Source organism: Streptomyces gilvus (assembly GCF_022513565.1).
Classification (GTDB): Bacteria; Actinomycetota; Actinomycetes; order Streptomycetales; family Streptomycetaceae; genus Streptomyces; species Streptomyces gilvus.
In genome coordinates this window covers 1-57,671 of record NZ_JAKWBE010000019.1, presented here as the reverse complement: position 1 = coordinate 57,671, position 57,671 = coordinate 1, and the positions used below count along the sequence as shown (strand labels likewise).

The 57,671-nt window shown below is 70.9% G+C and carries 45 protein-coding genes and 1 tRNA gene (1 of these 46 running past the window's edge); 16 read left to right on the top strand and 30 right to left on the bottom strand.

Translation table 11 applies throughout. The features are described from left to right. Positions 1 to 320: the start of a diaminobutyrate--2-oxoglutarate transaminase family protein gene (locus MKW14_RS26535; RefSeq protein WP_240866302.1), read on the bottom strand. It extends 1,228 nt beyond the left edge of the window; the window shows 320 of its 1,548 coding nt (coding positions 1-320); it begins with the start codon at positions 318 to 320; its stop codon lies off the left edge, out of view. Between the two features lie 299 nt (positions 321 to 619). Here MKW14_RS26535 and MKW14_RS26530 point away from each other — a divergent pair, with 299 nt between their 5' ends. Next, positions 620 to 1,852: a trypsin-like serine peptidase gene (locus MKW14_RS26530; RefSeq protein ID WP_240866150.1), complete on the top strand. Its 1,233-nt coding sequence runs from the start codon at positions 620 to 622 to the stop codon at positions 1,850 to 1,852. A gap of 290 nt (positions 1,853 to 2,142) precedes the next feature. Here MKW14_RS26530 and hflX read toward each other — a convergent pair whose 3' ends face one another. The 6 genes from hflX to miaA form a co-directional block, all read right to left on the bottom strand. Next, complete coding sequence (gene hflX / locus MKW14_RS26525) at positions 2,143 to 3,636, bottom strand: GTPase HflX (RefSeq protein ID WP_240866148.1); 1,494 nt, start codon at positions 3,634 to 3,636, stop codon at positions 2,143 to 2,145. Positions 3,637 to 3,770: 134 nt separating this feature from the next. Then, positions 3,771 to 5,297, bottom strand: coding sequence for a M1 family metallopeptidase (locus MKW14_RS26520; RefSeq protein WP_240866146.1), 1,527 nt, complete (start codon positions 5,295 to 5,297; stop codon positions 3,771 to 3,773). 887 nt (positions 5,298 to 6,184) lie between these two features. Next, positions 6,185 to 8,284, bottom strand: a complete 2,100-nt coding sequence (locus MKW14_RS26510) for a RelA/SpoT family protein (RefSeq protein WP_240866144.1) — start codon at positions 8,282 to 8,284, stop codon at positions 6,185 to 6,187. A gap of 298 nt (positions 8,285 to 8,582) precedes the next feature. Continuing rightward, positions 8,583 to 9,479, bottom strand: coding sequence for a diaminopimelate epimerase (gene dapF, locus MKW14_RS26505; RefSeq protein WP_240866142.1), 897 nt, complete (start codon positions 9,477 to 9,479; stop codon positions 8,583 to 8,585). A gap of 45 nt (positions 9,480 to 9,524) precedes the next feature. Beyond that, on the bottom strand, positions 9,525 to 10,028 hold the full coding sequence (locus MKW14_RS26500; protein ID WP_240866300.1) for a hypothetical protein: 504 nt from the start codon (positions 10,026 to 10,028) through the stop codon (positions 9,525 to 9,527). A 107-nt stretch (positions 10,029 to 10,135) separates the two neighbouring features. Next, entirely contained in the window at positions 10,136 to 11,074 is a 939-nt protein-coding gene (gene miaA / locus MKW14_RS26495; protein WP_240866140.1) for a tRNA (adenosine(37)-N6)-dimethylallyltransferase MiaA, read from the bottom strand. A gap of 182 nt (positions 11,075 to 11,256) precedes the next feature. Here miaA and MKW14_RS26490 point away from each other — a divergent pair, with 182 nt between their 5' ends. Together MKW14_RS26490 and MKW14_RS26485 are read left to right on the top strand one after the other, a co-directional pair. Next, entirely contained in the window at positions 11,257 to 11,532 is a 276-nt protein-coding gene (locus MKW14_RS26490; RefSeq protein ID WP_240866139.1) for a hypothetical protein, read from the top strand. A 61-nt stretch (positions 11,533 to 11,593) separates the two neighbouring features. Beyond that, on the top strand, positions 11,594 to 11,863 hold the full coding sequence (locus MKW14_RS26485; protein ID WP_240866137.1) for an antitoxin: 270 nt from the start codon (positions 11,594 to 11,596) through the stop codon (positions 11,861 to 11,863). A gap of 101 nt (positions 11,864 to 11,964) precedes the next feature. Here MKW14_RS26485 and MKW14_RS26480 read toward each other — a convergent pair whose 3' ends face one another. The 3 genes from MKW14_RS26480 to MKW14_RS26470 all read right to left on the bottom strand — a co-directional run bounded on the left by MKW14_RS26480 (position 11,965) and on the right by MKW14_RS26470 (position 14,869). Then, entirely contained in the window at positions 11,965 to 12,678 is a 714-nt protein-coding gene (locus tag MKW14_RS26480) for a class III extradiol dioxygenase subunit B-like domain-containing protein (protein ID WP_240866134.1), read from the bottom strand. Positions 12,679 to 12,887: 209 nt separating this feature from the next. After that, entirely contained in the window at positions 12,888 to 14,417 is a 1,530-nt protein-coding gene (gene miaB, locus MKW14_RS26475) for a tRNA (N6-isopentenyl adenosine(37)-C2)-methylthiotransferase MiaB (RefSeq protein WP_240866131.1), read from the bottom strand. Further along, positions 14,414 to 14,869: a pyrophosphohydrolase domain-containing protein gene (locus tag MKW14_RS26470; RefSeq protein WP_240866129.1), complete on the bottom strand. Its 456-nt coding sequence runs from the start codon at positions 14,867 to 14,869 to the stop codon at positions 14,414 to 14,416. Before MKW14_RS26470 ends, miaB begins: the two co-directional genes overlap by 4 nt. Positions 14,870 to 14,958: 89 nt before the next feature. Here MKW14_RS26470 and MKW14_RS26465 point away from each other — a divergent pair, with 89 nt between their 5' ends. After that, complete coding sequence (locus MKW14_RS26465; RefSeq protein ID WP_240866126.1) at positions 14,959 to 15,957, top strand: TAXI family TRAP transporter solute-binding subunit; 999 nt, start codon at positions 14,959 to 14,961, stop codon at positions 15,955 to 15,957. On the opposite strand, the gene MKW14_RS26460 is transcribed toward MKW14_RS26465, so the two are convergent. Further along, complete coding sequence (locus MKW14_RS26460; RefSeq protein ID WP_240866123.1) at positions 15,947 to 17,350, bottom strand: sensor histidine kinase; 1,404 nt, start codon at positions 17,348 to 17,350, stop codon at positions 15,947 to 15,949. The two genes, MKW14_RS26465 and MKW14_RS26460, sit on opposite strands and share 11 nt — an antisense overlap. 9 nt (positions 17,351 to 17,359) lie before the next feature. Beyond that, positions 17,360 to 18,046 (bottom strand): response regulator transcription factor, encoded by a 687-nt coding sequence (locus MKW14_RS26455; protein WP_240866120.1) that lies wholly within the window; start codon positions 18,044 to 18,046, stop codon positions 17,360 to 17,362. Positions 18,047 to 18,331: 285 nt separating this feature from the next. Between MKW14_RS26455 and MKW14_RS26450 the strand changes: the two genes are divergently transcribed. The 6 genes from MKW14_RS26450 to MKW14_RS26425 all read left to right on the top strand — a co-directional run bounded on the left by MKW14_RS26450 (position 18,332) and on the right by MKW14_RS26425 (position 24,364). Further along, a complete protein-coding gene (locus MKW14_RS26450) occupies positions 18,332 to 19,111 on the top strand; it encodes an amino acid ABC transporter ATP-binding protein (RefSeq protein ID WP_240866118.1) in 780 nt (259 codons plus the stop codon). Positions 19,112 to 19,170: 59 nt separating this feature from the next. Continuing rightward, a complete protein-coding gene (locus MKW14_RS26445; RefSeq protein ID WP_240866114.1) occupies positions 19,171 to 20,010 on the top strand; it encodes a glutamate ABC transporter substrate-binding protein in 840 nt (279 codons plus the stop codon). A 127-nt stretch (positions 20,011 to 20,137) separates the two neighbouring features. Continuing rightward, positions 20,138 to 20,803, top strand: coding sequence for an amino acid ABC transporter permease (locus MKW14_RS26440; RefSeq protein WP_308314635.1), 666 nt, complete (start codon positions 20,138 to 20,140; stop codon positions 20,801 to 20,803). Beyond that, positions 20,800 to 21,708 (top strand): amino acid ABC transporter permease, encoded by a 909-nt coding sequence (locus MKW14_RS26435; protein ID WP_240866111.1) that lies wholly within the window; start codon positions 20,800 to 20,802, stop codon positions 21,706 to 21,708. The genes MKW14_RS26440 and MKW14_RS26435 overlap by 4 nt, the downstream gene beginning before the upstream one ends. Before the next feature lie 175 nt (positions 21,709 to 21,883). After that, positions 21,884 to 23,485, top strand: a complete 1,602-nt coding sequence (locus MKW14_RS26430; RefSeq protein WP_240866109.1) for an FAD-dependent monooxygenase — start codon at positions 21,884 to 21,886, stop codon at positions 23,483 to 23,485. 333 nt (positions 23,486 to 23,818) lie between these two features. Further along, positions 23,819 to 24,364 carry a cupin domain-containing protein gene (locus tag MKW14_RS26425; RefSeq protein WP_240866107.1) on the top strand — a complete coding sequence of 182 codons (546 nt, stop codon included), beginning with the start codon at positions 23,819 to 23,821 and terminating at the stop codon, positions 24,362 to 24,364. Between the two features lie 154 nt (positions 24,365 to 24,518). Here MKW14_RS26425 and recX read toward each other — a convergent pair whose 3' ends face one another. Together recX and recA are read right to left on the bottom strand one after the other, a co-directional pair. Then, the gene (gene recX, locus MKW14_RS26420) at positions 24,519 to 25,415 is read right to left on the bottom strand and encodes a recombination regulator RecX (RefSeq protein WP_240866104.1); all 897 of its coding nucleotides are present in this window, start codon (positions 25,413 to 25,415) and stop codon (positions 24,519 to 24,521) included. Between the two features lie 3 nt (positions 25,416 to 25,418). Next, positions 25,419 to 26,552 (bottom strand): recombinase RecA, encoded by a 1,134-nt coding sequence (gene recA, locus MKW14_RS26415; RefSeq protein ID WP_240866101.1) that lies wholly within the window; start codon positions 26,550 to 26,552, stop codon positions 25,419 to 25,421. 411 nt (positions 26,553 to 26,963) lie between these two features. On the opposite strand from recA, the gene MKW14_RS26410 reads away from it, so the two are divergent. Continuing rightward, positions 26,964 to 27,698, top strand: a complete 735-nt coding sequence (locus tag MKW14_RS26410) for a hypothetical protein (protein WP_240866099.1) — start codon at positions 26,964 to 26,966, stop codon at positions 27,696 to 27,698. Here the strand turns inward: MKW14_RS26410 and MKW14_RS26405 are convergent. Both MKW14_RS26405 and MKW14_RS26400 read right to left on the bottom strand, forming a co-directional pair. Beyond that, positions 27,692 to 28,999, bottom strand: a complete 1,308-nt coding sequence (locus tag MKW14_RS26405; protein WP_240866096.1) for an AI-2E family transporter — start codon at positions 28,997 to 28,999, stop codon at positions 27,692 to 27,694. The genes MKW14_RS26410 and MKW14_RS26405 overlap by 7 nt on opposite strands. Before the next feature lie 60 nt (positions 29,000 to 29,059). Next, the gene (locus MKW14_RS26400) at positions 29,060 to 29,254 is read right to left on the bottom strand and encodes a DUF3046 domain-containing protein (protein WP_240866094.1); all 195 of its coding nucleotides are present in this window, start codon (positions 29,252 to 29,254) and stop codon (positions 29,060 to 29,062) included. A gap of 80 nt (positions 29,255 to 29,334) precedes the next feature. On the opposite strand from MKW14_RS26400, the gene MKW14_RS26395 reads away from it, so the two are divergent. Further along, positions 29,335 to 30,279: a prenyltransferase/squalene oxidase repeat-containing protein gene (locus MKW14_RS26395; protein WP_240866090.1), complete on the top strand. Its 945-nt coding sequence runs from the start codon at positions 29,335 to 29,337 to the stop codon at positions 30,277 to 30,279. Between the two features lie 11 nt (positions 30,280 to 30,290). Here the strand turns inward: MKW14_RS26395 and MKW14_RS26390 are convergent, their stop codons facing one another. Genes MKW14_RS26390 through MKW14_RS26380 form a run of 3 tightly spaced genes read right to left on the bottom strand, consistent with a single transcriptional unit; the run spans position 30,291 to position 32,235 of the window. Next, positions 30,291 to 30,599: an AzlD domain-containing protein gene (locus MKW14_RS26390; protein ID WP_133046197.1), complete on the bottom strand. Its 309-nt coding sequence runs from the start codon at positions 30,597 to 30,599 to the stop codon at positions 30,291 to 30,293. Continuing rightward, positions 30,596 to 31,369: an AzlC family ABC transporter permease gene (locus MKW14_RS26385; protein ID WP_240866086.1), complete on the bottom strand. Its 774-nt coding sequence runs from the start codon at positions 31,367 to 31,369 to the stop codon at positions 30,596 to 30,598. Before MKW14_RS26385 ends, MKW14_RS26390 begins: the two co-directional genes overlap by 4 nt. Then, positions 31,276 to 32,235, bottom strand: coding sequence for an AraC family transcriptional regulator (locus MKW14_RS26380; protein WP_240866075.1), 960 nt, complete (start codon positions 32,233 to 32,235; stop codon positions 31,276 to 31,278). The genes MKW14_RS26385 and MKW14_RS26380 overlap by 94 nt, the downstream gene beginning before the upstream one ends. A gap of 396 nt (positions 32,236 to 32,631) precedes the next feature. Here MKW14_RS26380 and MKW14_RS26375 point away from each other — a divergent pair, with 396 nt between their 5' ends. Genes MKW14_RS26375 through MKW14_RS26365 form a run of 3 tightly spaced genes read left to right on the top strand, consistent with a single transcriptional unit; the run spans position 32,632 to position 39,352 of the window. After that, positions 32,632 to 37,674, top strand: a complete 5,043-nt coding sequence (locus MKW14_RS26375; protein ID WP_240866073.1) for an ATP-dependent helicase — start codon at positions 32,632 to 32,634, stop codon at positions 37,672 to 37,674. 44 nt (positions 37,675 to 37,718) lie between these two features. Next, positions 37,719 to 38,555, top strand: a complete 837-nt coding sequence (locus MKW14_RS26370; RefSeq protein WP_240866070.1) for an Fpg/Nei family DNA glycosylase — start codon at positions 37,719 to 37,721, stop codon at positions 38,553 to 38,555. A gap of 32 nt (positions 38,556 to 38,587) precedes the next feature. After that, on the top strand, positions 38,588 to 39,352 hold the full coding sequence (locus tag MKW14_RS26365) for an SDR family NAD(P)-dependent oxidoreductase (protein WP_240866068.1): 765 nt from the start codon (positions 38,588 to 38,590) through the stop codon (positions 39,350 to 39,352). Here MKW14_RS26365 and MKW14_RS26360 read toward each other — a convergent pair. The 9 genes from MKW14_RS26360 to MKW14_RS26320 all read right to left on the bottom strand — a co-directional run bounded on the left by MKW14_RS26360 (position 39,303) and on the right by MKW14_RS26320 (position 53,547). Beyond that, positions 39,303 to 39,581, bottom strand: a complete 279-nt coding sequence (locus tag MKW14_RS26360; protein WP_240866065.1) for a hypothetical protein — start codon at positions 39,579 to 39,581, stop codon at positions 39,303 to 39,305. The genes MKW14_RS26365 and MKW14_RS26360 overlap by 50 nt on opposite strands. Before the next feature lie 347 nt (positions 39,582 to 39,928). After that, positions 39,929 to 40,303: a helix-turn-helix domain-containing protein gene (locus MKW14_RS26355; protein ID WP_127177649.1), complete on the bottom strand. Its 375-nt coding sequence runs from the start codon at positions 40,301 to 40,303 to the stop codon at positions 39,929 to 39,931. A gap of 109 nt (positions 40,304 to 40,412) precedes the next feature. Continuing rightward, on the bottom strand, positions 40,413 to 40,958 hold the full coding sequence (locus MKW14_RS26350) for a CinA family protein (RefSeq protein ID WP_240866063.1): 546 nt from the start codon (positions 40,956 to 40,958) through the stop codon (positions 40,413 to 40,415). After that, on the bottom strand, positions 40,955 to 41,677 hold the full coding sequence (pgsA, locus tag MKW14_RS26345; RefSeq protein ID WP_240866060.1) for a CDP-diacylglycerol--glycerol-3-phosphate 3-phosphatidyltransferase: 723 nt from the start codon (positions 41,675 to 41,677) through the stop codon (positions 40,955 to 40,957). The genes MKW14_RS26350 and pgsA overlap by 4 nt, the downstream gene beginning before the upstream one ends. Beyond that, complete coding sequence (gene rimO, locus MKW14_RS26340) at positions 41,674 to 43,143, bottom strand: 30S ribosomal protein S12 methylthiotransferase RimO (RefSeq protein ID WP_240866058.1); 1,470 nt, start codon at positions 43,141 to 43,143, stop codon at positions 41,674 to 41,676. Before rimO ends, pgsA begins: the two co-directional genes overlap by 4 nt. Before the next feature lie 84 nt (positions 43,144 to 43,227). Continuing rightward, positions 43,228 to 44,070 carry a helix-turn-helix domain-containing protein gene (locus MKW14_RS26335; protein WP_240866056.1) on the bottom strand — a complete coding sequence of 281 codons (843 nt, stop codon included), beginning with the start codon at positions 44,068 to 44,070 and terminating at the stop codon, positions 43,228 to 43,230. Between the two features lie 245 nt (positions 44,071 to 44,315). Beyond that, complete coding sequence (locus MKW14_RS26330; protein WP_240866054.1) at positions 44,316 to 47,015, bottom strand: DNA translocase FtsK; 2,700 nt, start codon at positions 47,013 to 47,015, stop codon at positions 44,316 to 44,318. 135 nt (positions 47,016 to 47,150) lie between these two features. Then, positions 47,151 to 47,831 carry a response regulator gene (locus MKW14_RS26325; RefSeq protein ID WP_208782618.1) on the bottom strand — a complete coding sequence of 227 codons (681 nt, stop codon included), beginning with the start codon at positions 47,829 to 47,831 and terminating at the stop codon, positions 47,151 to 47,153. A 244-nt stretch (positions 47,832 to 48,075) separates the two neighbouring features. Beyond that, positions 48,076 to 53,547: a HAMP domain-containing protein gene (locus MKW14_RS26320; RefSeq protein ID WP_240866051.1), complete on the bottom strand. Its 5,472-nt coding sequence runs from the start codon at positions 53,545 to 53,547 to the stop codon at positions 48,076 to 48,078. A 374-nt stretch (positions 53,548 to 53,921) separates the two neighbouring features. Between MKW14_RS26320 and MKW14_RS26315 the strand changes: the two genes are divergently transcribed. Next, complete coding sequence (locus tag MKW14_RS26315) at positions 53,922 to 56,675, top strand: SpoIIE family protein phosphatase (protein WP_240866049.1); 2,754 nt, start codon at positions 53,922 to 53,924, stop codon at positions 56,673 to 56,675. A 67-nt stretch (positions 56,676 to 56,742) separates the two neighbouring features. On the opposite strand, the gene MKW14_RS26310 is transcribed toward MKW14_RS26315, so the two are convergent. Further along, a tRNA-Thr gene (locus MKW14_RS26310) sits at positions 56,743 to 56,818 on the bottom strand. Positions 56,819 to 56,894: 76 nt separating this feature from the next. Further along, positions 56,895 to 57,557: a DegT/DnrJ/EryC1/StrS family aminotransferase gene (locus MKW14_RS26305; RefSeq protein WP_240866296.1), complete on the bottom strand. Its 663-nt coding sequence runs from the start codon at positions 57,555 to 57,557 to the stop codon at positions 56,895 to 56,897. Positions 57,558 to 57,671 lie beyond the last annotated feature (114 nt).

The following is a 57,671-nucleotide window of genomic DNA, read 5'->3' as shown; positions in this document are numbered from 1 at the left end:
CCGTGGGGCAGGGTGCGGAACAACTCGGTGACGAAGGCGTCCTTGACGGGTGTCGCCAGGTCGAGGACGTGCAGGGGTGCGCCCGAGTCCAGAACCTTGCGGATCGCTTCGAGGACGACGGGATGGTTGTGTCCCAGGGCGAGCGTCCCCGCGCCGGAGAGACAGTCCAGGTAACGGCGCCCGTCGGCGCCCTCGATGGTGAGTCCCCGGGCCCGTACGGGAACGATCGGCAGGGCACGCGCATAGGTGCGCGCCGCCGACTCCCGCGCCGACTGACGGCGAAGGATGGCTTCATACGCGCCCCGCGCCGACGCGGAGATCCCGCCGGTCGCGCCGACGCCCTCGGACGCGCTCCCCTCACACGCAGACTCGGCCACGACCTCATGTCCTCCCGCCGGGGACCGCCCACGGACAGCAGAACCCCCACCGCTACAACCCCCTTCGCCGCACCGGGTTACGGGACGCTTCAAGATCCTTTCCGTGACGGAACCGTTGCCGTTCCGTCGGGAGTCCCCCACAGCGAGCGCATAGTGTGTGATGCCGTTCCACACGGCCCGGTACGGCAGCCGGGCCGGTTCGCCAGAAGCCCGGCGCGTTCATCTCAGGGGGAGTTCAGACCATGCGATCCACACGGCCGTCGTTCCACGTCCGGCGAGGCAGGGGTGCGGGTCGCAGAACCACCCCCGTGTTCGCCGCCATAGCGCTCTCCTCCGTGCTGGCGCTCACCGCCACCGCGTGCAACGGTGACGACACCAACGCGGGCGGTCAGTCCTCCGCGTCCGCGTCCGACACCGCGAGCAGCGGAGACGGCAAGATCAAGATCCCGGACGACATCAGGAAGAAGCTCAAAGAGCACGGGATCGACATCGACAAGTGGAAGAACGGCGCGTGGAAGAACTGGAACAAGGACGACTGGCTGCGCGAGGCCGACGATTTCATCAACCCGATCATCAAAGGGCTGTGGAACACGGACCGGATGCGGCGGGCGAACGACCCGGACAAGAGTGTCGACAGCAACGACCTCTCCGGTGACCAGGGCGTGACCGACCCGACGCCCGCGCCGGTGGACGCGAAGGCCGTCGCGCCTACGTACCACGCCAACGCGGCGACCTCCGGCAAGGTGTTCTTCGACTCCCCCCAGGGCACGATGGTCTGTTCGGCGACGGTCGTGGAGGACCCGGCCCACCCCGGCAAGTCCAACCTCATCTGGACGGCGGGGCACTGCGTGCACGCCGGCAAGAAGGGCGGCTGGTACCGAAACATCGCCTTCGTGCCGTCGTACAACGACTCGGGCAGGACGGCGGCCGAGCTGCAGAACGCCACCCGGGAGCAGGTGGCACCGTACGGCGTCTGGTGGGCCGACTGGGCGCAGACCTCGCAGCAGTGGATCGAGCAGGGCGGTGAGACGGGCGGCGACGGGGCACCGTACGACTACGCCGTCATCCATGTGACGCCGGAGAAGGGCGGCAACGGCAAGTCACTTCAGGAGACGGTCGGTTCGGCGCTTCCTGTGAACTTCAACGCCCCGGCGGTGCCGAAGGTTCCCAGCATCACCGCGACCGGTTACCCGGCTGCGGCGCCGTTCGACGGACAGAAGATGTACCGGTGCACGGACAAGCCGGGTCGGCTGTCGCTCAACGCCTCGGTTCCGACGATGTACCGCATCGGCTGCACCATGACCGGCGGTTCCTCCGGCGGCGGCTGGGTCGAGACCGGCTCGGACGGCAAGCCCGCGCTGGTGTCGAACACCTCGATCGGACCGGTCAGTTCGGGCTGGCTGGCGGGACCGAGGCTGGGCGACGTGGCCAAGGGCGTCTACGCATCCGTGAGCAAGAAGTTCGCCGGTCAGTGACCGGCCGGTAGGCACAGGCGGGGACGGGGCGCCTCACAGAAACCTTCACCGTCCCGTCCCCGTTCGCCCTCAACCGCGCGGGCATAGTGGTGTCGCTCCGGGGCGGGCGCAACTGGTGTCGAACACCTCGATCGGCCCGACCACCAACACCTGGCTCGCGGGTCCGCAGCTCGGTAAGGGTGCCGAGACGCTCTACCAGAACATGAGCAGGGCGTACGTCGGTCGGTGATCCCGGGACATGCCGAAGGCCCGCCCTCCGACCATTCGGGGGCGGGCCTTCGCGCTGTCGGTCAGACCGCGGGGACGGGCACGTACGGGGCGAGGTCCGCCGCCAGCTCCTCGTGCACCCGCGCCTTGAGCAGGGTGCCCTCCGGGGTGTGCTCCTCGGAGATCACCTCGCCCTCGTCGTGCGCGCGTGCCACCAGCTTGCCGTGGGTGTACGGCACCAGTGCCTCGATCTCGACGGACGGGCGGGGCAGCTCGTTGTCGATGAGGGCGAGCAGTTCCGCGATGCCCTGGCCGGTACGCGCCGAGACGGCGATCGAACGCTTCTCGACCCGCAGCAGCCGCTGCAGGGTCAGGGGGTCGGCCGCGTCCGCCTTGTTGATCACGACGATCTCCGGCAGGTCGACGGCGCCGACGTCCCTGATCACCTCGCGCACGGCGGCCAGCTGCTCCTCCGGGTTCGGGTGCGAGCCGTCCACCACGTGCAGGATCAGGTCGGACTCGCCGACCTCCTCCATGGTGGAGCGGAACGCCTCGACCAGGTGGTGTGGCAGATGCCGTACGAAGCCGACGGTGTCCGCCAGCGTGTACAGCCGGCCGCTCGGAGTCTCGGCCCGGCGCACGGTCGGGTCCAGCGTCGCGAACAGGGCGTTCTCGACCAGCACGCCCGCGCCCGTGAGGCGGTTGAGCAGGGAGGACTTGCCGGCGTTGGTGTAACCGGCGATGGCGACCGACGGCACCTTGTTGCGCTTGCGCTCCTGGCGCTTGATCTCGCGGCCGGTCTTCATCTCCGCGATCTCCCGGCGCATCTTCGCCATCTTCTCGCGGATCCGCCGCCGGTCCGTCTCGATCTTGGTCTCACCGGGACCACGGGTGGCGAGGCCGCCGCCCTTGCCGCCGCCCATCTGCCGCGACAGCGACTGACCCCAGCCTCGCAGCCTTGGCAGCATGTACTGCATCTGCGCGAGCGCGACCTGCGCCTTGCCCTCCCGGGACTTGGCGTGCTGGGCGAAGATGTCCAGGATCAGGGCCGTACGGTCGATGACCTTGACCTTGACGACGTCCTCGAGGTGGATGAGCTGGCCGGGGCTCAGCTCACCGTCGCAGATCACGGTGTCGGCGCCGGTCTCGACGACGATGTCCCGCAGCTCGACCGCCTTGCCGGAGCCGATGTACGTCGCCGCGTCGGGCTCGCTGCGGCGCTGGATCACGCCGTCGAGCACGAGCGCGCCGGCGGTCTCGGCGAGGGCGGCGAGCTCCGCGAGGGAGTTGTCCGCGTCCTGGGCGGTCCCGGAGGTCCAGACGCCGACGAGGACGACCCGCTCCAGCCGGAGCTGTCGGTACTCGACCTCGGTGACGTCCTGGAGCTCGGTGGAGAGCCCGGCGACACGGCGCAGGGCCGCGCGCTCCGAGCGGTCGAACTGGTCGCCGTCCCGCTCTCCGTCGATCTCGTGGCTCCAGGCGACGTCCTCTTCCATCAGGGCATCGGCCCGAAGACCTTCGGGATGGGTGTGCGCGAAGCGCTGCGTGTCCTGGGAAAAGGATGAAGAGGAGGTCATTGGATCCTTACGTCGATGGGCACGGAGTCTGCGGCGTCGTACTGCACAACGCACGAGTACCCCGGGAGATTCCCGTGTCCCGTGCCGCGCCGGCCAGAAGATGGTCGCACGGTACGGGACGTCTCGTCATCGCCTTATTTCCGCGCCCCCGCCTTGGCAGGCGGAACGGACGTCCAGTCCGGGTGGCCGGGCATGGGCGGGGTCTTCTCGCCGTACAGCCAGGCCTTGAAGAAGCCGCCGAGGTCACGTCCGGAGATGTCGGAGGCGAGCCGTTCGAAGTCGGCGGTGGTGGCGGTGCCGTCGCGGTGCAGGGCCACCCAGGCGCGTTCGAGGCGTTCGAAACGCTCGCGGCCGATCTCCTGGCGCAGGGCGTAGAGGGCGAGGGCGGCGCCGTCGTAGACGTTCGGCCGGAAGAGGCTGATCTTCTGGCCGGGGGCGGGTGCCTTGGGGGCGGCCGGGGGGCCACCGGCCGCGCGCCAGCGGTCGGAGGCGGCGTACGCGGCCTTCATGCGCGCCTCCATGGGCTTGCCGGCCTTCTCCTCCGCGTACAGGGCCTCGTACCACGTGGCGTGGCCCTCGTTGAGCCACACGTCGGACCAGGTGCGGGGGCTGACGCTGTCGCCGAACCACTGGTGGGACAGCTCGTGCACCATGATCGACTCGACGTACCACTTGGGGTAGGCGGGCTCGGTGAAGAGCTCTCTCTCGAAGAGAGAGAGTGTCTGCGTCTCGAGTTCGAAGCCGGTGGTGGCCTGGGCCATGAGAACGCCGTACGTCTCGAAGGGGTACGGGCCGACCTTGCTCTCCATCCAGGCGATCTGGTCGGGCGTTCTGGCGAGCCAGGGTTCGAGCACCTTGACGTCCTCGGTGGGGACGACGTCGCGTACGGGCAGGCCGTGGGGCCCCTCGCGGTGCAGCACGGTGGAGCGGCCGATCGACACCTGGGCGAGCTCGGTGGCCATCGGGTGCTGGGTGCGGTAGGTCCATGTGGTGGAGCTGCCGATGCGGTCGACGCCGGCGGGCAGGCCGTTGGCGACGGCCGTGTAGCCGTTCGGGGCGGTGATCCGGATGGTGAACATCGCCTTGTCGGAGGGGTGGTCGTTGCACGGGAACACCAGGTGCGCGGCGTCGGCCTGATTGGCCATGGCGAGGCCGTCAGAGGTGCGCACCCAACCGCCGTCCTCGCCCCCGGACCCTGTGGGGTCGCTGGTGTGCCGCACGGTGATCCGCGTCCAGCTGCCCTCCCGCAGCGGTTCCTCGGGCGTGACGACGAGGTCCTCGCCGGCGCCGGCGAACGAGGCGGGCTCGCCGTCGACCTCGACGGACTCGACCTTGCCGTGCGCGAAGTCGAGGTTCAGGCGGTCCAGGTCCCGGGTGGTCCAGGCGTCGATCGTGGTGACCGCCTGCAGGGGCTTGCTGTTGGAGCCGGAATACGTGAAGGAGAGGTCGTACGACGCCACGTCGTACTCCGGGTTGCCGAGGTACGGGAAGAGGCGGTCACCGAGGCCCAGGGGGGCCGGCGGGGCGCTCGCGGCGAGAAGGCAGACGGAGACGGCGGAGGCGAGCAGCGCGGCCGCCTTGAGCCGGCGGGGCTTTCCGGTGCGGGGGGCGACGGCACGCGTGCGCGTGGGGACCGCCAGAGCGCGGGGGGTGAGCAGCATGAACCACGGCTACCAGCGCGCAAGCGCCCCACAGAGCCGACGCGCGTCCACACCACCCGAACGGGTCGAGAGCGCGCACGCAAGCGCCACACGCCGCGGCCTTCCCCGCACACCGCTAGCAGCACGCCGCCCCGCCCGCGAGCGGATGGCCAGGCCACCGAGCCAGGCGCCGACGGCGTTGCCGATGTTGGAGGGCTGAGACGTTGGCGTTGGCGGCCAGGGGGACGCCGTGGGCCTGGTCGGTGACGCGGGTGACCATGCTCGGGGCGGCCCTGAAGCCGAAGACGCCGAGGAGGGAGACCCGCCTGGGCTACGCACGCCGTCCCGCCCTGCACGCCCCGCGTGCCCAGCAGTCCTCCCGTCCGCCGTGCCCGCCGCACGTCGTCCGACAGCCGCCCCTTCCGCACGCCCACGCCTGTGCGCCCGCCGCACGCCGACCCGCAGCCTCCGCGCCCGTCCTGCACGCCATACGGCTGCCCTGCACCCACCACGCCGAGCGCGCACCCACGCTGGTCGCTTCCGCCGCACGCCGGGCTCGCACGTCGCAATCCCCTTTACTTCACCGCACGCCCTCCGGCATCCACAGCACGCACGCGTGCCTGCATACCCACGTTGCCCCGCACACCTCACGCCGAGCGTGCATGCCGGATGCCGCTCACGGCCACCACAAGCCAGCCACCTCCGCCGCACGACGGGTTCGCACCTCGCGCTCGGCCGTACTTCACCGCGCGCCAACCCACAAACCCCTCCACTTCAGCGCGTGCCAGGCATGTGCGCCGTACGAGCCCATGCCCAAGGGCCATACACGACGTCGGGCCAAAAGCGCGTAGCCGCGCGCAGCGCAATGGCCACGCGCGCGTGGCGGGCGTCAGGCGGGCGGCCGTGGATCACGCAGGGTGCGGCTGGGTTCGGTTCACGTCGTAGACGCCGGGCACGTTGCGCATGGCGCGCATGAGGGCCGGCAGGAGGGCCGCGTCGGGGAGTTGGACGGTGTAGGTGTGCCGGACGCGTTGCTGGGTCGGGGGCTCGATGGTCGCGGAGACGATCTCGGCGCCCTCGAGCGCCATCGCCTCCGTGAGGTCCGCCAGGAGGTGCGGGCGGACGAACGATTCGGCGAGCAGGGTGACCCGGCACTCCGTGGTGTCGCCCCAGCGCACCCCGACCTCCGCGCGCCCCCCGCTCTTCATCCGCGCCACGGCGGCGCATTCGACCCGGTGAACGGTCACCACTCCACCGCGCACGGCGAACCCGGTGACCTCGTCGGGCGGCACGGGCGTGCAGCAGCCGGCCAGCCGTACGGTCGCGTCGGGCTGATCGACGATGACGTCCACGAGGGGCCGGGCGACCGCCCCCTCGGGCGTGGGCCGGGGAGCGGAGGAGGGCTCGGCGTCCTCCTCGGTGTCCGTGTGCGCCGGATGCGCCGCCAGCCAGCGCTGGATGGCGATGCGCGCGGCCGGCGTGTGGGCGTGCTCCAGCCACTCCCTGGAGGGCTCGGAGGCAGGGTCCTGCCCCATGAGCAGCTGGACGGTGTCGCCGTCCTGCAGCACCGTGCTCAGCGTCGCCAGGCGGCCGTTCACGCGGGCGCCGATGCACGCGTGCGCGTCCTCGCCGTACTGCGCGTACGCGGCGTCGACGCAGGTGGCGCCCTCGGGCAGGCCCAGCGTGCCGCCGTCGGGGCGGAAGACGGTGATCTCGCGGTCCTGGGCGAGGTCCTCCCGCAGGGTGGACCAGAACGTGTCGGTGTCGGGAGCAGCCTCCTGCCAGTCGAGGAGGCGGGAGAGCCAGCCGGGCCGGGTGGGGTCGGCGCGTTCGCCGTCGGCCGGGTCGTCGGGGGCAGGCGCGTACGGGTTGCCGAGCGCGATGACGCCCGCCTCGGCGACCTTGTGCATCTGGTGGGTACGGATGAGGACTTCGGCGACCTGCCCGTCCTGGCGGGCGACCGCGGTGTGCAGCGACTGGTACAGGTTGAACTTCGGTACCGCGATGAAGTCCTTGAACTCGGAGACGACGGGCGTCATACAGGTGTGCAGTTCGCCGAGGACGCCGTAACAGTCCGCGTCCTCGTTGACGAGGACGAGCAGTCGGCCGAAGTCCGCGCCGCGCAGCTCTCCGCGCTTGCGGGCGACCCGGTGCACGGAGACGAAGTGCCGTGGCCGGATCACGACTTCGGCCGGGATGTCGGCGTCGCGCAGCACGCCGCGCACCTCGTCGGCGATGTCGGCGAGCGGGTCGTCCGCGCGGGAGGCGTTGTCGACGATCAACTCCCGCGTGCGCTCGTACTCCTCGGGGTGCAGGATCGCGAAGACCAGGTCCTCCAGCTCGGTCTTGAGCGCCTGGACGCCGAGCCGTTCGGCGAGCGGGATGAGGACGTCCCGGGTGACCTTGGCGATGCGGGCCTGTTTCTCGGGACGCATGACACCGAGGGTCCGCATGTTGTGCAGTCGGTCCGCGAGTTTGATCGACATCACTCGGACGTCGCTGCCGGCGGCGACCAGCATCTTGCGGAAGGTCTCGGGCTCGGCGGCGGCGCCGTAGTCGACCTTCTCCAACTTGGTGACGCCGTCGACGAGATAGCGGACCTCAGCGCCGAACTGCTCTCCCACCTGATCCAGCGTCACGTCGGTGTCCTCGACGGTGTCGTGGAGCAGAGAGGCCGTCAGGGTCGTCGTCTCGGCGCCGAGTTCGGCGAGGATCAGGGTGACGGCGAGAGGGTGCGTGATGTACGGCTCGCCGCTCTTGCGCATCTGGCCGCGGTGCGAGGACTCGGCCAGCACATAGGCGCGGCGCAGGGGGTCGAGATCGGCGCTCGGGTGGTGCGCGCGGTGCGCGTCGACGACATGGCTGATGGCGTCGGGCAACCGGTCACGGCCGGCGGGGCCGAGCAGGGCGGCGCGTCCCAGGCGGCGCAGGTCGATCCGCGCCCGCCAGCGCGCCGCCGGGCTCGATACCGGACCTGGGGTCGCGGGATTCGTGGCCTCCGCACTCATGGGCACCTCCGGCTGCGTGGACCGGCGGACGGGGTGCCCCAGGGCGGACACGGCTCAGGGGATGGCAACGGTCCCCCGTCCGGGCCGGTGCTTGATGCTACCGAGCCCATCACGCGCGTCCGACCGCCTGCCGTCGAGCGTGAAACGGATCACCCATTCGAGCGAAGGCCCACAGGTTTACGGTTTCGAGCCACGCGAATGGCAGACGACCGTGATTTCGAACTTCCGCACGAAACCTCAGCAGTTGACTGCTGCACCACTGGACACGCAGGCCTACGATCCGAAGCCCGCACAGGGTTCAGCGGACGAATGATTCCAGCCACTCGGCGTCGATCTCGCCCTCGGCGACGATCACCGCGGGACCGGTCATCTCGATCTCACCGTCGGGGCGCTCGGTGATCACGAGCGTTCCGCCGGGCACGTCGACGGTGTACGTCACCGGTGTCCCGGTGACCGCCGGGTCGGCGCCGTCGCGCCGGGCGGTGGCCACGGCGACCGCGCACGCGCCCGTGCCGCACGACCGGGTCTCGCCGGAGCCGCGCTCATGCACGCGCAGGGCCACATGGCGCGGGCCGCGGTCGACCACGAACTCCACGTTCACCCCGTCCGGGTAGGCGGAGGCCGGGCTGAACGGGGGCGGCGCGTACAGGTCCCCGGCGTGTGCGAGGTCGTCCACGAAGGCCACGGCGTGCGGGTTGCCCATGTTCACGTTCCGCGCGGGCCAGCTGCGCTCGCCGACACTCACCGTGACGTCCCCCTCGGGCAGCAGCGCCTTGCCCATGCCGACGGTGACGTCACCCGCGGAGCCGCTGCCGGACGCGGTCTTGGCGATGTGCACGGTCTTCACTCCCCCGCGCGTGGCCACCGCGAGATCGCCCTCGGTGACATGACCGGCGCGCTGGAGGTAGCGCGCGAAGACGCGCACGCCGTTGCCGCACATCTCCGCGACCGAGCCGTCGCCGTTGCGGTAGTCCATGAACCACTCGGCCTCGGCCGCCATGTGCCGTGCCTCGGGGTGGGTGGCGGATCGCACGACGTGCAGCAGACCGTCACCGCCGATGCCCGCCCGGCGGTCGCACAGGGCGGCGACGGCGGCCGGGGACAGCTCGATGGCGTTCTCCGGGTCCGGAACGATCACGAAGTCGTTCTCGGTGCCGTGGCCCTTGAGGAAGGCGATCCGCGCGCGCGTGCTCATGCCTCGATCGTACGGTGCCCCTCGGACAGCGCCGAAAGGCACCGTCTACCGCAGGCGGGCGACTCTCCACACGGCGAGCACGACGACCGCGGCGACCACGACGACGTACGCCAGGATCACCCGCCAGTCCGGTCTGCGGCCGGAGCCACGCTGCGGCAGCCCGGGCCAGGTGTAGCCCACCCGGCGGGCCGCCATCATGCCCCAGCCCGCCGCGCAGGAGCAGATCAGCAGCCCCAGCATGGCGATCACCGCGCCGCTGTCGCCGAAGTCGAAGGCGAGCGGGAAGGCGAACATCAGGGAGCCGACCGCGGCCAGGGCGACGATGGGGGCGAGCTGCCAGATGCGCAGCCTGCGCTGCGGGCGCAGCTCGACCTCCACCTCGGGCCCGCCCGCGAACATCTCCTCGGGCTCGGGACCGTCGGCGGTCACTCCGCCCTGCATCTCGTCGGGCCCGTCGGGGCTCAGACGATCCTCGTCCTGCTCCGGCTCACCGCTGTCGACGGTGAGGGGCTCGGTGCCTTGTGCAGTGTCGCGAGGGCCGGCCTCCATCGCCACGCGCCCTCCCAACTCGGACTCCACTTGGTCGATCGAGCTCGATGATGGCACGGCGCCGGAGGCCCGGATGGCGGCCTGAGCGTCCCGATGCCATGACGTGATCAGGCTGTAACCGGTCGTTCGACCAACGCCAGGGCAAGCCGCGGAAGTTCTGTGACGTCCGCCGCAGCCCCACTGAGCCAGTTCACCCGCGGGTCGCGCCTGAACCATGAATCCTGGCGGCGCGCGAAACGCTTGGTGGCGCGTACGGTCTCGGCCCGCGCCTCTTCCAGCGTGCACTCTCCCGAGAGCGCCGCGAGCACCTGCTGGTACCCCAGCGCGCGCGAGGCCGTACGCCCCTCGCGCAGGCCGCGCGCCTCCAGCGCGCGCACCTCGTCCACGAGCCCCGCGTCCCACATGCGGTCCACCCGGCGGGTGATGCGGTCGTCGAGTTCGGGGCGGGCCACGTCGACACCGATCTGCACGGTGTCGTAGACCGAGTCATGGCCGGGCAGGTTGGCGGTGAAGGGGCGGCCGGTGATCTCGATCACTTCGAGGGCCCGGACGATACGGCGGCCGTTGCTGGGCAGGATCGCCTGCGCCGCCCCGGGGTCGGCCGCGGCCAGACGCGCGTGCAGCGCGCCGGAACCACGCAATGTCAGTTCGTCTTCGAGCCGGGCCCTGACCTCGGGGTCGGTGCCGGGGAACTCAAGGTTGTCGACGGCCCCGCGGACGTACAGGCCGGAACCGCCGACCAGGACGGGCCAGCGACCCTCGGCGAGCAGGGCGTCGATCCGCGCGCGGGCGAGCTTCTGGTACTCGGCGACGGACGCCGTGACCGTCACGTCCCAGATGTCCAGGAGGTGGTGCGGGACGCCGCCGCGCTCCTCGGGCGTCAGCTTGGCGGTGCCGATGTCCATCCCCCGGTAGAGCTGCATGGAGTCGGCGTTGACGACCTCCCCGCCCAGGCGCTGGGCGAGGAAGACGCCCAGATCGGACTTTCCGGCCGCGGTGGGACCGACGACGGCGATGACTCGGGGGGCGGGGGGTGCGCTGCTCACCGGACCAGTCTCCCAAACGCGCAGAGCACTCCTCGAACGAGTTACGTGACGGGGCGTGGCCGAGGTCGTTGCCCGTTGCGAGGTTATCGCCGCCGCTTTCCACGGGCGGCGAGCCGGGCGACGCAAACGGGCGCACCGGACGACGCGGGATTTCCCCCGCACGAGTAGCGTATGGAGTGGATATGGGCGTTTTCGCGCGACTTCTCAGGAGGTCGAAGGCCACGGAGGGGGCGTCAACCGCGGCGGCTCAGGACGGCACACCGACGGCGCAGTCCGAGGCGGTGACGGAAGAGCCGTCGGCGGCCAAGGAGTCCGCCGAGGCCAACGGGCCGGCTGAGGGCGAGCGGACGACGAAGGAGACGGACGGGGACACCTCCGGCGAGGGCGTCGAGATCCCCCAGCAGCAGTCCGCCGAGGACGCTGCCGACAGCGAGGCCGGCGAGAGCGCCCGCACGTAACAGCGCCGCGCGCGAGCGCCCCGGGAACGGACGACGGCCCGGGCTACAGGGAAGGTGGACCATGGGTCTCCTGCACCATTTGAAGGCCAGGCTCTCCCCGGCGAAGGACAAGGTCTCGGGACTCGCGCAGCAGCACGGGGACAAGATCTCGCACGGTCTCGACAAGGCCGCGAAGGTGGTCGACGAGAAGACCAAGGGCAAGTACAGCGATCGGATCCAGACGGGGGCGGGCAAGGCCAAGGGCGCCATGGACCGGCTCGCGCACAAGGGCGACACGGGGACGGGCACCGGAACGGTGCCGCCGGACACCCCGCCACCGCCGGCTTCCTGACCTTCCCGGCGCATCGACGGACGGCCGCGGGGCCCGAGGGCTCCCGGCCGTCCGCCGTTCCCGCGCCGCCACTGCGCGCCGCCCTCCCCACGGCCAGATCCCTACGACCAGGTGGCGACCACGTACCCGACCCCGTACGGCGCGTCCTCGTACAGCAGCGCACCCGTGAGGTCCGCGCTCTCGGCGGCGCCCGCGAGGACCTGCCAGGGGGCCCGGCCCGCCGCCTTCAGCTCGTACGCCAGCTCGGCGTCCAGCGCCTTGAGGGCCGCCACATCGGCCGCGCCCAGGGCACGCGCGACCTCCGCGTCGAAGGGGGCCGCCCGCTCGTCGAGGTAGCCGGGCGCCTTGAGCGTGCGGCAGGCGCTGGCGTCGCCCATCACCAGCAGCGCCACCCGCTCGGCCCGGGCGGCGATGTCCCTTCCGACTTGAATACACCGCTCGGCCTCGAGAGGTTCCCCAACGCCGAGTCCCTCGATAGGGGCGTCGGCCCATCCGATCCGTTGCAGCAGCCAGGCGGCGACGGCGAGAGAGGGCGGAAGGTCACGCTCGGCGGCGATTCCCTTGTCCGTGCCCAGCCGGACGCCGAGGTCCACGCCGAAGCCGCGGAAGGAGCCCGGCGTGCCCTCCGGGTGCGTGCCGCGCCCGCTCGGCTCAGCGGGGCCGACCACCACCAGCAGGTCGGGCCGGGACGCGGCGAGCACCCCGAGCGCGTCCGCGCACGTGGTCCGCGCACCGTCCAGCTCCGGCGCGGCACCCGCGGCGACCTCGGGCACGAGAAGCGGCGGACAGGGACAGACTGCGGCGGCGACAAGCATGATCGGCAGGGTAACCCCGTACGACGGCGACGGGCACCCGCGCGTGCACGGCGTCACAACAGCGTGCAGGCCGCGCCAAGCACAGCTGCGGCCAATGACCACAACCGCCGTCAGTCGAGCGCGCAACAGGTGCCTACGGCGGACCTCAGTTCCGCGTGCTGCAGGTGCCCACGGCCGCCGTCAGCCGCACCCCGATTCCCGGACCGCCGTCAGTCACAGCCGCAGCCGCTCGCCGTGACCACCGGCAGCGGATCCGGGGCGCCGATCCTCGGCAGGCCCAGCATCACGCCCGTCGGCTTCGCGGCCTGCGCCGTGTTGCGCTTCTCCCACGCGTCCCCCGCGCGCGTGCGGCGCACGTCGAGGACGGCGCCCTCGGCGAGGAGGTGGTGCGGGGCGGCGTACGTGATCTCGACGGTGACGACGTCGCCGGGGCGGACCTCCTGGTCGGGCTTGGTGAAGTGGACCAGGCGGTTGTCGGGGGCGCGGCCGGAGAGGCGGTGGGTGGCGCCGTCCTTGCGGCCCTCGCCCTCGGCGACCATCAGCTCCAGGGTGCGGCCCACCTGCTTCTTGTTCTCCTCCCAGGAGATCTCCTCCTGGAGGGCGACGAGCCGCTCGTAACGCGCCTGGACGACCTCCTTGGGGATCTGGCCGTCCATGGTCGCGGCCGGGGTGCCGGGACGCTTGGAGTACTGGAAGGTGAAGGCCTGCGCGAAGCGCGCCTCGCGGACCACGTGCAGGGTCTGCTCGAAGTCCTCCTCGGTCTCGCCGGGGAAGCCCACGATGATGTCGGTGGTGATCGCCGCGTGCGGAATTGCGGCCCGCACCTTCTCGATGATCCCGAGGTAGCGCTCCTGCCGGTAGGAGCGGCGCATCGCCTTCAGGACCGTGTCCGAGCCGGACTGCAGAGGCATGTGCAGCTGCGGCATCACGTTCGGCGTCTCGGCCATCGCCGCGATCACGTCGTCGGTGAAGTCGCGGGGGTGCGGCGAGGTGAAGCGGACGCGCTCCAGACCGTCGATCGTGCCGCAGGCCCGCAGCAGCTTGCTGAACGCCTCACGGTCGCCGATGTCGGAGCCGTACGCGTTGACGTTCTGTCCGAGGAGGGTGATCTCGGAGACGCCCTCGGCGACCAGCGCCTCGATCTCGGCGAGGATGTCCCCGGTGCGGCGGTCCTTCTCCTTGCCGCGCAGGGCCGGGACGATGCAGAAGGTGCAGGTGTTGTTGCAGCCGACGGAGACCGAGACCCAGGCCGCGTAGGCGCTCTCGCGCCGGGTCGGCAGCGTGGACGGGAACGCCTCCAGGGACTCGGCGATCTCGACCTGCGCCTCCTCCTGCACGCGCGCGCGTTCCAGCAGCACCGGCAGTTTGCCGATGTTGTGCGTACCGAAGACGACGTCCACCCAGGGCGCCTTCTTCACGATGGTGTCCTGGTCCTTCTGCGCCAGGCAGCCGCCGACCGCGATCTGCATGCCGGGCCGCGAGGCCTTCTTCGGGGCGAGCCGGCCGAGGTTGCCGTACAGCCGGTTGTCGGCGTTCTCCCGCACCGCGCAGGTGTTGAAGACGACGACGTCGGCGTCACCGTCGGAGCCCTCGGGGGCGCGCACATAGCCCGCCTCCTCCAGCAGCCCGGACAATCGCTCGGAGTCGTGGACGTTCATCTGGCACCCGTAGGTACGCACTTCGTAGGTCTTGGGTCCCTGGACGTCCACTGCGAGGCTCCGGTCGCTGCTGCTGGTCATGCGTCAAGGGTAGGCGCTCCCGCGGACCCCCCGTCCCTGGATTCTCCCGGCGCCCCGCCCGGCACCCAGCCCTGCCGCCGCAGCACCCCCGACACGTCCGGTGCCTCGTAGTGCTCACCCTTGAGGACCTTGCCGTCGGCGCGGCGGGCGACGCGGCCGTCGGGGGCCAGCTTGGTCATGTTGGAGCGGTGGATCTCGGCGATGACGGCGTCGAGGTCGATGCCGTGGACGAGGGCGGTGCCGTACGCCACGTACACGACGTCGGCCAGTTCGTGCGCGAGGCGGTCGAGGGGACCGGTCACCGAGACCTCGGCGACCTCCGCGGTCTCCTCGGCGAGCAGTTCCCGGCGGTGGGCGGCGAGCCGGGGCGGCACCTCGGTGGGCGTGGTGCGGGCGTCGAGCCCGACGGCGAGGTGGAACGCACGGACCAGGTCGGCGGGCGATGAGCTCATACGGCGACTGTATCGGCGGCCACTGACATCAGTGCTTCCGTGCGTTCCGCCCTGGTCAGCACCGCGCGCGGGCTGGCAGGATCGCCCGCATGTCCAATGTGCTCGCCCGGATCGGCAGGCGTCGGGCCCTGCAGGGCGCGGCCTCCGGCTTCGTCGTGTTCGGGCTCCTGCTGTGGTGGCTGCTGCCGCTGGGCGAGAACCCGCCGAGCGGCACGATCAGCTTCAGCACCGGGACGCCGGCCGGGGTGTACCAGCAGTACGGCGTGCTCCTGCGGAAGGCCTTCCACAAGGACATGCCGGACCTGAAGGTGGACCTGCGGACCAGCGACGGCTCGCAGGAGAACGTCCGTCTGGTGGCGACCGGCGGCGCCGACTTCACCATCGCGGCGGCCGACGCCGTGGACACGTACGAACTCGGCCATCGGACCGGCTTCGACCGGCTGCGCGGGGTCGCCCGCCTCTACGACGACTATGTGCAGCTGGTCGTCCCGCGCGACTCCACCGTGCGGTCCGTCGCCGACCTTCGGGGCAAGCGGGTGGCCATAGGGCCGGCCCGTTCCGGTGTACGGCTGATCGCGGACCGGGTGCTGAAGGCGGCCGGCCTCGACCCGCAGAAGGACGTCAAGCCGTCCGCCGACGGCATCGATACCGGCCCGGAGCAGCTGAAACGGAACGAGATAGACGCCTTCTTCTGGTCGGGCGGACTGCCCACGCAGGGGCTGGAGAAGCTGGCGGGGCACTTCACCTTCCGGTTCGTTCCGATCACCGCCGATCTCGTCGCCAAACTGCACAAACAGGGCGGCGCCACCCGCTACTACCGCGCCACCAACATGCCGGAGTCGGCCTACCCGAGCATCCAGAACGGTGTCGCCGTACCGACGATCGCGGTGTCCAACATCCTGATCACCCGGGCGGACGTCAGCCCCCGGCTCACCGAGTGGGTGACCCGTACGGTGATCAAGAGCCGCGACGACATCGGCTGGCATGTGCACTCAGCGCAGCTCGTGGACCTGCGCACCGCGATCTACACCGATCCGCTGGCCCTGCACGAGGGCGCCAAGCGCTACTACCGCTCGGTCAAGCCGTAGGGCGGGTGCGCGGCACCGAGACCGTCACCGTCAGCCCGTGCGGCTCGTGACGGGCGTACGAGATGGTGCCGCCCCCCGCCGCGAGCAGGGTCCGGGAGATGGACAGGCCGAGTCCGGAGCCCTTGACGTTCTGGTGGCGGCCGCTGCGCCAGAAGCGGTCGCCGACGCGCGCGAGCTCCTCGTCGGTCAGTCCCGGGCCGTGGTCGCTGACGAAGACAGTGGACCGGTCGCCGTCGGCCGCGACCCGGACCTCGACGCACTGGTCCTCCGGCGTGAACTTCACCGCGTTGTCGATCACCGCGTCCAGCGCACTGGAGAGGGTGACCGGGTCGGCCCAGGCGGTGGTCGGCGGACAGTCGCCCACCAGCCGTACGCCCTTGGCCTCGGCGGTCGGGGTCCACGCGGCGACGCGCTCGGCGGTCAGCGCGCCGATGTCGGTGGTCCTGAGGTCGGCCTCGGTGTGCTCGGCCAGGGCGAGGTCGAGGAGGTCGTCGAGCACCTCGGCCAGGCGCTTGCCCTCGGTGCGGACCGATGCGATCTCCTCGTTGTCCTCCGGTAGTTCGAGAGCGAGCAGTTCGATCCGCAGCAGCAGCGCCGAGAGCGGGTTGCGCAGCTGGTGCGAGGCGTCGGCGACGAAGGCCCGCTGCTGCTCCAGCACGTCCTCGACGTTGTCCGCCATCTCGTTGAACGCCCGGGCCAGGCGCCGAAGTTCCGGCGGACCGCCGGCGGCCGCGACCCGGGACTTGAGCCGGCCGCTGGCGATGGCGTGGGTGGTGGCGTCGAGGACCCGTACGGGCCTGAGCACCCAGCCGGTCAGCCGGAGCGCGGCACCGACGGCGAGCAGCATCGCGGCGATCTCGCCGAGGCCGATGACCAGCCAGCCGTGCAGGATGCGTGAACGCATCTGCCCCGTGGGCGAGTCGGTGACGACGACCGCGACGACGTCACCGTCCCGGATGACCGGCGACGCGACGACGAGACGGCCCCGTTGCCACGGCCACACCTGTTTCGGGTCATGGCTGCGACGGCTGAGCTTGGCCTCTTCGAACGCGTCGCGCACCACTCCCTCATCGGGCAGGAAGAAGCTCGCCGGCGCCTGGGCCATGGGGATGTCGGTGCGGCAGAAGACCCCGGCCCGGATGCCGTAGACGTCGTGGTAGCTGGTCAGTTCGCTGCTCAGCGTCTCCAGGCGCTCGTCCGTGGACGAACGGGTCGAGCTGCAGGCGTCGGTGACGAACTGGGCGAGGGAGGCGAAACGCGCGGTGTCGTCGATCCGGTCGACGACGACCTTCTGCTGCTGTGCCGCGGCCACGCTCACCCCGAGCGGAATGCCGAGCGCGAGCAACACGGCCGCCATCAGGACGATGAGCAGCGGAAGAAGACGTGTACGCACGCGTGGCCGTTACGAGGCCGGGGCGACGAGCCGGTAGCCGACGCCGCGGACCGTCTCGATCAGGGCCGGCATGCGCAGCTTGGCGCGCAGGGAGGCGACGTGCACCTCCAGGGTGCGTCCGGTCCCCTCCCAACTGGTGCGCCAGACTTCGCTGATGATCTGCTCCCGGCGGAAGACGACCCCGGGGCGCTGCGCGAGCAGGGCGAGCAGATCGAACTCCTTGCGGGTCAGTTGGACGACGGAACCGTCCACGGTGACCTGCCGGGTGGGCAGTTCGATGAGTACGGGACCCAGGCGCAGCGCGCTGTCCTCACCGTGCGCGGCGTCCTCGTGGGCGGTGCGCCGGCTGACGGCGTGGATGCGCGCGAGCAACTCCCCGGTGTCGTACGGCTTTACCACGTAGTCGTCGGCGCCGAGGTTCAGGCCGTGGATGCGGGAGCGGACGTCGGAGCGGGCGGTGACCATGATCACAGGAGTGCTGGTGCGCTTGCGGATCTTGCCGCACACCTCGTATCCGTCCTGGTCGGGCAGGCCCAGGTCGAGCAGGACGACCCCGAAGCCGTCGCTCTCCGGGACGAGCGCTTGAAGAGCTTCCTCGCCGCTGCGCGCGTGGGTGACGTCGAAACCGTGCCGTGCCAGAACCGCTGAGAGAGCGGCGGCGACATGGTTGTCGTCCTCGACGAGGAGCAGTCTCATCCGGGCCCCCTTCGGTTCATCGGCCGTACGTTCAGGATGGGTAAAAACGCGTCCACGCGCGCGTGCGCACCCAGCAGTCACGCTGATGGACGCGGACGGAGTCAAGCGGGTTCCTGTCGCGCGCCGCTTCCGTTATCCGGCCGATACAGCCGCGCGGACAACTGCTACGACTCGTGTCCGATTGCTATCGGATCGTGATGCTCAGATCTCCCTCAGATGTAATGACGCTGGTCGCGGCCGCTCACTACTGTCCTCCGAAACCGAGGAGGACGGAGCCCGATAGCGATGACCGAAGTATCGGTGGCCAAGGAAGACGCTGTGCCCCAGGCCGGTGAACTGGTCGTCCTGAAGAGCGTCAACAAGCACTTCGGCGCGTTGCACGTACTCCAGGACATCGACCTGACGATCGCCCGCGGCGAGGTCGTCGTGGTGATCGGGCCCTCCGGCTCCGGCAAGTCCACCCTGTGCCGCACGATCAACCGCCTGGAGACCGTCGACTCGGGCGCGATCACCATCGACGGCAAGCCGCTGCCCCAGGAGGGCAAGGAGCTGGCCCGGCTCCGCGCCGACGTCGGGATGGTCTTCCAGTCCTTCAACCTCTTCGCGCACAAGACCGTGCTCGAGAACGTGATGCTGGGCCAGATCAAGGTCCGCAGGGCCGACAAGAAGCAGGCCGAGGAGAAGGCGCGCGCGCTGCTCGACCGGGTCGGTGTGGGCACCCAGGCCGACAAGTACCCCGCGCAGCTCTCCGGCGGCCAGCAACAGCGCGTGGCCATCGCCCGCGCCCTGGCCATGGACCCCAAGGTCATGCTCTTCGACGAGCCGACCTCGGCCCTCGACCCCGAGATGATCAACGAGGTCCTCGAGGTCATGCAGCAGCTCGCCCGGGACGGCATGACCATGATCGTCGTCACCCATGAGATGGGCTTCGCGCGCTCGGCCGCGAACCGTGTGGTGTTCATGGCGGACGGCCGGATCGTCGAAGAGGCCACCCCCGACCAGTTCTTCAGCAACCCGCGCAGCGACCGCGCCAAGGACTTCCTGTCGAAGATCCTCCACCACTGACACGCGTCGGCCCCGCCGTCGGCGGTCCCTCTCTCCTCACCAGCCAAAGGATGTTCACCATGCAGCTCCGCAAGGTCACCGCCGCCTCGGCCGCCGTCCTCGCCCTCGCCGTGGCCGCCACGGCGTGCGGGTCGAGCGACAAGAACGACAGTGGTTCCTCGGGCGGCGGAGGCAAGATCAAGGTCGGCATCAAGTTCGACCAGCCCGGTCTCGGCCTGAAGGAGCCGAGCGGTTCCTTCTCCGGCTTCGACGTGGACGTGGCCACCTATGTGGCCGGCAAGCTCGGCTACAAGCCCGACCAGATCGAGTGGGTCGAGACCAAGAGCGCCGACCGCGAGAACGCGCTGTCGCGCGGCGACGTGAAGTTCATCGCGGCCACGTACTCCATCAACGACGAGCGCAAGCAGAAGGTCGACTTCGCCGGCCCCTACCTGCTCGCGCACCAGGACCTGCTGGTCAAGAAGGACTCGGACGTCTCCAAGGGCACGGACCTCAACGGCAAGAAGCTGTGTTCCGTGACCGGTTCCACCTCGGCGCAGAACGTCCAGAAGACGATCGCCCCGAAGGCCAACCTCAAGGAGTACAGCGGCTACTCGGAGTGCATCGCCGCCCTGCAGAGCGGTGCCGTGGACGCGGTGACCACCGACGACTCGATCCTCGCGGGCTTCGCCTCGCAGGACAAGTACAAGGACCAGTTCAAGCTCGCCGGGCTCAAGCTCAGCAACGAGAACTACGGCGTCGGTGTGAAGAAGGGTGACAGCGCGACCCTCAAGAAGATCAACGACGCCCTGACCACCATGGTCAGCGACGGCTCCTGGCAGAAGGCGGTCGACAAGAACTTCGGCCCGGCCAACTACAAGAACGAGCCGGCTCCGAAGATCGGCCAGATCGTCAAGTAGCCCGACCGTCAAGTAAGGCAGGGCCCAGCTCTCCAGGGTTCCCCCGGCGCGCCGCCGTACCTCGCGATCACGGCGGCGGCGCGCCACGCCCTTCTCGTACGCCACACACCCGGAAGCGCGGGAGATCGTGTTCGACTTTCTTCAAGGTTATGACGTCCTCGGGGCGTTCTGGATGACGGTGAAGCTGACCGCCCTCTCCGCCGTCGGCTCCCTGGTCTGGGGCACCCTGCTGGCCGCGATGCGGGTCAGTCCGGTCCCGCTGATGCGCGGTTTCGGGACCGTTTACGTCAACATCGTCCGGAACATCCCGCTGACCGTCATCATCCTGTTCACCTCGCTCGGCCTCGCCGACATCTTCGGCGTGACCATGGGCGCCTCCGACTTCAAGGTGCAGGGCTTCCGGCTGGCCGTGCTCGGCTTCGTCGCCTATACGGCGGCCTTCGTCTGCGAGGCACTGCGCTCCGGCATCAACACCGTGCCCCTTGGGCAGGCCGAGGCGGCCCGCGCCATCGGGCTGAGCTTCAGCCAGACGCTGCGGCTCGTCGTGCTGCCGCAGGCGTTCCGTGCGGTCATCGGCCCGCTGGCCAACGTGCTGATCGCCCTGACGAAGAACACGACCGTGGCCGCGGCGATCGGTGTCGCCGAGGCTGCCTACCTGATGAAGTCGATGATCGAGAACGAGGCCCAGACGCTGCTCATCGGCGCGGTCTTCGCCCTCGGTTTCGTGGTGCTGACCCTTCCCACCGGGCTCATCCTGGGCTGGCTGGGCAAGCGACTGGCGGTGAAGCGATGAGCTCGGTCCTGTACGACACGCCCGGCCCCGGGGCCAGGAAGCGCAACGCCCTGCTCTCGGTCGTCTTCGTCGTCCTGCTCGCGCTGCTGGTGTGGTTCGTCTGGCAGAAGATGGACGACAAGGGCCAGCTGAAGTGGTCCCTGTGGCAGCCCTTCACCACGTCCGAGGCGTGGACCACGTATCTGCTGCCGGGTCTGGGCAACACCCTGAAGGCCGCCGCGCTCGCCATGATCATCGCGCTTCCGCTGGGCGCGGTCTTCGGCATCGCACGGATGTCCGACCACCGGTGGGTGCGGGTCCCGGCCGGGGTGGTGGTCGAGTTCTTCCGCTCGATCCCGGTCCTGCTGCTGATGCTGTTCGCCAACGAGTTCTTCGCCCGCTCCACCGGCGTGACCAGCGAGGACCGGCCGCTCTACGCGGTCGTCACCGGTCTGGTGCTCTACAACGCCTCGGTGCTCGCCGAGGTCGTGCGCGCCGGCATCCTCGCGCTGCCCAGGGGACAGACGGAGGCCGCGTACGCGATCGGCCTGCGCAAGGGACAGACGATGACCAGCATCCTGCTCCCGCAGGCGGTCACGGCCATGCTGCCGGCCATCGTCAGCCAGCTGGTCGTCATCGTGAAGGACACCGCGCTGGGCGGTGTGATGATCGGCTACACCGAGCTGCTCAACACGCGCAGCACCCTGGCGGCCAACTACGCCAACGTGATCCAGAGCTTCGTCGTGGTGGCGATCGTCTTCATCGTCGTCAACTTCGTCCTCACCAGCTTCGCGAGCTGGCTGGAGCGCAGGCTGCGGCGCAGCAAGCGGAGCACGGGCGCGGTCCTCGGCGCCGAGGACATGGAGGAACTCAACCCCGCGGCGGTCGGCGGCACCTTCGGGACCGGCACGAGCGACGCGGTCTGATGATCAGTCAACTCACCTGATCCGCACGGAGGCAGTGGCATGATCGCCACTGCCTCCGTCACTTGACGCAAACACCGCCAATGGGTTGCATACGTTCTGTGATCGTGCACCCTGCTCCAACTTCCTGTTCACCTATGTCCCTCAGGACACCGTCGCGGGCAGGGGGCGCCGCGCCGTGGACCCGGTGATCATCGTCGGTGCGGGGCCCGTCGGGCTCACGCTCGCCCTGGCGCTGGCCCGTCTGGAAGTGCCCTCCGTCGTGCTGGACGAGGGGCCCGGCAAGGACGAGCCGCGTCCCGCGCGCACGGTCGTGCTGCGCGAGGACACGGCAGCCCTGATGGAGCGGCTGACCGGTCTGCCGGTGGCGGAGGCCGGCCTGCGCTGGGCCGGATGGCGGTCGCTGCGGCGCAAGCAGGTGATGCGCGAGATCACGTTCGGCGACGACGAGCCCGCCCCGCTGCACATCGCCCAGCACGTCCTGACCGGCGCCCTGCGCGAGGCCCTGGCCGGCGAGCGGCTGGCCAGGATCGCCGTCGACAGCCGCCTCGACTCCGTCGAGCAGGAGCCCTCCGGGGTCACCGCGCACACCCGCGGCCCGCAGGGCACCTGGTGGCGCGGCAGTTACCTGGTCGGCTGCGACGGCCCGCGCTCCACGGTGCGCAAACTCCAGGACATCCGCTTCCCCGGCCGTACGGCGGTGGAGCGACACGCCGTCGCCGCCCTGCGTGCGGAACTTCCGTGGGACGGTGAGGCGTTGCTCCATCGGATGCCGCCGTGGCGGACGACCGGGCCCTCCGGCGGGGAGGTCACCGGGCGACCGCTGCCGGACGGGGTGTGGCGTCTGGACTGGCTGCTGCCGCCGGGCAAGGACCTGGTCACACCCGAGCTGCTGCTGGCCCGCGTCCGGGAGACCCTCGCCGGCTGGACGGGGGGCTCCACACCGCCGTACGACCTGCTCGACACCGGCGTCCACACGGTCCACCACCGAGTGGCCCGCCGCTGGAGGGCCGGCCGGGTGTTCCTCGCCGGGGACGCGGCGCACCTGCTGGGCGCGCTGGGCACCCAGGGGCTGGACGAGGGGCTCAGGGACGCCGACAACCTCGCCTGGAAGCTGGCGCTGGCCTGGCACCACGGGCCGCACGAGGCGCTGCTGGACAGCTACCAGGCGGAGCGGCGTGGCGCGGTCGCCGCCCGGCTGCGCGCCGCCGACCAGGTGCTGCCCCTGCTGCGCGGCGGTGGCGGGCTGCGCGCGTACGTGCCCGGCGCGGCCCGGGGCGCCGAAGCGCTGCTCACGGACGGTCACCTGGGGCGCGGGACGCTCGGCACGCCGGGGGCGTACGCCTCCTCGCCGCTCGCGCCCCGGCACCTCGAGGGCGAGGTGCCGGTGGCCACCGCTCCCGGGGCGCCGGTCGCCGATGTGCTGGTGACCGCGGAGGACGGCTCCTTCGTGGGGCTGCGGGAGCGCCTCGGACGCGGCGCGCTGCTCGTCGTCCTGGTCGCGCCGGGTACGGGCGTGTGGGACCGCAAGCACTGGGTGACCGCCGGGATCATGCCCCGGCTGGCGGCCGCCGTGACCGCGCTGCCCCATCCCGCCGAACTGCTGGTCGCCGAGAGCTACCCAGGCGCCGCCGCGCACACCGTGCTCCTGGTACGGCCCGACGGTCACCTCGTGACGGCGCTGGGGGGGGTACGTCCGGCGGACCTGTACGCGGCGGCGGAGGCGACCCTGGGCGGCCCGGCGAAGACGGAGGCCGAGGCGGGCGCGGGGGCGCGTTGAGGCGAGCGGGGAGCGCGGGGAGCGTCGCGCGATGTGTCGCGAGCTTCTGGTCGCGGGGTCTGTGCGCCACTCTCGTACGCACGTCCGCCGTACCTCCTGTCACTGTACGGTCCACATAGTGACGGTGAGTTGACCGGTCTGCACCGACATGGTGTACTCCGCATCGTGACCGACACCTGTGTGCGCCTGTGGCGGAGGGTCCATCTGGACCTCGTCCGCTACCCGGGCTGCCTGTGTCGCGAGTCCTGCTGAATTCGCATCCCCTCTTCACCCGCGCGCGCCGCTTCCGTGCTGTCGCGCGCGCTCCGCGAACGCTCTTCAGGACGGTGTCACGTGTCTGTCTCCCCCTCCGCGCCCACGACGGCTCCCGCGGCCCTCGCGGCCTCCACGCCGACGCAGGCCGACCTCCTCGACTTCGTACGGCGCACGGCCGCCGACGCCGAGCTCATCGCCTCCCTCCCGCTCGACCCCGAGGGCCGCACCTGGGTACGGCTGGAGGGCCCCGGCGGCAGCGAGGCCTGGCTGATCGGCTGGCCGCCCGGCACGGGTACCGGCTGGCACGACCACGCCGAGTCCGTCGGCGCCTTCGTCACGGCCTCGGGCGAGCTGAGGGAGAACTCGCTCGCCGCGCGGCTGCCCGCAGACGGCTGGAAGACCCTCGAACTGACCGACGGAGTGGACCGGGAGCGGCGGTTGCCCGCCGGCAAGGGACGCGCCTTCGGTCGTCACCACGTCCACGAGGTGCTGAACGAGTCCACCGACCAGCACGCCGTCTCCGTTCACGCCTACTACCCCCCGCTCCCGCAGATCCGCCGCTACAGCCGCGTGGGCCAGGTCCTGCACCTGGAGCAGGTGGAGCGTCCGGAGGACTGGCAGTGACGGACCCGGCGGCGGAGCCGTCACTGAGTTCGGGCTGATCTCCGGTGCCCTCGTCGTGGAGCGCGAGCCGGGCGACCGATCTGGTCGGCGGCTTCCAGGAGTGGAAGGCGACGGGGTTGCCGGTGGCGTCCCGGGCGGCACTCGACGCCGAGCGCTAGAACCCGTCGTCCTCGAGGCACTCCGCGTCCTCCCCCTCCTCCTCCAGCGCGCGCCGCACCACCCGCAGGGCCATGCCCTCGGGGTAGCCCTTGCGGGCGAGCATGCCCGCGAGCCGACGCAGCCGCTTGTCACGGTCGAGACCGCGCGTGGAGCGCAGCTTGCGGGCGACGAGCTCGCGCGCCGTCTCCTCCTCCTGCTCGGAGTCGAGCTGCCCGACGGCCGCGTCGATCAGCGTGGAGTCGACGCCCTTGGTCCGCAGCTCCTGGGCGAGCGCCCGCCGGGCCAGCCCCCTGCCGTGATGCCGGGACTCCACCCAGGCGTCCGCGAACGCGCTGTCGTTGATCAGCCCGACCTCTTCGAACCGGGACAGCACCTCCTCGGCGGCCTCGTCCGGGATCTCCCGCTTGCGCAGGGCGTCCGCGAGCTGCTTGCGCGTGCGCGGGGTCCCGGTGAGCAGGCGCAGACAGATCGCCCGCGCCCGCTCCACCGGGTCCGCCGGCGGCTCCTCCCGCCCGGCCCTCGACGAGAAGGAGGAGTCACCGTCCTCACCGGCCGGCTCACCGCGGCGCCGCTGCCGACGCCCACGGGAGCCACCCGCTGAACGGGCCCCGCCACGGGCCCCGTCGTGCCGGCGCGAGCCGCCACCGGACGCGCCCGGGCGCTGCGGCCCGCCGTCGTCCGGCCACTGCCCGCCGCCGAGTTCGTCATCGAACGGCCCCTCGGTGTCGTACGGCCCCCCGTGGCCGTACGACACCGCGCGGCCGTGTCCCCCGTCCGCGCCGTCCGCGTACGCCTCGCCATCCGGACCGGCGAAACCCCCGTCGCCCGCCCCGTCCCGCTCGCGCGGAGCGTCCGGGCAGGCGTACTCGGACCAGTCGGTTCGCCGTGTCATGGATCAGCTCTTGGCAGCCGGGGCCTTGGTCTTGGCCGCCTTGGCCGCCGGAGCGGGCACGGTCTTCGCCGCGTCGTCCGCGGAGGCGGTGGCGGAGACGGCGCTGGCGTCCGCGCCCGGCTCGGCCGTCGGCTCCTCCGGCCGTACGCCCACGCCCAGCTTCTCCTTGATCTTCTTCTCGATCTCGTTGGCCAGGTCGGGGTTGTCCTTCAGGAAGTTGCGCGCGTTCTCCTTGCCCTGGCCGAGCTGGTCGCCCTCGTACGTGTACCAGGCGCCGGCCTTGCGGACGAAGCCGTGCTCCACGCCCATGTCGATCAGACCGCCCTCACGGCTGATGCCCTGGCCGTAGAGGATGTCGAACTCGGCCTGCTTGAAGGGCGGCGCGACCTTGTTCTTGACGACCTTGCAGCGGGTGCGGTTGCCGACCGCCTCCGTGCCGTCCTTCAGGGTCTCGATGCGGCGGATGTCGATGCGCACCGAGGCGTAGAACTTCAGCGCCCGGCCACCGGTGGTGGTCTCCGGGGAGCCGAACATCACGCCGATCTTCTCGCGGAGCTGGTTGATGAAGATGGCGGTGGTCTTGGACTGGTTGAGCGCGCTGGTGATCTTCCGCAGGGCCTGGCTCATCAGACGGGCCTGCAGACCCACGTGACTGTCGCCCATCTCGCCCTCGATCTCCGCGCGCGGGACGAGCGCGGCGACGGAGTCGATGACGATGAGGTCGAGGGCGCCGGAGCGGACCAACATGTCCACGATCTCCAGGGCCTGCTCGCCGTTGTCCGGCTGGGAGAGGATCAGGTTGTCGATGTCGACGCCCAGCTTGCGCGCGTACTCGGGGTCGAGGGCGTGCTCCGCGTCCACGAACGCGACCTGGCCGCCGGCCTTCTGTGCGTTCGCCACCGCGTGCAGGGTCAGGGTCGTCTTGCCGGACGACTCCGGTCCGTAGATCTCGACGACACGGCCGCGCGGCAGGCCGCCGACGCCGAGGGCGACGTCGAGCGCGGTCGACCCGGTCGGGATGACCTCGATGGGCTCCTTGGACCGCTCGCCCATGCGCATGACCGCGCCCTTGCCGAATTGCCGTTCAATCTGTGCGAGAGCGGCATCGAGGGCCTTCTCGCGGTCGGTTCCTGCCATGGGTTCCACCCGGTTTGCTTGAGTCGATCGCTTCACGTCAAAGACGCTAACGCCTGCCACTGACAATGCGCCCCGACGCCCGTCCGGCCTGTGGATAACTCGGGTACTTCTCCGTCAAAAACGTGTCGAATCACCCGCGGAGAGCCTCGCCGGAGCCTCCATAAGAATGGATGTTCGATTTTCGTGTCAAGCGCACCACACGGCACCTCCGAGACTCCGTCAGCCCTCCGAACCCGGCCTGCTCCCGGCGGCGTACGGCGGATGTCTTCGGCGGGACGACGACCGGGAGGGGGCAGGCCCGGGAGGCTGAGGGGCATGAGGACCGAGAAGAGCAGCCGAGGGGGCGGCGCAGCGGCACGGCGCCCTGCCGACGTCCCGACACCGGCCGTAGCGCTCACACGGTGGGCGGGCATGCGCCCGGTGGAGCGTCTCTGTCACGCCGTCGGGATTGCGTTGATCCTCTCCGGCCTCGCGCATCTGCTGGTGTTCGCCGTCGACGGCGGCCCCTGGTACGGGCCCGTCTCCTGGCGCAAGCCCGTGACCTTCGGGCTGTCCTTCGGGGTGACCCTGATCGCGGTCACCTGGGTCACGTCGTATCTCCGCGTCGGACCACGCCTGCGTACCGTGCTGCTCGCCGTGTTCGCGGCCGACTGCGTCGTGGAGGTCGGCGGCATCACCCTTCAGGCCTGGCGCCGGGTGCCCTCGCACCTCGACATGGAGACGCCCTTAGACACCGCCGTCTCGATGACGCTCGCGGTGGGCGGGGGCGTCCTCGTGGTGGTGCTCACCGTGTTCGCGGTGGCCTCGTTCCGGTACCGGCCCGCGGGACCCGCCGCAATGGCGCTCGCCGTGCGTTCCGGGTTCGCGATCCTGCTCGCCGCGCTCGCCTCGGGAGCCGCGATGATCGCGCGCGGTGTGGTGCTCACCCGTACCGGCCACCAGGAGGCGGCGTACCACTCGACAGCCCCGCTCAAGCCGCTGCACGGCGTCAGCCTGCACGCCGTCCTGGTGCTGCCCGCACTGGCCTGGCTGCTGTCCCGTACCTCCTGGAGCGAGCCCGTCCGGCTGCGGCTGGTGGCCGCGGCGACCGGCTGCTACGTGCTCGCCGTCATGGCCGCCGGCGTGTGGGCCGTACTCACCTACTGAGTCCCGTCGTCAGGTCTTCCCGTGGGCTCCCGCATCGGGGAGGAGTCCTCGCCGCGCTCCCCCGCGCGGTCCCGTGCCGCTTCCGTCCGCGCGGTCCACAGCTGTCGCGCGCGCGTGAGGAGGCCGGGACCCGATCCGCCTCTCCGGTGGCCGTGGACCCGGGGGTCGTTGGTGACCGCGTACCGCTTCACGTAAGCCCCCAGGAACGCCTGCAGTGTGGCGACCGCCGGGATGGCTATCAGGGCGCCCACCGCACCGAGGAGCGCCGTGCCGGCGATGACCGAGCCGAAGGCCAGGGCGGGGTGGATGTCCACGGTCTTCGCGGTCAGCTTGGGCTGCAGCAGGTAGTTCTCGAACTGCTGGTAGACCACGACGAAGATCAGCACCCACAGCGCGTACCAGGGATCGACGGTGAACGCGATCAGCATGGGCAGGGCGCCCGCGAGATACGTGCCGATCGTCGGGATGAACTGCGAGACCAGACCCACCCAGACGCCGAGCACGGGCGCGTAGGGCACACCCAGGATCTGCAGCAGGATGTAGTGGGCTATGCCGGAGATGAGCGCCATCAGGCCGCGCGAGTACAGGTATCCGCCCGTCTTGTCGACGGCTATCTCCCACGCGCGGAGCACCTCGGCCTGCCGCGCGGGCGGGAGCACGGAGCAGATCGCGCGCCGCAGCCGGGGGCCGTCGGCGGCGAAGTAGAACGAGAACAGCGCGATCGTCAGCAACTGGAAGAGGCCGCCCAGGACCTGGGCGGAGACGTTCAGGACACCGGTGGCGCTGTGCTGCACGTAGTTGCGCAGCCAGCTGGAGCGGAGCAGGCCCTGCTGGACGTCCACCCGCCTCAGGTGGGTGTGGAAGTGGGTGTTGATCCAGTTGATGACCGAGTCGAGATAGTCCGGGAAATTCTCGACGATCTTGATGATCTGGCCCGCCAGCATCGAGCCGAGCAGGGTGACGAAGCCCGCCGCCAGGACCATCACGGCGAGGAAGACGATGGCGGTGGCCAGCCCCCGGCGCATACCGCGCGAGGCCATCCAGCTCACCGCGGGCTCGATGGCCAGGGCCAGGAAGAACGCGATGAGGAGGTTGATGAGCAGGCCGGTGAGCTGGTGGAAGGCCCAAGTGCCCAGCTGGAAGACCGCGTAGAGACCGAGCACCAGCACGACGGCCCGCGGTAGCCAGCGGGGCATGGCGGCGCTCGACCTGTCACCGCCGTCGTCCGGGCGGTCGGGCGACGTCGTGCCGAACGGGGATGCGTCCTGGGCCGTCGGCCCGGTCTCGTCAGTGGGTGCCACGCGTCAAGTCTGGCCCACCGCTCCGACAATCGGATCCCGCCCTGTGATCTTCACGACCGGTCAGCGCTTCTCCCCCGGAACGTCCATGACCGCGCAGACCACGCGCCACACGTCCTTGGCCTCCCAGCCGGCGCTCAGCGCCTCGTGCACCGTGTGTCCGCCGAGCTCCGACATCACATGGTCGCGCGCGAAGGTGTCGGCGTATCCCGGACCGAAGTGATCCGCCATCCGCTCCCAGAAGACCGTCAACCGCATGACTCCAGTATCCCGCCCCTGAGGGTGGGCCTGAGCCGGGACCACTTGCCGAGACCGCTTTCCGTCCTACGGTCTGTCGCATGTCCGAAACAGGAGCTTCCCCACTCCCCGCCACGCCTCCGGCGCACTCCCCGCTCTTCCGCGCCGAGCACTTCGTCTGGCTCACCGCGCGTGTGCTCGAGCAGCGTGTCTTCGCGCACCACTTCCTGAACGGAAGCGCCGACCCGGTCGAGACCGCGCTGGACGCCTACCGCAACGAGGACGGCGGTTACGGCCACGCCCTGGAGCCCGATCTGCGCGGCCCGGTCAGCCAGCCGCTGCACACCGGGCACGCGCTACGGGTCCTGGACGCCATCGGGCGCTGCGGCGGACAGCGGGTGGAGCGCGTGTGCCGCTATCTGACCTCCGTCTCCACCAAGGACGGGGCGCTCCCGGCGATCCATCCCAGCCAGCGCGGCTATCCGGCGGCCCCGTTCATGCCGATCGTGGACGACCCGCCGAGCGAACTGCTCGCCACCGGGCCGGTGGTGGGCCTGCTGCACCGCAACGAGGTGTGGCACGCCTGGCTGTTCCGGGCCACGGACTACTGCTGGCAGGCGATCGACTCCCTGCGGGAATCGCACCCGTACGAGATCGAGTCCGCCGTGGCCTTCCTGGACTCCGCTCCCGACCGCCCGCGCGCGGAGGCGGCCGCCGACCGTCTCGGCCGTCTGGTGCGCGAACACCGGCTCGCCGCGCTGGATCCGGGCGACCTCGCCGCGTATCCCGTGGCGCCCGGCTACGCCCCCGGCGAGCATCACTTCCCGCACGACTACGCGAAGACACCGAGTTCACTGGCGCGCGCGTGGTTCACCGACGACGAGATGACGCGCTCCCTGGACTTCCTCGCCGACGCCCAGCAGGAGGACGGCGGCTGGCCGGTCCGCTGGCGTCAGTGGGCGCCGGGCACCGCCCTGGAGGCACGCCCCATGGTGACGATCGAGGCACTGCGCACCCTCAGGGCGCACGGTCGCGTCATCGGCTGACCCGGATGACGTCACCCACCCATGGCCCGCACACCGGCGGTGACGATCACGGCCGCCGCCACGACGAGCAGGAAAGGCGCCCGCAGCACCAGCGCGACCGCGGCCGCGGCGATCCCCGCCAGCCGCGCGTCGAGCACCAGGCGGTGTCCGTCGGCGAACGTCTGCTGGGCGGTCAGCGCGGCCAGGAGGGCCACCGGCAACAGTGCGGCCAGCCGCCGTACGAGCGGCCGCTCCAGGGTGCCGGCGGGCACGAGCAGGCCGATGAGCTTGACGGCGTAGCAACCGAGCGCGGTGGCGCCGATCGCGATCCAGGTGTTCAACGGTCTTCCTCTTGTGCGGAGTTGTTGTTCGGTACGGCATGGTCCTGAATGTCATCGCGCGCGGTTCCCCTGCGCCGTCCCTCCAGGAAGAGGACGGCAGGGGCGGCGAGCGCGGCCACCAGGACGGGTGCGCCGGCGGGCAGTACCGGCAGCAGCCCGAGGCCCAGCAGGACGGCGAGGCCCGCGACGGCACGCTCGGTGGTGGTCCTGAGCATCGGCGCTAGCAGCGCCAGGAAGACGGCGGGCCCGGCGGCGTCGAGCCCCCACGCGTCCGTGTCGCCGATGGCCTCGGCACCCAGTGCGCCGAGCAGAGTGGTGAGGTTCCACAGCAGGTACAGGCTCAGCCCGGTGACCGTGAACCCGATCCGGGCACTGCGCCGCGTCGGCTGCGCGAGCGCCACGGCGGTCGTCTCGTCGATGACCCACTGGGCTGCGAACGGCCGTACCGCGCGCGGGAGGGCCAGCAACTGCGAAAGACGCAGCCCGTAGAAGGCGTTGCGGACCCCCAGGAAGAAGGCGCCGGCAGCGGCCGTGAGCGGGTTGCCACCGGCCGCCAGCGCGCCCACGAGCGCGAACTGGGACGCCCCCGTGAACACCAGGAGGCTGAGCACACAGGCCTGCAAAACCGAGACCCCGCTGCCGGCCGCGGTCACCCCGAACGCGAAGCCGGACAGTCCTACGGCGACGCCGACTCCGAGGGCGTCCCGGACGACGGCGGCGTCTGGCTTGTCATCGCCCCGTATGTCTGCGAAAGCTGTCTGTTCTGCCACCCCTCCGACGGTACGAGCAGCCCGCGCGGAGCGTCTTGTACGTTCTTGCGCTCCCGCTGGTAGGCCCCCGGAGGCACCCCCACGATCCGGGTGAAGTGCCGGTTCAGATGCGGCTGATCGGTGAATCCGACGGCGACGGCCGCCTCCGAGGGCGGCGTACCGGCGTCCAGCAGCCGCCGCGCCCTGCGCACCCGCGCGTCGGTCAGCCAGGCGTGGGGCGGCATCCCGTACGCGTCCCGGAACGCCCGCAGCAGCGCGAACGGACTGGTCCCGAGATCAGCCGCGAGCCCCTCCAGGGTCGGCGGCTCGGCCATCCGCTCCTCCAGCACGGCACGCGCGCGTGAGGCGATCCGGCCGCCCGCCGTCCGCACCGCGCGCTGCGGCAGGGGCCCGCCGTTGAGCCGCAGCAGCCTGGTCACGGCCACCCTCAACAGGGTGTCGGCGGCCAACGCGTTCCCTTCGTCCGCGGCCCGCAGCACCTGGTGCACCAACCCGACGGCACAGGGGTCGTCGAGCACCGGACTGACGAACCCCGGGGTCCCCCGCAGGGTCGTGGTCTCGGCGGCGATCTCCGCGACCACCTCCGGCGACGGATAGACAGCGCCGTACCGCCACCCCTCCGGCACCCCGGCCCGCCCGGTGTGCGGTGTGTCGGGATTGACCAGGGCGAGTGTCCCCGCGCCCGCGTACTGATCGGCCCCACGGTGGTGGAAGACCTCGACCCCGTCCGCGATCGCCGCGATCACGAAGTGCTCGTGGGTGTGGCGCACGAACGCTTTGCGGATGTACCGGGCCCGCAGCAGGTCGACTCCCGGCAACTCCGCGTACCGCCAGTGCCGTGCCACCTCATCGCCCGAACCCGCCACATCCCCATTCTCAGCGAGCCGGACGAAGCCTGGCGAACCCATTACGTCGGCGACGACCGGCCACGGCTCGCGACGATCCGCCAAGCCCGCCCAGCCGGCGCCGCGGCCCGAGGCCTCGACCACACGGCCACACGGCCACACGGCCACATCGGAGAGTCTCCGACCAACGGGGCCACACGGCGAGGCCCCGTTCGCCAAAGCCCCCGACCACGCATGGGCCGTACCGCCACCGCCCAGACCGCCCCCGGCCACACCACCACACCCGCCCGAGAACCTCCGGCCGCACCACCACACCCCGACCACCCCCGCCGACACGCACCGCAGCCACCCAACACCCCCAGCGAAGCGAAACCGCAGGTCAGCAGCATTGTCAGTGGCCGGGTGCAGGATGGACGCATGGTCAGCTCCGCACATCGAGCCCTGGACGGCTTCTCCCCCGCGACCCGCGGATGGTTCACGGGGGCCTTCTCCGCGCCCACCGCAGCCCAGGCGGGCGCGTGGAACGCCATCAGAGAGGGCTCGGACGTGCTGGTGGTCGCCCCGACCGGATCCGGCAAGACCCTCGCCGCCTTTCTCGCCGCTCTGGACCAGCTGGCCTCGACGCCCCCGCCGGCGGACCCGAGGAAGCGCTGCCGGGTGCTGTACGTCTCGCCCCTCAAGGCCCTCGCGGTCGACGTGGAGCGCAACCTCCGCAGCCCCCTGACCGGCATCCGCCAGGAGTCCGTCCGGCTGGGCCTGCCCGAGCCCGAGGTCAAGGTCGGCATCCGCTCCGGCGACACCCCGCCCGCGGAGCGCCGCGCCCTGTCCACCCGCCCGCCGGACATCCTGATCACCACCCCGGAGTCCCTGTTCCTGATGCTGACGTCGGCGACCCGCGACGCACTGACCGGCATCGACACAGTGATCCTCGACGAGGTGCACGCGGTGGCCGGCACCAAGCGCGGCGCCCATCTCGCCCTCTCCCTGGAGCGACTCGACGAGCTCCTGCCGAAGCCGGCCCGCCGCATCGGCCTCTCGGCGACCGTCCGCCCGGTCGACGAGGTCGCCCGGTACCTCTCGCCGCGCCGCAAGGTGGAGATCGTCCAGCCGAAGTCGGGCAAGGAGTTCGACCTCTCGGTGGTCGTCCCCGTGGAGGACCTCGGCGAGCTGGGCGGCTCCCCGGTCGCCGACGGCTCGGAGGGCACGGAGCGCCCCTCCATCTGGCCGCATGTCGAGGAGCGGATCACCGACCTGGTCCAGGGCCACCGCTCGACGATCGTGTTCGCGAACTCCCGCCGTCTCGCGGAGCGGCTGTGCAACCGGCTCAACGAGATCGCGTACGAGCGCGCCACCGGCGAACCCCTGGACGAGCACCACGCCCCGGCCGAGCTCATGGGCGGCTCGGGCGCGGCCCAGGGCGCCCCGCCGGTCATCGCGCGCGCCCACCACGGCTCGGTCTCCAAGGAGCAGCGGGCCCTGGTCGAGGAGGATCTCAAGGCGGGTCGCCTCCCTGCCGTGGTGGCGACCTCCAGCCTCGAACTCGGGATCGACATGGGCGCGGTCGACCTCGTCGTCCAGGTCGAATCACCCCCCTCCGTGGCCTCCGGCCTCCAGCGCGTGGGACGCGCGGGCCACCAGGTCGGCGCGGTCTCCACGGGCGTGGTCTTCCCCAAGTACCGCGGCGACCTCGTCCAGGCGGCGGTGGTCACCGAGCGCATGCGCACCGGTTCCATCGAGTCCCTGAAGGTTCCCGCCAACCCCCTGGACGTCCTGGCCCAGCAGCTGGTGGCCATGACGGCGCTGGACACCTGGCAGGTCGACGACCTGCTCGCCACGGTCCGCCGGGCGGCCCCCTTCGCCTCGCTCCCGGAGTCGGCCTTCACGGCGACCCTGGACATGCTCGCCGGCCGCTACCCGTCTGACGCATTCGCCGAGCTGCGCCCGCGTGTGGTGTGGGACCGCGTCACCGGCACGGTCACCGGCCGCCCCGGCGCCCAGCGCCTCGCCGTCACCTCCGGAGGCACGATCCCGGACCGCGGACTGTTCGGTGTCTTCCTCGCCGGGTCCGACCCGAAGAAGGGCGGCGGCCGGGTCGGCGAGCTGGACGAGGAGATGGTCTACGAGTCCCGGGTGGGCGACGTCTTCACTCTGGGCACCAGCTCCTGGCGCATCGAGGACATCACGCGCGACCGCGTCCTGGTCTCCCCCGCGCCGGGAGTGCCGGGCCGGCTCCCCTTCTGGAAGGGCGACCAGCTCGGCCGGCCGCTCGAACTGGGCCGCGCGGTGGGCCAGTTCCTGCGCGAGGTGGGTTCGCTGCCCAAGGGGGACGCCCGGCTGCGCCTCCTCGCGGCGGGGCTGGACGCCTGGGCCGCCGACAACGTCCTGTCGTACCTGGACGAGCAGCGCGAGGCCTGCGGTCATGTCCCGGACGACCGGACGATCGTCGTCGAGCGCTTCCGTGACGAGCTGGGTGACTGGCGGGTCGTCGTCCACTCGCCCTTCGGCGCCCGGGTCCACGCCCCGTGGGCTCTCGCCCTCGGCGCCAAGCTCTCCGAGCGCTACGGCATGGACGCCCAGGTGATGCACGCCGACGACGGCATCGTGCTGCGCCTGCCGGACGCCGATCTGATGGGCCTGGACCTGCTCGACCAGGAGCCCATGAAGGCGGGCACGGAGTACGACGCGGAACAGGCACCGGTCGGCGCGGCGGACGTCGTCTTCGACAAGGGCGAGGTCGACCAGATCGTCACCGACCAGGTGGGCGGCTCGGCACTGTTCGCCTCCCGCTTCCGCGAGTGCGCCGCCCGCGCGCTGCTTCTGCCCAAGCGCAACCCCGGCAAGCGCACCCCGCTGTGGCAGCAGCGCCAGCGTGCGGCCCAACTGCTGGAGGTCGCCAGCGAGTTCGGTTCGTTCCCGATCGTCCTGGAGGCCGTCCGCGAATGCCTGCAGGACGTCTTCGACGTCCCCGGTCTCGTGGAGCTGATGGGCGACCTGGAGTCCCGCAAGGTGCGCCTGGTGGAGGTCACCACTCCCGAGCCGTCCCCCTTCGCCCGCTCGCTCCTGTTCGGGTACGTGGCCCAGTTCCTGTACGAAGGCGACTCCCCGCTCGCCGAGCGCCGCGCCGCCGCCCTGTCGCTGGACTCGCGCCTGCTGGCCGAGCTGCTGGGCCAGGCGGAGCTGCGCGAACTGCTCGACGCCGAGGTGCTGACCGAGCTGGAGCGGGAGCTGCAGTGGCTCACCGAGGACCGGCGGTTGAAGGACGCCGAGGGCGTCGCGGACGTCCTGCGTCTCCTCGGTCCGCTGACCGACGCCGAGCTGGCCGAGCGGGGGGCCGAGCCGCAGTGGGCCCAGGAGCTGGCCGGTGCCCGCCGCGTGATCCGGGTGCGGATCGGCGGAGGCGAGCACTGGGCGGCGATCGAGGACGCGGGCCGTCTGCGCGACGCGCTCGGCACGGCCCTGCCGGTCGGTGTGCCGGAGGCCTTCATGGAACCGGTCAAGGACCCGCTGGGCGATCTCCTCGCCCGCTACGCCCGCACGCACGGCCCCTTCACGTCGGCCACGGCCGCGGCCCGTTTCGGCCTGGGGGTGGCGGTCACGGAAGGCGCCCTGCAGCGGCTCGCCGCGGGCGGCCGTGTCGTCCAGGGCGAGTTCCATCCGGCGGGCATCGGCCAGGAGTGGTGCGACACGACCGTGCTGCGCAGGCTGCGCCGCCGCTCCCTGGCCGCCCTTCGCCACGAACTCGAACCGGTGGCGCCGCAGGCCCTCGCCCAGTTCCTCCCGCAGTGGCAGCACATCGGCAAGGGGCACGCGCTGCGCGGCATCGATGGACTGGTGCGGGCGGTCGAGCAGGTGCAGGGCGCGTCCGTGCCCGCCTCGGCCCTGGAGAAACTGGTCCTGCCGTCCCGTGTCACCGACTACACACCGGCGATGCTGGACGAGCTCACCGCGGCCGGAGAGATCGTCTGGGCCGGCGCGGGCGCCCTCCCGGGCAAGGACGGCTGGATCTCCCTCTACCTGGCCGACGCGGCCCCCCTGCTGCAGCCCCCGCCGCACCCCCTGGAACTGACGGCGCTGCACGAATCCGTCCTGACCGCCCTCTCCGGCGGCTACGGTCTGTTCTTCCGCCAGATCGCCGACCAGGTCCGCGCGACCACCCACCCCGACGTGACCGATCCCCAACTGGCCGACGCCGTCTGGGACCTGGCCTGGTCCGGCCGGCTGACGAACGACACCCTCACCCCCATGCGGTCCCTGCTCGGATCGGGCCGCACCGCGGGCTCCACGGCCCACCGCGCCAAACGAGCGGTCCCGCGCGGCCGCTACGGCTCCCTGACCGCGGCCGCCCGTCCCGCCTCCCGCAGCGGCCCGCCCACGGTCGCCGGCCGCTGGTCCCTGCTCCCGTCCCGCGAGGCCGACACGACGGTCCGCGCGCACGCCCTCGCCCGCACCCTCCTCGACCGGCACGGCGTGGTCACCCGGGGGGCCGTCGCCGCCGAGGGCGTCGAGGGCGGCTTCTCGGCGACGTACCGCATCCTGTCGGCGTTCGAGGAGAGCGGCCAGGCCCGGCGCGGCTATGTGGTGGAGGGGCTCGGCGCCGCCCAGTTCGCGATGGACGGCGCGGTGGACCGCCTCCGCGCGGTGTCCAACGCCCGCGACCGGGGCGAGGCCCTGCCCCAGCCGCCGACCGACGGCATCCCGGGAGACAGCGCCTTCGGCTCCCCTCACGCCTTCACCCCGCCGGGCGACCGCGCGGCCGACGGTGAGACCCCGCTCGGCCACACCCCGCACGGCGCCGACTTCCCCGAGTCCTTCGACTGGGCGGACGCCTTCGACAACGCGGACGGCACCGCCCCGAGCCGCGACCGGACCCACGGAAGCCGACCCGGCCTCGACGACGACTTCGGCGCCCCGCGCACCCCGTCGAGGGACGAATACGTCTCCCCGCGCGACTTCCCCCGCGACTTCTCGTCGCCGGGAGCGGGCGGCCCGCGAGGCGGCGGCTCCGCGTCGCCCTTCGGTTCCTACGACTCGTACGGCGCCGCCCTCCCCAACCGCCGCCGCACGCCCGACAACCGGGCCGTCGTCCTGGCCGCCGCCGACCCGGCCAACGCCTACGGCGCCGCTCTTCCCTGGCCGGAGCCCGCGACCGGCGCGGGTCACAAGCCGGGTCGCAAGGCGGGCTCCCTGGTCGTGCTCGTCGACGGCGAGCTGACCCTCTACATGGAGCGCGGCGGCAAGACCCTGCTGGCCTGGCCCGCGGAAGCGGACGGCACAGCGATCGACGACCCCCGGCTGCGGACGGCCGCCGAAGCCCTCGCCGCGGCCGCCCGCGCGGGCTCCCTCGGCACGGTCACGGTCGAGCGGGTGAACGGCGCCTCGGCCCTCACCTCCCCCATCGGCACTCTCCTGGAAGGAGCGGGCTTCATCGCGACGCCCCGTGGCCTGCGGCTGCGGGCGTGACCAGCACACCGCGCCGGCCCACCGCATCGTGCCACCCTTGACCCATGCCCGAAGGAGACACGGTCTGGCAGACCGCGAGACGCCTGCACGGCGCCCTCGCGGGCCAGGTGCTGACCCGCAGCGACTTCCGGGTGCCGAAGTACGCCACGGCGGACCTCACGGGCCGTACGGTCCTTGACGTCACCCCGCACGGCAAGCACCTTCTGACCCGTGTCGAGGGCGGGCTGACCCTCCACTCGCATCTGAAGATGGACGGGTCATGGAAGGTGTTCGCCAACGGCCGGCGCTGGACGGGCGGCCCGTCCCACCAGATCCGGGTGATCCTCGGCAACGAGGACCGCACGGCCGTCGGCTACCGCCTCCCCGTCCTGGAGCTCATGCGCACCTCGGACGAGCAGCGCGTCGTCGGCCACCTCGGCCCCGACCTCCTCGGCCCGGACTGGAACCCCGAGCGGGCGCTCGCCAACCTGCTCGCCGATCCGGCGCGCCCCCTCGGCGAGGCCCTGCTCGACCAGCGCAATCTCGCCGGCATCGGCAACGTCTACAAGAGCGAGCTGTGCTTCCTGCTCGGCGTCACCCCCTGGCTCCCCGTCGGTGCCCTGCCCGCCGAGCGCGCCGCCAGGCTGCCGGAGTTCGCCAAGAGGCTGCTGGAGGCCAACCGCGACCGCCCGGTCCGCAGCACGACCGGCCGGCGCGGTCAGGACCTGTTCGTGTACGGCCGCGCCCCGCGCCCCTGTCTGCGCTGCCGCACCTCGATCCGTGTGGCCGAGCAGGGCGACGGTTCCCGCGAACGCCCCACCTACTGGTGCCCGCGCTGCCAGACGGGTCCGTCCCCGAGCACCGCCCCACCCCGCGGAACTCCACGCCGCACGACTAATTGACGACCCGTCAGAAACCCTCGTACCGTCCCCTCATGCCCGTCAAGGCGTACGACCTCACCGGACGCACCGCATTCGTCACCGGGGCCGCCGGCGGTATCGGCCGGGCCTCGGCCGTGCTACTCGCCGAAGCCGGCGCCACGGTCCACTGCGCCGACCGCGACGCACAAGGCCTGCACGAGACGGCCACCCTGGTCAAGGACGCGGGCGGCACCGCGCACACCCACCACCTCGACGTCACCGACCGCGAGCAGCTGGGCCGGGCCGTCGCCTCCTGCGAGCGCCTGGACGTCATGGCCGCGATCGCCGGGATCATGCACACCAGCCCGGTCCTGGAGACCCGTGACGAGGACCTCGACCGGGTGCTGGAGGTCAACTTCAAGGGCGTCCTGTACGCCTGCCAGGAGGCGGCCCGCACGATGATCGCCCAAGAGGTGCGCGGCAGCATCGTCACCATGGCGTCCGGCGCCGTCGACACCGGCCGACCGGGGCTGCTGTGCTACGGCGTCGCCAAGGCCGCCGTCGTCCAGCTCACCAGGACCCTGGCGAGCGAGGTCGGCCGGCACGGCATCCGGGTCAACGCGGTCGCGCCGGGCTGGACCCGTACGCCCATGACCGACCGGCACGAGGCCGAGGCACAGGCGCAGACCGAGGCGATGATGGCCCGGCTGTCCCCGCTGGCCCGGGTCGGCGAACCTCAGGACGTCGCCCACGCCGTGCTCTACCTGGCCTGCGACGCCTCGACCTTCGTCACGGGCCAGATCCTGCGTCCGAACGGTGGAGTGGCGATGCCCTGGTAGCACGGGCCACCGCCCGCCAGGCCGCCCGCCACCGCCCCGGCCCGAGGGCCCCCTCCGCCCGGGACTTCGGCACACAGTGCACCGGCAGCAGGCTGAGCCCCCACCCGCCTGCTGCCACCGCCCCCTCCAGCACTCCGGCACCGGGCGTGAAGACGAGCCGCAGCACGGCCCACCACCACAGCGCCCCGAACCCGAGAAGCGCCCCCCAGCGCGCTGCCGGCCGTGCCATGGACCACCTCCAGCCCCGAAGCCAGACCGCCGCCGCCACCGACGGGGAGGGCGCACCAACGGCACAGGGGCGCACCGCTCACCATGAGGAGCCACAGTCCCGGGCGTTCCCGCGACAACGCGCCACAGGCCTCCACCTTGGCCTCCCCGCGCCACCCCGGCAAACGGACCGGCACGGTCGTGGCGCGGCCCCGGTCAGGGAAGGAGACTACGCGAACGGAAAAAGACCCCGAACAGCACGAAAACCCCGACCGCACCTCTCCAGGTCTGCCTGGAGAAGCCCCGGCCGGGGCCCCGCACACTTTTCGGTGCCGGTCAGCGCCTCGTCGGTCTACACCCGCGTGAGGGTCACGCGGCGACCACGTCCACCGCCTCCGCGGGCGCCTTGATGGTCACCCGTTCCGGTGGCACACCGGTCACCGAGACGGAACCCAGCATCGGACGGACCGGTGCCGGGACGGGCTCGGTGGCCGCAGCAGACTGGGCCAGCTCGGCGAGGGCGAGTTCGTCGCTCACTTCTCGCATGAGCTCGGACATCCGTACGTCCAGCGCGTCGCAGATGGCGGCGAGCAGTTCGGAGGAAGCCTCCTTCTGCCCCCGCTCCACCTCGGAGAGATAGCCGAGTGAGACTCGGGCGGACGAGGAGACTTCGCGCAGAGTACGGCCCTGGCGTTGGCGCTGCCGACGCAGCACGTCACCCAGCAGGCGACGGAGCAGAATCATCGGTGGCTCCCTCCTCGGACCGCGTAGCCGCATCCTTCTCGCCCCACCGTACCGCCTCGCGCCGCGGCCGTGCGGGGAGCGATGTCGTGTTCACTCAGGGCTGCAAACATCAAAACCCCCCGTTCTGTTCCGTATCCTGTGCCCGCTCATTCCCACTGTGTTCGCCCGCAAGCTCCCTCAGGAGCAGTGCGAGTACGCTCCGTACACTCTCTCTACGAATTTCCGCGCGGTCGCCGTTCAACCGCAGGGCCAGTACTTTTCCGCCACCGGCAGAACCGGAAACCGTCGCGAACGGCCCGTCCACGGCCACGAACACCGTCCCGACGGGCTGTCCGTCCTGCGGTTCCGGACCCGCGACACCGGTCGTCGCGATGCCCCAGTCGGCGCCGAGCGCCTTGCGCACGCCGGCCGCCATCTGGATCGCGACCTGCGCGTCCACCGCTCCGCGAGCGGCCAGCAGGGGGGCGTCGACGTCCAGCAGGTGGTGCTTGAGCTCGGTGGCGTAGGCGGTCACCGAACCGCGGAAGGCCTTGGACGCCCCGGGGACCGCTGTGATGTCCGCCGCGACGAGCCCGCCGGTGAGGGACTCGGCGACAGCGAGGGTCTCGCCCCTCACGGTCAGTAGTCGCACCACGTCGGCGGCCGGTGAACTCACGCTTCCGCCTCCTCCAACGCGGCCCTGCGCTCGGCGATTCCCCGCCTGCGCAGCACAATGGCCTGTCTCACATAGTCCAGCCCGGTCACCACGGTCAGGACGACCGCCACGGCCATCACCCAGAACCTCAGGGTGGCCAGCCACCCCGTCAGCGCCAGGACGTACATCCCGACGGCCACGCCCTGGGTGAGCGTCTTCAGCTTGCCGCCGCGGCTGGCCGGGATGACGCCGTACCGGATGACGACGAAACGCAGGAGGGTGATCCCCAGTTCCCGGCCGAGGATGACGATCGTCACCCACCACGGCAGGTCGCCCAGTGAGGAGAGACAGATCAGCGCCGCCCCCATGATCGCCTTGTCGGCGATGGGGTCGGCGATCTTCCCGAAGTCGGTGACCAGGTCGTAGGTGCGCGCCAGATGCCCGTCGAACAGGTCGGTGATCATGGCGACGGCGAAGGCGGCCCAGGCGAACGAGCGCCAGGCCGGGTCGTATCCGCCGTGGGCCAGCATCAGCGCGACGAAGGCGGGGACCAGGAGCAGCCGGAGCATGGTCAGCAGGTTGGCGATGTTCCAGACGCTGGCCTGGTCGACGGCGGCTGCCGCGATCTTGCCGCCCCGCGCGGGCTTCGTCCCGCACGCAGCATCGGCCTCGGTGCCGTCGGTCTTCGGGGCACCCGCCTTGGAGGAGCCGTTCGCCGCCGATGCCGGCACTCCGGTCATCTGCCCGCCTCCTCACTACACTCGAGCGAGCCCGTGAGCGGCTCGGCCACCAGGTCGACACCTTCCGTACCGACCACCTTGGCCTCGACGATACGGCCGACGCTCAGCCCCTCGCCGCTCGTGAGCAGCACCTGGCCGTCGGTCTCGGGCGCCTGGTGCGCCCCGCGGCCGTACACGCCCTCCTCGTCCACGGATTCCACGAGCACGTGCACGCTCTCGCCCAGGCGCTCCTCGGCGCGCTGGGAGACGAGCTCCTCCGCCAGCCGGGAGACACGGGCCAGTCGCTCGGCGACGACGTCCTCGTCCACCTTGTTCTCGTACGTCGCCGCCTCGGTGCCCTCCTCGTCGGAGTACCCGAAGACGCCGATGGCGTCCAGCCGGGCGCCGGTCAGGAAGCGCTCCAGCTCGGCCAGGTCGGCCTCGGTCTCGCCGGGGAAGCCGACGATGAAGTTGGAGCGCACTCCCGCCTGGGGCGCCTTGGTCCGGATGGTGTCGAGCAGCTCCAGGAAGCGGTCGGTGTCGCCGAAGCGGCGCATCGCGCGCAGCACGTCGGGCGCGGAGTGCTGGAAGGAGAGGTCGAAGTACGGGGCGACCTTCGGGGTGGAGGTCAGCACGTCGATCAGCCCGGGGCGCATCTCGGCCGGCTGGAGGTAGCTGACGCGCACCCGCTCGATGCCGTCGACCTCGGCGAGCTCCGGCAGCAGCGACTCCAGCAGACGGATGTCGCCGAGGTCCTTGCCGTAGGAGGTGTTGTTCTCGGAGACCAGCATGATCTCCTTGACGCCCTGCTCGGCCAGCCAGCGCGTCTCGTTGAGGACGTCGCTGGGGCGGCGGGAGATGAAGGAGCCGCGGAAGGACGGGATGGCGCAGAAGGAGCAGCGCCGGTCGCAGCCCGAGGCGAGCTTCACCGAGGCCACCGGGGAGCCGTCCAGACGGCGGCGCAGGGGCGCGCGGGGGCCGGAGGCGGGCGCGAGGCCTTCCGGCAGGTCCACGGGGCCGTGCCCGGGCAGGGCGACCTCGGCGGCCGACTCCTGCCGCTCGGCGGGGCTGATGGGCAGCAGCTTGCGCCGGTCGCGCGGGGTGTGGGAGGCGTGGATGCCGCCGTTCAGGATGGTCTGCAGGCGGTCGGAGATGTCCGCGTAGTCGTCGAAGCCGAGCACTCCGTCGGCCTCGGGGAGGGCCTCGGCGAGCTCCTTGCCGTACCGCTCGGCCATGCAGCCCACCGCCACGACGGCCTGGGTTCTTCCGTGACCCTTGAGGTCGTTGGCCTCCAGGAGGGCGTCGACGGAGTCCTTCTTCGCGGCCTCGACGAAGCCGCAGGTGTTGACGACAGCGACGTCCGCGTCCTCGGCGTCCTCCACGAGCTCCCAGCCGTCCGCCTCCAAGCGGCCTGCGAGCTCCTCCGAGTCCACCTCGTTACGGGCGCAGCCAAGGGTGACGAGTGCGACGGTACGGCGTTCAGGCATGCGCTCAAGACTACTTTGTCTCACTGACAGCCCATGTCGACGGGGCTGGCGATCTTCGCCGGCCCCGTGGGAGCGACCGTGGTGCTAACCGACCTGCGGGTCGCCCTTGGTGTAGGTCAGGCGCTCGACCGCGCCCGGCTGGAAGTCGTCCTCGATCTTCTTGCCGTTGACGTAGAGCTGGATGGCTCCGGCGTCCCCGAGGACGAGGTTGATCTTGTCACTGTCCTGGAAGGTCTTGGAGTCGCCCTGCTTGAGCAGTCCGTCGAACAGAAGCCGGCCGTTGTGGTCCTTGGCCGAGATCCAGCTGCGTCCGTCGGCGGCGGAGACCTGGACGGTCACCTTGTCCTGCGGCGCGGCAGCGATGGCGCTGTCGGAGGGGTCGGACTTCGGGGTTGCGGGCTTGTTGTTCTTGGGCGTGGGCGAGGCGGACTTGCTGACGGAGGGCGTGGACCCTTCGGCGACCTGCGTCTTGGCGCCGCCGCTGTCGTCGCCGCCCTTGAAGGCGGTGAACCCGACGAAGCCGACCACGGCGACGATCGCGGCGACCATCGCCGCGGTCCAGTTCGGCCCGCGCCGCTCGGGGCGGATGCGTTCCGCCTCGAAGAGGGGCGCCGCCGGGGTCGGGGCGGGACGGCCGCCGTGCTCGGCGTCGTACTGCGCCAGCAGCGGGGCCGGATCGAGGTGGACGGCCTTCGCCAGGGTCCGGATGTGCCCGCGCGCGTAGACGTCCCCGCCGCAGGGGGCGAAGTCGTCCGCCTCGATGGCGTGCACGATGGCGATGCGGACCCGGGTGGCGTTGGTGATGTCGTCGACGGTCAGCCCGGCATCGATCCGCGCCTGTTTGAGGGCGCGGCCGACGGAGAGGCGGGCTTGCTCGCGATCGTCTTCGAACGGACGCTCGTCTTCAGGGGAGTTGCCGATGGACACGGGGGCGCCTTTCGAGCGTTTGAGCCACCTGTGCTGGAGGTTCAGTCTAGGGGGGGTGCGAAAGGGTGGGGCAACCGGGCGGTGGAGCTTGTTAGCCCATCGGTATGGCCGGACACGCCGATGGTGGGGCACGCGCTTGTCGCTTCCCTCAACTTGACGTACGCCGAAGGGAAACGGTTGCTCAATGATCCCTTACCGGTGAGTCACGATCAGACATCGGCGGCCGCACCCGTTCGGGTCTCCTCTCAAGCCTCCCCGCGGATCACCGCGAGCACGCCGTCCAGTTCGTCGGGCTTAACAAGAACGTCACGCGCCTTCGAGCCCTCACTCGGTCCGACGATCCCCCGCGACTCCATGAGGTCCATCAGCCGCCCGGCCTTGGCGAAGCCGACACGCAGCTTGCGCTGGAGCATGGACGTCGACCCGAACTGGGTGGAGACCACCAGCTCGGCCGCCTGGCAGAGCAGGTCGAGGTCGTCGCCGATCTCCTCGTCGATCTCCTTCTTCTGCTTGGTGCCCACGGTGACGTCGTCCCGGAAGACGGGCGCCATCTGGTCCTTGCAGTGCTGGACGATCGCCGCGACCTCCTCCTCGGTCACGAACGCGCCCTGCATACGGGTGGGCTTGCTGGCCCCCATCGGCAGGAAGAGCCCGTCGCCCTTGCCGATCAGCTTCTCGGCGCCGGGCTGGTCGAGGATGACGCGGCTGTCGGCGAGCGAGGAGGTGGCGAAGGCGAGCCGCGAGGGCACGTTCGCCTTGATCAGGCCGGTGACCACGTCGACCGAGGGCCGCTGGGTGGCGAGCACCAGGTGGATGCCGGCCGCGCGCGCGAGCTGCGTGATGCGCACGATCGCGTCCTCGACGTCGCGCGGGGCGACCATCATCAGGTCGGCGAGCTCGTCGACGATGACCAGAAGGTAGGGATAGGGCTGGAGCTCGCGCTCGCTGCCCTCCGGAGGCTTCACCTTGCCGTTGCGGACGGCCTCGTTGAAGTCGTCGATGTGCCGGTAGCCGTACGCCGCGAGGTCGTCGTAGCGCAGGTCCATCTCGCGTACGACCCACTGGAGTGCCTCGGCGGCCCGCTTGGGGTTGGTGATGATCGGTGTGATCAGGTGCGGGATGCCCTCGTAGGCGGTCAGTTCGACGCGCTTGGGGTCGACGAGGACCATGCGGACGTCCTCGGGAGTCGCCCGGACCATGACCGACGTGATCAGGCAGTTGATGCACGAGGACTTGCCGGAACCGGTGGCTCCCGCGACCAGGACGTGCGGCATCTTCGCGAGGTTGGCCATCACATAGCCGCCCTCGACGTCCTTGCCGAGCGCGACCAGCATCGGGTGGTCGTCCTCGGCGGCGGCCGCGAGACGCAGCACGTCGCCGAGGTTGACCATCTCGCGGTCCGTGTTCGGGATCTCGATGCCGACCGCGGACTTGCCGGGGATCGGGCTGATGATCCGCACGTCGGGGCTGGCGACGGCGTACGCGATGTTCTTGGTCAGCGCGGTGATCCGCTCGACCTTCACGGCGGGGCCGAGCTCGACCTCGTAGCGCGTGACCGTCGGCCCGCGCGTGAAGCCGGTGACGGCGGCGTCGACCTTGAACTCGGTGAAGACGTTGGTGAGCGAGGCGACCACGGCGTCGTTGGCGGCGCTGCGCGCCTTGCCGGGCCCCCCGCGCGTGAGGAGGTCGAGGGAAGGGAGCGCGTAGGTGATGTCGCCCGACAGCTGGAGCTGCTCCGCGCGCGCGGGCAGTTCGCTCGGCGCCTCGGGCGCCGGTTTGGTGAGGTCGGCGACCTCGACCTTCAGCTTCTCCTGCTTGGGCCGCGCGGCCGGCACGGGTGTCGGCGTGGGCGTGGGCGTCGTCTCCTCTCGGTCGCCGACGCTGACCCCCTGGGTGAGGTCCGCGACGATCGGCGAGGGCGGCATCCCGTGCAGGACGGCGCCGTCCAGCGCGGCCGCGGCCGCCGCCGCGACGTCCACGGCGTCCATGGGGCGCCCCATGTCGGGCTGGGGCACGGCGGAACGCCGGGGGCGGCCACGACGCTTGGAGAGTGCCTCCTGCTCCGCCCTGTCGGCGTCGTACGACTCCGGGGCCGAGCCACGCTTCCGCGCGCGCGGAGGCAGCGTTTCGCGCCACTGCTCGTCGTAGCGCTGGTCGTCCTCGGTGTAGTCGTCCTCGTCCGGGTCGTCGACGATCCCGAGCTTCACACCGAGCAGCCGCAGCCGCTGCGGGATCGCGTTGACCGGGGTCGCCGTCACGACCAGCAGCCCGAAGACCGTCAGCAGCACCAGCAGCGGTACGGCCAGCACGTCGCCCATGGCGTACGTCAGCGGGGTGGCCGCTCCCCAGCCGATGAGCCCGCCGGCGTCCCTTATGGCCTGCATGCCGTCGCTGCGGGCGGGCGAGCCGCAGGCGATGTGGACCTGGCCGAGCACGCCGATGACGAGAGCGGACAGGCCGATCACGATGCGGCCGTTGGCCTCGGGCTTCTCGGGGTGCCGGATGAACCGCACCGCGATGACGGCGAGCAGTATCGGCACCAGCAGGTCGAGCCGGCCGAAGGCGCCGGTCACCAGGATCTCGACGAGGTCGCCCACGGGGCCGCGCAGATCGGCCCAGGTGCCCGCGGCGACGATCAGCGCGATGCCGAGCAGGAGCAGTGCCACGCCGTCCTTGCGATGTGCGGGGTCGAGGTTCTTCGCGCCGTTCCCTATGCCGCGGAAGACGGCGCCCACGGCGTGCGCGACGCCGAGCCAGAGGGCGCGCACGAGCCGGTAGAGGCCGCCGGTCGGGTTCGGCGCCGGCTTGGGCGGCGCCGCCTTCTTCGCCACGGCCTTCTTGGCGGGCGCCTTCTTCGCCGGGGCCCTTTTCGCGGCGGCCTTCTTCGCCGGAGCCGCCGCCTTCTTCGCGGGCTGCTTCTTGGCAGCGGAGGGACGTGAGGCCATAGGTGTGAGATTACCGGTGGAGGCGTCGACGGACACGTGTGCCCACGGCTTCACCCGTTCGTGTCGCCTTTGAGTGAACGTGGAACTGACGCGTCCTCATCCGCGGTTGTTCCGCAACTGTCCCCCGGGTGAAGGTCAGTTCTGCGAGGTCACCGACGGCGCGCTCCCGGTGCCCGGCTCCAGCGCGTCCAGCGCCCGCCGCAGCCCGGTGAGTTTGCGTTCGAGATGGGCCGCCGTGGCCACCGCGGCCGCGTCCGCCGACTCGTCGTCGAGCTGCTTGGACAGCGCCTCGGCCTGCTCCTCGACCGCCGCGAGCCGCGCGGACAGCTCGGCGAGCAGGGAGGCCGGCTCCTTGCTGTCACCGACCGTGGCCTTGCCGCCGCCCTCCAACTGGAGCCGCAGCAGCGCCGCCTGCTCCCTCAGCTGGCAGTTCTTCATGTAGAGCTCGACGAAAACCGAGACCTTCGCGCGCAGCACCCACGGGTCGAACGGCTTGGAGATGTAGTCGACCGCGCCGGCCGCGTAACCGCGGAAGGTGTGGTGCGGGCCGTGGTTGATCGCGGTGAGGAAGATGATCGGGATGTCCCGGGTCCGCTCCCGCCGCTTGATGTGGGCGGCGGTCTCGAAACCGTCCATGCCCGGCATCTGCACGTCCAGCAGAATGACCGCGAAGTCGTCCGTGAGCAGTGCTTTGAGCGCTTCCTCCCCGGACGATGCCCGCACCAGTGTCTGATCGAGCGCAGAGAGGATGGCCTCCAGCGCCAGCAGATTCTCCGGCCGGTCATCGACCAGGAGGATCTTGGCCTTCTGCACCATGGCCCGCCCTCCTCGCCCCGGATGTGCACCGGGCGCCGCCCCTGGGGACGACTCCCTTTCGCCGCCCGTCCTTGTGCCGGTCATCGTAGCCGCACCCCGCCTGTCGCCACACCCTGTCACCGTGATGTCACTGTGCACGTAGCAGAAACGTAGCGGGAGACCAGAAGGTTCCCCGTATCCCGTACTTCTACACGGCGTCGGCCACCCTGAGTCAGCAACTCCGCGTGAACGTCGACGGTCCTCCTCACTCTCCTCGCATCCACTGCTCCATCACCGCCAACAGGTGGTCGGGATCGACCGGCTTGGTGACGTAGTCGGAGGCGCCGGACTCGATGGCCTTCTCACGGTCGCCCTTCATCGCCTTCGCGGTCAACGCGATGATCGGCAGCCCCGCGAACTGCGGCATCCTGCGGATCGCCGTCGTGGTCGCGTAACCGTCCATCTCCGGCATCATGATGTCCATCAGGACGACCGCCACGTCGTCGTGCTGTTCGAGCACCTCGATGCCCTCACGCCCGTTCTCGGCGTACAGCACCGACAGACCGTGCTGCTCCAGGACGCTGGTCAGCGCGAACACGTTACGGATGTCGTCGTCGACGATGAGCACTTTCTGGCCACCGAAGCGGATGCCCCGGTGCGGCTGCGCGGCGGCGCCCTGCTCGGCGCCCGCCCACTGCTCCTGCCCCACGGCCCCGAGGTCGCCGTCGAGGCCGCCCCGGCGGCGGCGCCTGAAGAGCGCCGCGGCGCCGTTCTGGGCCTGCTGGTACGACTTCACCTCGGCGGGCGTCTCGACCTCCACCGCGGACAGCTGGGACAGGTCCGAGGCGGCGACCAGGTCGCTGGCCCCGAGGGCCGCCACGGGCTGCTGATAGCCGTGGGGAGGCAGTTCGCTGGGGTGCAGCGGCAAATACAGCGTGAACGTCGAGCCGCGGCCCGGCTCGCTCTGCGCGTGGATCTCACCGCCGAGCAGTTGGGCGATCTCCCGCGAGATCGACAGCCCCAGGCCCGTACCGCCGTACTTGCGGCTGGTCGTGCCGTCGGCCTGCTTGAACGCCTCGAAGATCACCCGCATCTTGCTCGCCGCGATCCCGATGCCGGTGTCGGTGACCGAGAACGCGATCAGACCGGCCTCCGGGTCGGTGAGCGAACCGGCCTCCAGCAGCTGTTCCCTGATCGCCATGGGCACGTCCGCGCCGGCCGGCCGGATCACCAGCTCGACCGAGCCGGAGTCGGTGAACTTCACCGCGTTGGACAGCAGGTTGCGCAGCACCTGCAGGAGCCGCTGTTCGTCGGTGTGCAGGGTGGCGGGCAGCTCCGGGGAGACCCGTACGGACAGATCCAGGCCCTTCTCCGCCGTGAGCGGCCGGAAGGTGGCCTCCACGTAGTCGACGAGCTGGACGAGCGCGATACGCGTCGGGGAGACGTCCATCTTGCCCGCCTCGACCTTCGACAGGTCGAGGATGTCGTTGATCAGCTGCAGCAGGTCGGAGCCGGCGCCGTGGATCGTCTCGGCGAACTCGACCTGCTTCGGGGTGAGGTTGGCGTCGGCGTTGTCGGCGAGCAGTTTGGCCAGGATCAGCAGCGAGTTGAGCGGCGTCCGCAGCTCGTGCGACATGTTGGCGAGGAACTCGCTCTTGTAGCGCATCGACACCGCGAGCTGCTCGGCGCGCTCCTCCAGAACCTGCCGCGCCTCCTCGATCTCGGTGTTCTTCACCTCGATGTCACGGTTCTGCTGGGCCAGCAGCTCGGCCTTCTCCTCCAGTTCGGCGTTGGACGCCTGGAGGGCCTTCTGCCGGTTCTCCAACTCGGCGGAGCGTTCCCGCAGTTGCTCGGTCAGCTCCTGCGACTGCTTCAGCAGCTGCTCGGTCTTGGTGTTGACGGAGATGGTGTTGACGCTGGTCGCGATCATCTCGGCGATCTGGTTGAGGAAGTCCTTCTGGATCTGTGTGAACGGCGTGAAGGAGGCCAGCTCGATGATGCCGAGCACCTTCCCCTCGAACAGCACCGGAAGGACGATCACCTGGGCCGGCGGCGCCTCCCCGAGGCCCGAGGAGATCTTCAGATAGCCGCTGGGCGCGTTCTCCACGAGGATCGTGCGTTTCTCCTCGGCGGCCGTCCCGATCAGCGCCTCACCGGGCCTGAAGGAGGTCGGCATGGAGCCCATCGAGTAGCCGTACGACCCGAGCATGCGCAGTTCGTACGCGTCCTCGTTCTCGGCGCTCAGGTCCTTGCCGTCGACCAGCGGCATCGCCACGAAGAACGCGCCGTGCTGCGCGGAGACCACCGGCGTCAGCTCGCTCATGATCAGCGAGGCCACGTCCTGCAGGTCGCGGCGGCCCTGCATGAGCGCGGAGATACGGGCCAGGTTGCCCTTGAGCCAGTCCTGCTCCTTGTTGGCGATCGTGGTGTCGCGCAGGTTGGCGATCATCTTGTTGATGTAGTCCTGCAGTTCCTGGATCTCGCCGGAGGCGTCGACGTCGATCTTCAGGTTCAGGTCGCCCCGGGTCACGGCGGTCGCCACGCGCGCGATGGCGCGCACCTGCCGCGTGAGGTTCCCGGCCATCTCGTTCACGGACTCGGTCAGGTCGCGCCAGGTGCCGTCCACGTCACGCACGCGTGCCTGACCGCCCAGCTGCCCCTCCGTGCCCACCTCACGGGCGACCCGGGTGACCTCCTCGGCGAAGGACGACAGCTGGTCGACCATCGTGTTGATCGTCGTCTTCAGCTCGAGGATCTCGCCCCGCGCGTCGATGTCGATCTTCTTCGTCAGGTCACCCTTGGCAATCGCCGTCGTGACCATGGCGATGTTGCGCACCTGGCCGGTCAGGTTGGACGCCATCTGGTTCACGGACTCGGTGAGGTCCTTCCACGTGCCGGCCACACCGGGTACATGCGCCTGACCGCCCAGAATGCCGTCCGTACCCACCTCGCGAGCCACCTTGGTGACCTGGTCGGCGAACGAACTCAGCGTCTTCACCATGGTGTTGAACGTGTCGGCGAGCTGCGCGACCTCACCGCGCGCCTCGATCGTCACGGTCCGCGTCAGGTCGCCGTTGGCGACCGCCGCCGCGACCTGGGAGATGTTGCGCACCTGCATGGTCAGGTTCTTGGCCATCAGGTTGACGTTGCCGCTGAGGTCCTTCCAGATGCCCGTGACACCCGGCACGTGCGCCTGGCCGCCCAGGATGCCCTCGGTGCCCACCTCGCGGGCCACCCGGGTCACCTGCTCGGCGAAGCTGGACAGCTGATCGACCATCGTGTTGACGGTCGTGACGAGCTCGAGGATCTCGCCCTTGGCGTCGACGGTGATCTTCTTCGACAGGTCGCCCTTGGCGACCGCGGTCGTGACCTCGGCGATCTGACGCACCTGGATGGTCAGGTTGTTCGCCATGAAGTTCACGGACTGAGTGAGGTCCTTCCAGGTGCCGGAGACGCCCTGCACCTCGGCCTGGCCGCCGAGCTGGCCCTCCGTGCCCACCTCGCGGGCGACCCTGGTGACCTCCTCCGCGAACGACGACAGCTGGTCGACCATCGTGTTCAGGGTGTTCTTCAGCTCCAGGATCTCCCCGCGCGCGTCCACGGTGATCTTCTGGGACAGGTCACCACGGGCCACCGCCGTGGCGACCTGCGCGATGTTGCGCACCTGAGCGGTGAGGTTGCCCGCCATGCCGTTCACGGAGTCGGTCAGGTCCCGCCACACACCGGCCACGCCGGGCACCTGCGCCTGACCGCCGAGGCGGCCCTCGGTGCCCACCTCGCGGGCCACCCGGGTCACCTGGTCGGCGAACCCGGAGAGCTGGTCGACCATCGTGTTGATGGTGTTCTTCAGCTCCAGGATCTCTCCGCGCGCGTCGACGTCGATCTTCTGGGACAGGTCACCCTGGGCGACCGCGGTGGTCACCTGGGCGATGTTGCGCACCTGAGCGGTCAGGTTGCCGGCCATGCCGTTGACGGAGTCGGTGAGCTCCTTCCACGTACCGGCCACACCCGGTACGACCGCCTGGCCGCCGAGGCGGCCCTCGGTGCCCACGTCCCGGGCCATCCGCGTCACCTGGTCTGCGAAGGAGGACAGCTGGTCCACCATCGTGTTCACGGTGTTCTTCAGCTGGAGCATCTCGCCGGAGACGTCCACGGTGACCTTCTGCGACAGATCGCCGTTGGCCACCGCCGTGGTGACCTGCGCGATGTTGCGCACCTGGCCGGTGAGGTTGCGGAAGGCGGTGTTGACGGAGTCCGTCAGGTCCTTCCAGGTACCGGCCGCGCCCGGCACCTGCGCCTGACCGCCCAGCTCGCCCTCGACACCGACCTCGCGCGCCACGCGCGTGACCTCGGACCCGAAGGACTGCAGCTGGTCCACCATCCCGTTGACGGTGTTCTTCAGTTCCAGCATCTCGCCGGCCACGTTCACCGTGACCTTCTGGGAGAGGTCACCGTTGGCCACGGCTGTGGTGACGGCCGCGATGTCCCTCACCTGAATGGTCAGATTCCGGAACACGGTGTTGACGGAGTCCGTCAGGTCCTTCCACGTACCCGCCGCGCCCGGCACGTTCGCCTGACCGCCGAGCTGCCCCGCCGCACCGACCTCGTTGGCCACGCGCGTGACCTCGTCCGCGAAGATCCGCAGCGTCTCGGTCATCTGGTTGATCGTGTCGGCGAGCTGCGCGACCTCGCCGCGTGCGGAGACGGTGACCTTCTGCGACAGGTCGCCGCTGGCGACGGCGGTGGTGACCTGCGCGATCCCGCGCACCTGGGCCGTGAGGTTGCCGGCCATCAGGTTCACCGAATCGGTGAGGTCCTTCCACACACCGGCCACACCCGGCACCTGCGCCTGCCCGCCGAGCTCGCCCTCCGTGCCCACCTCGCGCGCGACTCGCGTCACCTCGGAGGAGAAGGACGACAGCTGGTCGACCATCGTGTTGACGGTGTTCTTCAGCTCCAGCATCTCGCCGGCGACGTGCACGGTGACCTTGCGGGACAGGTCACCCTTGGCCACCGCCGTGGTGACCAGAGCGATGTCGCGGACCTGCGCCGTCAGCCGGTACGCCATGGTGTTGACGGAGTCCGTGAGGTCCTTCCACGAACCCGACATGCCACGCACGCGTGCCTGTCCGCCCAGCTTGCCCTCGGTGCCGACCTCGCTGGCCACGCGCGTGACCTCGTCGGTGAACGTCGACAGCTGATCGACGAGGTTGTTCACCGTGCGCCCGACCTTCAGGAACTCCCCGCGCAGCGGGTGCCCGGTCCCGTCGGGAGCGTGGGTCCGCAACTCCATGCGGGGCGACAGGTCACCCTCCGCCACCGCGGTGAGCACCCGGCCCACCTCGGACACGGGCCGTACGAGGTCGTCCACGAGCGCGTTGGAGGCCTCCACGGCGGCCGCCCAGGAACCCTCGTAGGCGCCCGTCTCCAGCCGCTCCGTGAGCTTGCCCTCCCGGCCGACCATGCGCCGCACCCGCGACAACTCACCGGTCAGATGCAGATTGCGGTCGGCCACCTCGTTGAACACCGCGGCGATCTCCGACATCACGCCGTCCCCGGACACCGTGAGCCGCTTGCGGAAATTCCCGTCGCGCATGGCCACAAGGGCCGCCAGCAGTTGGTTCAGGGCAGCCGTGTCCACCGCGGTGGTCCCGCCACGCGGTTTGCGCTGGTTGTTCAGGGACTGTCCGCCTTTCGCGCGCGTGTTAGTGCCCCGCGTCGCTGCGCCAGACTCCACTGTGTCCCTCCCGCAGGGGTCGACCGTTACTGCTGTGCTCCGGCACTACTGCTCGTGGCACCGGTACTGCTGCGCATTTCTGCCGGATATACCAGGTCACACCACGGGCTGCTGCCCGCTGTACGCGGAAGTCACTCAGCCTGCCCGGACCTTCACAAGAAGCTTGCCCAGTGTTTCACCCTGCCTGAACCCGGCCATAACAGTTCGGCAGCTTCGCACATCGTCCGCACACCCTCTGGGCGGAAACACTGCAGATCGGCATCCGCACCGACGGCGAAGGTAAGTAACCTTGCATGCGGCTGTCCAGCCGCACCGGTCCGTCCGGCATGGGCGGTGGCACGAGAACGAGCGGGCATCGGAGGGCGGCCGCACACATGACCACCGGACTGATCCCCGGGGGACAGCCCCCGGACCCCCGGCCGACGGGCGGCCTGCCGCATCAGCGGCACGAGCCGGTCGGCCACGCAGCCCAGCACGTCGACAACAGGCCGAGGAGTTCTGTGATCACCGCGCGCGCGGCCGCCAGCTTCGAGCCCGTCGGGCGATCGGTAGCGACCGCCCGCTCCTTCGTCCGCGACACCCTCCAGGGCTGGGGCTTCGCCGACATCGTCGACGACGCCGTGGTGCTCACCAGTGAACTGGTGACCAATGCCGTGGTCCACGCGGGCACCTCCGCCGACGTCCTGTGCCTGCGCACCGACGAAGGCGTACGGGTCGAGGTGGCCGACCGCTACCCGGAGCGCGAGATCCCCCTCCAGGGCCATCCCGTCACCATGGGCAGCCCCGACCGTGAGGGCGGCCGCGGCCTCCAGCTGTGCGCGGCACTCGCCGGCCGCTGGGGCGTGGAGTACACGCCCACCCACAAGCAGGTCTGGTTCCAGCTAGCCCTCCCCGAGCGCGCGGTGGGCACGCGCGCGGCGGGCCCGTCCCTCCCCGCCGACCTCCTCCCGCTCGCCGACGGCCGGGTCCGCGTCGCCGTCGTCCAGATCGACCGCACCGGCTCCATCACCTCGTGGAACGAGGACGCCGAGGAACTCTTCGGCTACCCCGCCGAACAGGTGATCGGAAAGCCCCTCACCGATCTCGCCGCCTGGCCGCACACCCCCGGCACCAGCACCGGCATCGCCGAGGCGCTCCAACTCTCCCGCTGGGAAGGCAGTTACGGCATCAGGGGCGCCAACGGCCGCGTCACCCCGGTGTACGCCTCCCACCTCCGCGTCCGCGACACCGGCGGCGAGCCCTCCACGGTCTGTCTGCTCGTCCGGGACCACGAACGCGCCGTCCTGCAGACCCCGTTGCGCCTGCCCGCCTCCGACACCGCCTCCGCCACCGACGGCCAGAACACCGACCCCTTCGAGGTGTTCATCGGCTCCCCCGCCCCGGACGACCTCGACGGCCTCCTCCAGCGCACGGTGGAGCGCGCCCGCGACATGCTGGACGCCGACTCCGCCTTCCTGCTCCTCGCGACCGACGACGAGACGGAGCTGGAGGTCCGCGCCTCCACCGGCCTGCCCTCGGCCCGCCAGCGCTTCGCGCGCGTGCCCGTCGAGGCCGGCCCCGGCCGCTACGGCTCGGCCCGCATGCCGGCCGTCCACGACGACCTGACGGCCGTCCCCGGCGCCGTACCGCTGCTCAGCGGCACGGGCATGCGCTCGGTCGTCACGGTCCCACTCAAGGTCGAGGGCCGCCTCACCGGCTCCCTCGGCGTCGCGGCGGAGAGCCCCGGCAGATACTCCAACGAGGAGGCCCTGCGCCTGCAGTTCGCCGCCGACCGCATCGCGCTGGCCGTCGAATCGGCCCGCCTCGGCGAACTCGAACGCCTGCGCCGCGGCTCCCTCAGCTTCCTCGTCGAGGCCTCCGATCTCCTCGCCGGCACCCTGGACCGCGACCAGACCCTGGCCCTGATGGCCCAGATGACGGTCCCCACCCTCGCCACCTGGTGCGCGGTCTACACGATCGCCGACCAGGCCTCCGAGCCGTACCTCTCCTACGTCCTGCACGAGGACGAGGAACTCATCGACGGCATCAAGTCGTTGCTCTCCAAGGTGCCCCCGCCGGACCCGGTCCCCACCCCCGGCGCCCGCGTCTGGTCGGCCCCCGGCGAGGTCGCCCACCAGGCCGCCCTGCGCAGCTCCATGCGCAGCCTCGGCCTCTCCGGCGGCCCCACCCACCAGGTCGCCTCCGGCATCGGCCCCACGCTCGCCACGGCCTCCGCCGTCGGCGGCGAGACCGTCGTCCTCCCCCTGGTCGCCCGCAACCGCGTCATCGGCATGCTGACCCTCGGCAAGCCCACCGACGAACACTTCCGCCAGGAAATCCTCGAACTGGCCGAGGACTTGAGCCGCCGGGCCGCCCTCGCCCTCGACAACGCCCGCCTCTACTCGGAGCGCACGGCCATCAGCCAGTCCCTCCAGCGCAGCCTCCTGCCGCCCGAGCTGCCCGAGATCGACGGCGTCGAGGTCGAGGTCATCTACCGCGCGGCCGGCGAGGGCAACGAGGTCGGCGGCGACTTCTACGACCTCTTCCCGATCAGCGACGGCGCCTACGGCTTCGCCATCGGCGACGTCTGCGGTACGGGCCCCAACGCGGCCGCCGTCACGGGCCTAGCCCGGCACGCCCTGCGCCTGCTGGCCCGCGAGGGCCTGTCCGGCCCGGCGGTCCTGGAGCGACTGAACTCGGCCATTCTCGACGAGGGCGCCCGCAGCCGCTTCCTGACCCTTCTCTACGGCGAGCTGCGCCCCCAGGAGGACGGCAGCGCGGAACTGAAGGTGGTCTGCGCCGGCCACCCCCTGCCGCTCCGCCTGCGCCAGGACGGCACGGTCGAACCCGCCGCCGAGCCCCAGCCGCTCCTCGGCGTCCTCGACGACCTGGAGCTCTACGAGCAGACGGTCACCCTCGACCCCGGAGACGTCCTCCTGTGCGTCACCGACGGCGTCACCGAGCGCCGTGAGGGCACCCGCATGCTGGGCGACGACGGCCTCACCGACGTCCTCACGACCTGCACCGGCCTGACCGCTGGCGCGGTCGCGGCCCGCATCATGCGCGCCGTGGAACGCTTCGCCTCGGACGCCCCCTCCGACGACATGGCGATCCTGGCGATGCGGGTCCCGGGCCTGCAGAAGGACTGAGAAGAGTTACGGATACGAGGTTACGGACACAAGAAAGGCCCCGCCCAATCGGGCGGGGCCTTTTGACTGGAGCCCCCTAACGGAATCGAACCGTTGACCTTCTCCTTACCATGGAGACGCTCTGCCGACTGAGCTAAGGGGGCCTGTCGCCTTCTTGAGGTTTCCCCCGCGGCAACGGAATAGATCATACCCCGAACAGACGCTTGCTCCCAACCACCGTCAGAAAGCGGGCTGGAGCAGTCCGCCCAGCACATTGCACGCGCCCACGATGCGCTGCATGTCCCGCTTCGTCAACGCGGCATCGACGGGCAGAGCAAGCGTTTCGTCAGCGGCACGCTCGGTCTCCGGCAGTGAAACGCACCGACGGAACTCCGGCAGCCGGTGCACGGGCGTCTTCACCGGCACCCGGCACTCAATTCCCCTGGCCCGCACGGCTCGTGCGAACGCGTCCCGGTCGGGCCGCCCATTGCCGGGCACCCGCACCACGTACTGCTGATAGGTGTGCCCATCGCCCCCGTCCGGCGTGCGCACCCCGCGCAACTTCGCATCGAGATAGGCCGCCCGCTCCCGCCGCTGCGCGATCTCGTCGTACGGCGCCTCGGACTCGCCCTGCTCCAGCACCAGCAGCCCGTACCGCTGCCCGACACCGTGCAGCCGCGCGATGTCGGCGGGCCGCCCGAAGCGGTGTACGACAACCACCGCTGCGGTACGGGGAGTCAGAGCCGCCTCGACAGCGGAGGCGTCAAAGCAGTACGTCACCGGGTCTATGTCGGCGAACACCGGCAGCGCCCCAGCCATGGCGACGGCCTCGGCGACCTCGACGTTCCCGAAGGCCGGCACGACGACTTCGTCACCGAGTCCTACGCCGGCGGCCCTGAGCATTGCAGCAGTTCCCATGCTGCGGATGGTGGTTGCGCAACGTGAACTTCAAGTGACGCAGAACGAAAAAGGGCCGGACCCCGAACCGAAGTTCAGGATCCGACCCTTTGAATAATT

What these genes read in the sequence shown, in the direction of transcription:
- recX (WP_240866104.1), bottom strand. Translation starts at nt 25,415, where the DNA reads ATGACACGGCGAACCGACTGGTCCGAGTACGCCTGCCCGGACGCTCCG.
- MKW14_RS26395 (WP_240866090.1), top strand. Translation starts at nt 29,335, where the DNA reads ATGTCCGAAACAGGAGCTTCCCCACTCCCCGCCACGCCTCCGGCGCAC.
- MKW14_RS26465 (WP_240866126.1), top strand. Translation starts at nt 14,959, where the DNA reads ATGTCCAATGTGCTCGCCCGGATCGGCAGGCGTCGGGCCCTGCAGGGC.
- MKW14_RS26360 (WP_240866065.1), bottom strand. Translation starts at nt 39,581, where the DNA reads ATGGCACGGCCGGCAGCGCGCTGGGGGGCGCTTCTCGGGTTCGGGGCG.
- MKW14_RS26315 (WP_240866049.1), top strand. Translation starts at nt 53,922, where the DNA reads ATGACCACCGGACTGATCCCCGGGGGACAGCCCCCGGACCCCCGGCCG.
- MKW14_RS26480 (WP_240866134.1), bottom strand. Translation starts at nt 12,678, where the DNA reads ATGCTTGTCGCCGCCGCAGTCTGTCCCTGTCCGCCGCTTCTCGTGCCC.
- dapF (WP_240866142.1), bottom strand. Translation starts at nt 9,479, where the DNA reads ATGAGCACGCGCGCGCGGATCGCCTTCCTCAAGGGCCACGGCACCGAG.
- MKW14_RS26445 (WP_240866114.1), top strand. Translation starts at nt 19,171, where the DNA reads ATGCAGCTCCGCAAGGTCACCGCCGCCTCGGCCGCCGTCCTCGCCCTC.
- MKW14_RS26370 (WP_240866070.1), top strand. Translation starts at nt 37,719, where the DNA reads ATGCCCGAAGGAGACACGGTCTGGCAGACCGCGAGACGCCTGCACGGC.
- MKW14_RS26470 (WP_240866129.1), bottom strand. Translation starts at nt 14,869, where the DNA reads ATGAGCTCATCGCCCGCCGACCTGGTCCGTGCGTTCCACCTCGCCGTC.
- MKW14_RS26485 (WP_240866137.1), top strand. Translation starts at nt 11,594, where the DNA reads ATGGGTCTCCTGCACCATTTGAAGGCCAGGCTCTCCCCGGCGAAGGAC.
- rimO (WP_240866058.1), bottom strand. Translation starts at nt 43,143, where the DNA reads ATGCCTGAACGCCGTACCGTCGCACTCGTCACCCTTGGCTGCGCCCGT.
- MKW14_RS26365 (WP_240866068.1), top strand. Translation starts at nt 38,588, where the DNA reads ATGCCCGTCAAGGCGTACGACCTCACCGGACGCACCGCATTCGTCACC.
- hflX (WP_240866148.1), bottom strand. Translation starts at nt 3,636, where the DNA reads ATGACCTCCTCTTCATCCTTTTCCCAGGACACGCAGCGCTTCGCGCAC.
- MKW14_RS26510 (WP_240866144.1), bottom strand. Translation starts at nt 8,284, where the DNA reads ATGAGTGCGGAGGCCACGAATCCCGCGACCCCAGGTCCGGTATCGAGC.
- MKW14_RS26375 (WP_240866073.1), top strand. Translation starts at nt 32,632, where the DNA reads ATGGTCAGCTCCGCACATCGAGCCCTGGACGGCTTCTCCCCCGCGACC.
- MKW14_RS26355 (WP_127177649.1), bottom strand. Translation starts at nt 40,303, where the DNA reads ATGATTCTGCTCCGTCGCCTGCTGGGTGACGTGCTGCGTCGGCAGCGC.
- MKW14_RS26520 (WP_240866146.1), bottom strand. Translation starts at nt 5,297, where the DNA reads ATGCTGCTCACCCCCCGCGCTCTGGCGGTCCCCACGCGCACGCGTGCC.
- miaB (WP_240866131.1), bottom strand. Translation starts at nt 14,417, where the DNA reads ATGACCAGCAGCAGCGACCGGAGCCTCGCAGTGGACGTCCAGGGACCC.
- MKW14_RS26450 (WP_240866118.1), top strand. Translation starts at nt 18,332, where the DNA reads ATGACCGAAGTATCGGTGGCCAAGGAAGACGCTGTGCCCCAGGCCGGT.
- MKW14_RS26500 (WP_240866300.1), bottom strand. Translation starts at nt 10,028, where the DNA reads ATGGAGGCCGGCCCTCGCGACACTGCACAAGGCACCGAGCCCCTCACC.
- MKW14_RS26330 (WP_240866054.1), bottom strand. Translation starts at nt 47,015, where the DNA reads ATGGCCTCACGTCCCTCCGCTGCCAAGAAGCAGCCCGCGAAGAAGGCG.
- MKW14_RS26400 (WP_240866094.1), bottom strand. Translation starts at nt 29,254, where the DNA reads ATGCGGTTGACGGTCTTCTGGGAGCGGATGGCGGATCACTTCGGTCCG.
- MKW14_RS26305 (WP_240866296.1), bottom strand. Translation starts at nt 57,557, where the DNA reads ATGCTCAGGGCCGCCGGCGTAGGACTCGGTGACGAAGTCGTCGTGCCG.
- MKW14_RS26490 (WP_240866139.1), top strand. Translation starts at nt 11,257, where the DNA reads ATGGGCGTTTTCGCGCGACTTCTCAGGAGGTCGAAGGCCACGGAGGGG.
- MKW14_RS26325 (WP_208782618.1), bottom strand. Translation starts at nt 47,831, where the DNA reads ATGGTGCAGAAGGCCAAGATCCTCCTGGTCGATGACCGGCCGGAGAAT.
- pgsA (WP_240866060.1), bottom strand. Translation starts at nt 41,677, where the DNA reads ATGACCGGAGTGCCGGCATCGGCGGCGAACGGCTCCTCCAAGGCGGGT.
- recA (WP_240866101.1), bottom strand. Translation starts at nt 26,552, where the DNA reads ATGGCAGGAACCGACCGCGAGAAGGCCCTCGATGCCGCTCTCGCACAG.
- MKW14_RS26410 (WP_240866099.1), top strand. Translation starts at nt 26,964, where the DNA reads ATGCGCCCGGTGGAGCGTCTCTGTCACGCCGTCGGGATTGCGTTGATC.
- MKW14_RS26435 (WP_240866111.1), top strand. Translation starts at nt 20,800, where the DNA reads ATGAGCTCGGTCCTGTACGACACGCCCGGCCCCGGGGCCAGGAAGCGC.
- MKW14_RS26530 (WP_240866150.1), top strand. Translation starts at nt 620, where the DNA reads ATGCGATCCACACGGCCGTCGTTCCACGTCCGGCGAGGCAGGGGTGCG.
- MKW14_RS26455 (WP_240866120.1), bottom strand. Translation starts at nt 18,046, where the DNA reads ATGAGACTGCTCCTCGTCGAGGACGACAACCATGTCGCCGCCGCTCTC.